The sequence below is a fragment of the Streptomyces sp. NEAU-YJ-81 genome, from assembly GCF_017592595.1.
GTDB lineage: Bacteria > Actinomycetota > Actinomycetes > Streptomycetales > Streptomycetaceae > Streptomyces > Streptomyces hygroscopicus_B.
This window is the reverse complement of record NZ_JAGFNO010000011.1, coordinates 1-57,671: the sequence shown is the minus strand read 5'-3', so window position 1 is coordinate 57,671 and position 57,671 is coordinate 1. Positions and strand designations below refer to the sequence as shown.

Sequence of the window (57,671 nt, the reverse complement as noted above, 5' to 3'; positions counted from 1 at the left end):
GACGACACCGCGTCGCGCGATGTCCTGCGCACCGCCCTTCCAGTCGCCGGTGCCGAATCCGAGGTGGCGGTACGGGCGGGAACGGCCCATGTGCCCCGTCTGGTCAAGGTCCGACCCGACCAGGACACCCCGCCCCGCGCCCCCCATCAGGACACCTCGCTCGACCCGGACGGCACGGCGCTGATCACCGGTGGCACCGGAGCGCTGGGGCGGCTGGTCGCCCGGCATCTGGTCACCGCACACGGCGTCCGCCATCTGCTGCTGGTCAGCCGGCGCGGGGGCATCACGGAGGACATCGACGCGTTCGCTGACGAGCTGACCGCGCTGGGCGCGGCGGACGTACGCATCGCCGCGTGTGACGCCGCCGACCCCGAGGCGCTGGCCGCGCTGCTCGCCGCCCTGCCCGCGGCGCATCCGCTGACGGCCGTCGTCCACGCCGCGGGGGTGCTCGACGACGGCGTGGTCACCGACATGACGCCCGAGCAACTCGACACCGTACTGGCCCCGAAGCTGGATGCGGCATGGCATCTGCACCGGCTGACCCGGGACATGGATCCGGCCGCGTTCGTGATGTTCTCCTCCGCCGCCTCCATCATGGGCAACGGCGGCCAGGCCAACTACGCCGCGGCCAACATGTTCCTCAACGCCCTCGCCGAACACCGCCGCGCCGAGGGGCGGACGGCCCATACGCTGGCCTGGGGGCTGCTGGCGTCCGCCGGTGGCATGACCGGCCACCTGGACGACGCGGACCTCGCCCGGATGGCCCGCTCCGGGATCGCCCCCGTCTCCAACGAGCAGGCGCTCACGCTGCTCGACACGGCGCTCACCACCGACCACCCCACGCTCGTCCCCGCGCGCTTCGACCTCGCGGCGCTGCGCACCCGGGCCGCCGCCGGACCACTTCCGCCCGTGCTGCGGCGGCTGGTGCACGTCCCCACGAAGGCCACGCGGAACACCGGAACGAGTTCCTTGTCCGGGCGGCTCGCCGGGCTGTCCACCGAGGAACAGGACCGGCTCATCGGAGAGCTGGTACGCGACCAGGTCGCCACCGTGCTGGCCCATCCCGCACCGGAGTCCATCGAACTGGGCAGGGCCTTCCAGGACCTCGGCTTCGACTCGCTGACGGCGCTGGACCTGCGCAACCGGCTCAACGCGGCCACCGGCACCCGGATCCCGGCCACCGTCATCTTCGACTATCCGACCCCCGACGCCCTGGTGCGCTTCCTGCGCGAGCGGCTGGTCGGGAGCGTGGCCGAGACACCGCTCCCGCCGACGGCCACCCTCGTGGCGGCCGACGACGACCCGATCGCCATCGTCGGCATGGCCTGCCGCTATCCGGGCGGCGTCGGCTCCCCCGAGGAGCTGTGGCGGCTGGTGGCCGAGGGTGTGGACGCGATCGGGGAGTTCCCCGCGGACCGCGGCTGGGACCTCGCGGGCCTCTTCGACCCCGACCCGGACCACACCGGCACCAGCTACGCCCGCGAGGGCGGATTCCTCTACGAGGCCCCGCGGTTCGACGCCGAGTTCTTCGGGATCTCCCCGCGCGAGGCGCTGGCCACCGACCCCCAGCAGCGGCTGCTGCTGGAGACCGCGTGGCAGGCGTTCGAGAGTGCGGGCATCGACCCGGTCAGTCTGCGGGGCAGCCGTAGCGCGGTGATCACCGGGGTCATGTACGACGACTACGGCAGCCGCTTCCTGGGCCGCACCCCGGAGGGCGTCGAGGGCCGTCTGATGACCGGCAGCACACCGAGTATCGCCTCCGGCCGGGTGGCGTTCACCTTCGGCCTGGAGGGGCCGGCGGTGACGGTGGACACGGCGTGTTCCTCATCGTTGGTGGCCATGCACTTCGCGGCGCAGGCCCTGCGGCAGGGGGAGTGCACCCTGGCCCTGGCCGGCGGGGTGACGGTGATGGCCACCCCGAACACCTTCGTGGAGTTCTCGCGGCAGCGCGGACTGGCCCCGGACGGCCGCTGCAAGCCGTTCGCCGCGGCGGCCGACGGCACCGGCTGGGGCGAGGGCATCGGCCTGCTCGTCCTGGAGCGGCTGTCGGACGCGCGCCGCAACGGCCGTGAGGTGCTGGCGGTGATCCGTGGTTCGGCCGTCAACCAGGACGGCGCCTCCAACGGCCTCACCGCCCCGAACGGGCCCTCCCAGCAGCGGGTGATCCGCCAGGCCCTGGCCACCGCACGCCTCGCCCCGGCGGACATCGATGTGGTGGAGGCCCATGGCACGGGCACCACGCTCGGCGACCCCATCGAGGCCCAGGCGCTGCTGGCCACATACGGACAGGAGCGGCCCGAGGGACGTCCGCTGTGGCTCGGCTCCATCAAGTCCAACATCGGGCACACCCAGGCCGCCGCGGGCGTGGCGGGTGTGATCAAGATGGTGATGGCCATGCGCCACGGCCTGTTGCCCGCCTCCCTCCACATCAACGCACCCAGCCCGCATGTGGAATGGGACGACGACGGAGTGCGGCTGCTGACCGAGGCGGTCGAGTGGCCACGGGCCGAACGGCCCCGGCGCGCGGGTGTCTCCTCCTTCGGCATCAGCGGCACCAACGCCCATGTGATCCTCGAACAGGCCCTCGACCAGGCCCGACACACCGAGCGCGAGCCCGGCCCCGACGGCCCCCGGGTGGTGCCCTGGGTGCTGTCCGCGCGGGGCGCCGAGGCACTCCGGGACCAGGCGCGGGCGCTGGCCGCGCGGCCGGCCACCGACCCCACGGCCTCGCCCGTCGAGGTGGGCTGGTCCCTCATCCGCTCCCGCACCCTGTTCGACCACCGCGCCGTGGTGGTCGGCGAGAGCCGCGCCGAACTGATGGCGGCTGTCGAGGCGTTGGCGGCCGACGAGACCCACCCGGGCGTGGTGCACACGGGCACGGCGGCCACCCCGGGCGGCGCGGGTCCGGTGCTGGTCTTCCCCGGGCAGGGCTCCCAGTGGATCGGGATGGGTGCCGGACTGCTGGACGCCTCGCCGGTGTTCGCCGCCCGGGTGGCGGAGTGCGAACGAGCGCTCGCACCCCACGTCGAATGGTCGCTCACCGACGTGCTGCGCGGCGTGGACGGCGCGGGCGATCTGAGCCGGGTGGATGTGGTGCAGCCCGTCCTGTGGGCGGTGATGGTATCCCTGGCCGCCGTGTGGGCGGGCCACGGTGTGCGGCCCGCCGCCGTGGTGGGCCACAGCCAGGGCGAGATCGCCGCCGCCTGCGTGGCCGGGGCGCTCACCGTGGAGGACGGCGCCCGCATCGTGGCCCTTCGCAGCCGTGCGCTGCGCCAACTGGCCGGTGGCGGGGCCATGGCCTCCCTCGGCGTAGGTGAGGAACAGGCCGCGGAGCTGCTGTCCGGGCTCGGCGACCGCGCCGCCGCCGTGGTCGTGGCCGCCGTGAACGGCCCCGCCTCCACTGTGGTGTCCGGGCCGCCGGAGCACGTGGCCGCCGCCGTGGCCGCCTGTCGTGACATCGGGGAACGCGCCCGGACGATCGAGGTGGACTACGCCTCGCACAGTCCCCAGGTCGATGAGATCGCCGAGGAACTCACCGGGCTGCTGAGGGGAGTTGAGCCGGTCGGCGCGTCCGGGGCCGGGGTGGTGTTCTACTCCACCGTGACCGGCGGCCGGGCCGATGCCTCCGTGCTGGACACGGGTTATTGGGTGCGGAATCTGCGGGAGCGGGTGCGGTTCGCCGAGGCGGTTCAGGCGCTGTTGGCCGATGGCCACCGGGTGTTCATCGAGGCCAGCACCCACCCCGTCCTCACGGTGGGCATGCAGGAGAGCTTCGAGGAGGCGGGCGTTCCCGCCGCCACCGTACCGACCCTGCGCCGGGACCACGGCGATCTCGCCCAGCTGGTGCGATCGCTCGCCCAGGCGTTCACCGCGGGGGCCGACGTCGACTGGACCACCCTGTTCCCCGCCGACCCCGCGCCCCGCACGGTGCCGCTGCCCACCTACGCCTTCCAGCGCGAGCGCTACTGGCTGGAAGGCACCGCCGGCCGGGGCGGCGACCCCATCGACCTCGGCCTGGTCTCCGCCGATCACCCGCTGCTCGGTGCGGCCGTGGAACTCGCCGACGGCAGTACCCATCTGCTCACCGGACGGCTGACGGCCGGTGGCGGCGAGGGCTGGCTCGGCGAACACGTGGTGGCGGGCGCCCGGCTGGTGCCGGGCGCGGCCCAGGTCGAATGGGCGCTGCGGGCCGCCGACGAGGCGGGCTGCGGCACGGTCGAGGAACTCGCCCTGCAGGTCCCGCTCGTCCTCCCCGACACCGGCGGGCTGCGCGTCCAGGTGGTGGTGGGCGAGGCCGCCGACGACGGCCGCCGCGACGTACGGGTGTACTCCCGGCCCGACCGCGACGCCGAAACCACCGCGGACCCGGTCTGGGTGTGCCATGCGGTCGGCGTACTCGGCCCCCACGGCGAACCGGCACCCCAGCCCGCCGGAGCCTGGCCCCCGGCGGGCGCGGAGCCGGTGGACACGGACGGCTTCTACGAGCGTGCCGAGGCCGCCGGATACGGATACGGGCCCGCGTTCCAGGGCGTACGGAAGCTGTGGCGCGACGGCGCGGATGTGCTGGCCGAGGTGGCGCTGCCCGAAGCGGCGGGCGACCGGGCCGGATTCGGCATCCACCCGGCGCTGCTGGACGCCGCGCTGCACCCGGCGGGCATGCTCACCGCCGGGACCGAGCAGGAGCGCGACACCGGCCAGGTGTGGCTGCCGTTCGCCTGGAACGGAGTGTCGCTGTGGGCCGCCGGAGCGACCACCGTACGCGTCCGGCTGTCCCCGCGTGAGCAGGGCACGGACGGCGAGCGGGCGCTGCGGCTGACCGTGGCCGACGCCGTCGGCGACCCGGTCCTGACGGTCGACTCGCTGGTGCTGCGCCCCGCCCGTACGGATCAGTTGCGGACCGCCGGCCGAGGCGCCGTGGACGGACTGTTCACCCTCGACTGGATCCCGCTCCCCGAGGCGGCGCCCGGCGCCGACGCGGGGCTGCCCGAACCGGTGGCCGGGGACGGCGGCTGGGTGGTGCTCGGCGCCGAGGGCGCGGCGTTGGGCCTGCCGGGCGTGGTCCGCCATCCGGACCTGGAGGCGCTGGTCGCCGCGCTCGACGCCGGAACACCCGCGCCCTCGGTGGCGCTGACCGCCGTACCGGCCTCGACGACGGCCGTGGAGATGGGGGCCACCGAAGCCGATGCCCTGGCGGCCGTGGGGCGGACCCTGGACCTGCTGCGGGGCTGGCTGGCCGAACCCCGGCTGGCCGAGAGCCGCTTGGTCGTGGTGACACACGGCGCGGTCGCCGCCGGTGCCCCGGTGGCGGAGGACTCCGACGCCGGGGCCGTGGACGCGGCCGGTGCCGCGGTGTGGGGTCTGCTGCGCAGCGCACAGGCGGAGAATCCGGAGCGGTTCGTCCTGCTCGACCGCGATCCGCATGGCGCGCCCGACGCCGATGAGATCGGCGCGGCGGTGCTGGATGGTGTGCTGAGGGCCGTCGCCCTGGACGAACCGCAGGTGGCGGTGGGCTCCGGCCGGGTGTGGGCGCCCCGTCTGATCCGTGCGGGCGGCCCCGGCAGCGGCGGCCTGGTGGGCCCGGTGGGACAGCCCGCGTGGCGACTCGCCGTGCGGGGCGCGTCCACCGTGGACAATGTGACGCCCGTGCCGTGCCCCGAGGCGCTGGAGCCGCTGCGGCCGGGAGAGGTCCGGATCGCGGTGCACGCGGCGGGCATGAACTTCCGCGATGCGCTGATCGTCGTCGGGATGTACCCCGGAGGCGGGGTGTTCCGCGGCAGCGAGGGCGCGGGCATCGTCGTGGACATCGGCCCGGAGGTGACCGGGCTCGCGGTGGGCGACCGGGTCATGGGCCTGTTCGAGGGCGCGTTCGGCCCGTGGGCGGTGGCGGACGCGCGCATGGTCGTGCCGATCCCCGCCGGCTGGAGCTTCCGGCAGGCCGCCGCCGTACCGGTGGTGTTCCTCACCGCCTGGTACGGGCTGGTGGACCTGGCCGGGTTGCGGGACGGCGAATCGGTGCTGATCCACGCCGCGACCGGCGGTGTCGGCATGGCGGCCGTCCAGATCGCCCGCCACTTGGGCGCCGAGGTCTATGCCACGGCCGGACCCGGCAAGCACGGTGTGCTCGAGGAGATGGGCATCGACCAGGCGCATCGTGCCTCGTCGCGCGACCTGGACTTCGAGGAGGTGTTCCGCGAGGCCACCGCCGGGCGTGGCGTCGATGTGGTGCTCAACAGCCTCGCCGGGCCGTACGTCGACGCCTCCCTGCGGCTGCTGGCCGACGGCGGACGGCTCTCCGAGATGGGCAAGACCGACATCCGCGATCCGGAACACCTCGCGGCCACGCATCCGGGCGTCCGCTATCGCGCCTTCGACCTGGTCCCCGACGCCGGTCCGGACCGCATCGGGGAGATGCTGCGCGAGTTGAGCGAGCTGTTCGCGGCCGGAGTGCTGCGGCCCGCCCCCGTACGGCCCTGGCCGCTCAGCCGGGCGCGGGACGCGCTACGGCAGCTGAGCCAGGCCCGGCACACCGGCAAGCTGGTGCTCGACGTACCCGCAGCAGTCGACCCGGACGGCACGGTGCTGATCACGGGCGGCACCGGCACCCTCGGCGCGTATATCGCCGAACACCTCGTGCGCACCTGGGGGATCGGCCATCTGCTGCTGGTGAGCAGGCGGGGGCCGGACGCTCCGGGCGCCCGCGACCTGGCCGCCCGGCTGGAGGAGCTGGGCGCGCGGGTGCGCATCGCGGCGGCGGATGTCACCGACGCCACGGCGGTGGCGGATCTGGTGGCGGGCATCGACCCCGAACATCCGCTGACCGGAGTCATCCACGCCACCGGTGTGCTGGACGACGCGGTGGTCACCTCACAGACCCCCGAGCGGCTGGCGCGGGTCTGGACGGCCAAGGCCACGGCCGCGGCCCATCTGCACACGGCGACGGCCCATCTGCGGCTCGGCATGTTCGTCCTCTTCTCCTCCGCCGCGGGCACACTCGGCAGCCCCGGCCAGGCCAACTATGCGGCGGCCAACGCCTTTTGCGACGCACTCGCCGCCCATCGGCGGACCGCCGGGCTGCCCGGCGTATCGATTGCCTGGGGCCTGTGGGCCGACGCCAGCGGGATGACCGGACACCTGGCCGAGGCGGATCTGGCCCGGATGTCCCGTACCGGCGTCGCCGCCCTGAGCACCCGGCACGGCCTGGCCCTGCTCGACGCCGCCGTCCAGCACGGCGGTGACCATCTGGTCGCCGCCCAGGTGGACACCCGCACCCTCGCCGGACTGCCTGCCGACAGCCTGCCCGCCACGCTGCGCGCCCTGGCCGCCACGGGCGGCGGCGTTGGCGGCGCCGGGCGGCGCACCGCGGCGGCGGCCGGGGAAGGCCGCCAGGTCGACTGGGGCGCCCGGCTCGCGGGCCTGTCCACGGCCGAACGGCACCGACTCGTGCTCAACCTGGTCCGTGGCCACGCCGCCACGGTCCTCGGACACGCCGATGTGGACGCGGTACAGGCCGAGGCCAGCTTCAAGGAGCTGGGCTTCGATTCCCTGACCGCCGTCGAACTGCGCAACCGGCTCGCCGCCGCCACCGGTCTGCGGCTGCCCGCCGCCCTCGTCTTCGACTATCCGGAGGCGGCGGTGCTCGCCGACTACCTGCTGGAACGGCTGGCACCCGGCGACGGAGCCGCGCCGGGCCGGGACGCCGTCGACCCGGTCCTGGGCGAGCTGGCCAGGCTGGACACCACCTTGGCCACCCTCGTCACGGACGACGAAGGCCGGCAGCGGATCGCCAAACGGCTGGGCGCCTTGCTGGCGGCATGGAACGGCGGCGGGTCCGGCGCCCCGGCCGACACGACCGACTTCGACGCCCTCGAAGCCGCCTCTGACGACGAGATGTTCGAGCTCATTGACCGTGAACTGCCCTGATGGAGGCGCGGAACTGATGTCGGGTACCGAAGAGAAGCTCCGCCAGTACCTCAAGAAGGTCACGGCCGACCTGGGGCAGACGCGTCGGCGGCTTCGCGAGATGGAGGAGCGGTCACAGGAGCCGGTGGCCATCGTGAGCATGGCCTGCCGGTTCCCCGGCGGGATCACCTCGCCCGAGGACCTGTGGGAGCTGGTCGCCTCGCGCGGGGACGCGATCGGGGAGTTTCCCACCAACCGCGGCTGGCGTGCCGAGGCCCTCTACCACCCGGACCCCGATCACTCCGGCACCAGCTACGTCCGCCACGGCGGATTCCTGGACCGGGCCGACGGCTTCGACGCCGCCTTCTTCGGCATCAGCCCGCGAGAGGCCCTGGCGGCCGAACCCCAGCAGCGCCAACTGCTCGAAGTCTCCTGGGAGTTGCTCGAACGCGCCGGAATCGACCCCACCTCGCTGAAGGGCACCCCCACCGGGGTCTACGCGGGCGCCGGAATTCTCGGCTTCGGCACCCCGCAGATCGAAAAGAGCGCGGAAGGATATCTGCTCACCGGAAACACCCTGAGCGTCGTCTCCGGCCGAGTGGCCTTCACTCTCGGCCTGGAGGGGCCCGCGGTGACGGTGGACACCGCGTGCTCGTCATCGCTGGTCGCGATGCATCTCGCCTGCCAGGCGCTGCGCCAGGGCGAATGCACCCTGGCCCTGGCCGGCGGCGTGACCGTGATGACCACCCCGAACACCTTTGTGGAATTCTCCCGCCAGCGCGGCCTCGCCCCCGACGGCCGCTGCAAGCCGTTCGCGGCCGCCGCCGACGGCACGGGCTTCTCGGAGGGCGTCGGGCTCCTGCTGCTGGAGCGGCTGTCCGACGCACGGCGCAACGGCCACCAGGTGCTCGCCGTGCTCCGGGGCTCGGCCATCAACCAGGACGGCGCGTCCAACGGGCTGACCGCGCCCAACGGCCCGTCCCAGCAGCGGGTGATCCGCCAGGCGCTGATCAACGCCCAGCTTTCCTCCGCCGAGGTGGACGCGGTGGAGGCACATGGCACGGGCACCACGCTCGGCGACCCGATCGAAGCCGAGGCCCTGCTCGCCGCGTACGGCCAGGACCGGCCGGAGGACCGCCCGCTGTGGCTCGGCTCGCTGAAGTCCAACATCGGCCATACGCAGGGTGCTGCGGGCGTGGCCGGTGTGATCAAGATGGTGATGGCGCTGCGCCATGAATTGCTGCCCGCCACGTTGTACGTCGATGAGCCGACCCCGCACGCGGACTGGTCCGGAGGCGCGGTGCGGCTGCTCACGGAGCCGGTGGAGTGGCCGAGCAACGAGCGGCCGCGCCGGGCAGGAGTCTCCGCGTTCGGGATCAGCGGCACCAATGCGCATGTGATCGTGGAGCAGGCGCCTGAGGGGGTTGTGCCGGGGGTGGATTCCTCTGGTGTGGGTGGGGTGGTGCCGTGGGTGGTGTCGGGGCGGAGTGTGGAGGCGTTGCGGGGGCAGGCGGCGGCGTTGGCTGAGCGGGTGGAGGGTGCGTCCGAGCTGTCGTCGGTGGATGTGGGGTGGTCGTTGGTGACGACGCGGTCGGTGTTTGAGCATCGGGCGGTGGTGGTGGGTGAGGGCTGTGGCGAGTTGGTTGCGGCGGTGGGGGCGTTGGCGGGGGGTGTGTCGCATCCGGGTGTGGTGGAGTCGGGTGCGGCGGTGCTGGTGGGTGATGTGGGTCCGGTGTTGGTGTTTCCGGGGCAGGGTTCGCAGTGGGTGGGGATGGGTGCGGAGCTGCTGGAGGTGTCGGCGGTGTTCGCGGCGCGGGTGGGGGAGTGTGAGCGGGCGCTTTCGCCGTATGTGGACTGGTCGCTTACGGATGTGTTGCGGGGGGCTGATGGCGCTGCTGATCTGAGCAGGGTGGATGTGGTGCAGCCGGTGTTGTGGGCGGTGATGGTGTCGTTGGCTGCGGTGTGGGCGGGGTATGGGGTGCGTCCTGTGGCGGTGGTGGGTCATAGCCAGGGTGAGATCGCGGCGGCTGTTGTCGCGGGAGCGCTGTCGTTGGAGGACGGCGCGAAGGTGGTGGCTCTGCGGAGTAAGGCGTTGCGGCGGTTGGCCGGTGGTGGGGCGATGGCGTCGCTCGGTGTCGGTCAGGAGCGGGCGGGTGAGTTGCTCTCCGGTCTGGGTGATCAGGCGGCTGGTGTAGGGGTGGCGGCCGTCAATGGGCCCTCTTCCACGGTGGTTTCGGGTCCGCCGGAGCAGGTGGCCGCTGTGGTGGCGGTGTGTCAGGAGGTGGGGGAGCGGGCGCGGTTGATTGAGGTGGATTATGCCTCGCATGGTCCTCAGGTGGAGGAGATCCGGGAGGAGTTGAATGAGGTTCTGGGTGGTGTCCGTCCGGTTGTTGGTGGGGCGGATGAGGTGGCGTTTTATTCGACGGTGACCGGTGAGCGGGCGGACGCTTCCGTCCTGGACACGGGCTATTGGGTGGCGAATTTGCGGGAGCGGGTGCGGTTTGCCGATGCGGTCGAGGCGTTGCTGGCGGATGGGCATCGGGTGTTCATCGAGGCCAGCAGCCACCCCGTGCTGACTCTCGGTTTGCAGGAGACGTTCGAGCAGGTGGGTGTGGATGCGGTTGCGGTGCCCACGTTGCGTCGTGATCACGGTGGGCAGGCTCAGCTTCTGCAGTCGCTGGGCCAGGCGTTCGTTGCTGGGGTCGAGGTGGACTGGCGGGCCGCGTTCCCGGCCGACCCCACGCCTCGTACGGTCGATCTGCCCACGTATGCCTTCCAGCACCAGCGCTATTGGATGAACGGCTCGGGCGCTGTCGGCGACCCCAGCAGCCTCGGCCTCGTCGCCGCGGACCATCCCTTGCTGGGCGCCGCCGTGGAGCTGGCCGATGAAAGCACCCACCTGCTCACCGGGCGTATCTCGGCCGGTGGCGGTGACGACTGGCTCGGCGAACACATCGTGGCGGACGCCGTCCTGGCCCCGGGCGCGGCGCTGGTGGAGTGGGCGCTGCGGGCGGCCGACGAGGTCGGCTGCGGTGGGATCGAGGAGTTGGCGCTACAGGTGCCGTTGGTGCTGCCGGAGTCGGGCGGGTTGCGCGTCCAGGTGGTGGTGGGCGCCGCGGCGGAGGACGGGCGGCGCGATGTGCGGATCTACTCCCGTCCGGACGGCGAGGCCGACTCGGGCGCCGATGTGGGCTGGGTGTGCCACGCCGAAGGGGTGCTGAGCCCGGCACCGGAAGGTGCGGGCCAGTCGGCCGAGGGACTGGGCGGAACATGGCCTCCGGCGGGTGCGCAACCGGTGGATCTGGAGGGGTTCTACGAGCGTTCCGAGGCGTCCGGCTATGCGTACGGGCCGTCGTTCCAGGGGCTTCGCGCCGTGTGGCGGGACGGTGCGGACCTGGTGGCCGAGGTGGCGCTGCCCGAGGCGGCGGGGGACGCGGAGGGCTTCGGTATCCACCCGGCGCTGCTCGACGCGGCCCTGCATCCGGCTCTTCTGCTCGACACCGGATCCGAGCGGGGGCGGGACGGCGGCCAGGTGCTGCTGCCGTTCGCGTGGAACGGGGTGTCGTTGTGGGCCGCTGGAGCGAGCACCGTACGCGTACGGCTCACCCCGCATCGGGATGGCGCCGAGGGCGAGCGCGGGCTGCGGCTGGTGGTGGCCGATGCCGTGGGCGACCCAGTTCTGACGGTCGACTCCCTGGTGACGCGACCGGCGTCCGTAGAGCAGTTGCGGGGGGCCGCGGCGGCACGTGGTGTGGACGGCCTGTTCGTTCTGGACTGGATCCCACTGCCGCAGCCCACAGGAGCCGATGGACCGGTGGTCGATCGCGACACTTGGGCAGTGCTGGCGACCGAGGGGGCGCATCCGGATCTGGAGGCGTTTCTCGCGGGGCTCGATGACGGGAAGCCGGTTCCGGCCGTGGTTCTCGCCGAGTTCTCGCGCTCGGACGCCGACTCCGCGACCGACATGGCGGCTGCTGGTCTGGCGGTGGCGCAACGCGCCCTGGAGCTGGTGCAGAAGTGGCTGGCCGAGCCGCGACTGGCCGATGCCCGGTTGGTCGTGGTGACGCGTGGCGCGGTTGCCGTCGCCGATGCCGAGGGCGGTACGGATGTGGCCGCCGCCGCGCTGTGGGGTCTCCTGCGGAGCGCTCAGGCCGAGAACCCGGGGCGCTTCGTTCTACTCGACGCTGACCCCGACCTAGACCTGGACCTCGGCGTCGACGTCGTGTCCGGGCGTCCCGCCGGCAGCCTGCGGGACGCCGTCGCGTGGGCGGTGGACCTGGATGAGCCGCAGTTGGCCGTACGCGATGGACGGGCCTGGGTGCCACGGCTGATCCGTGCCTCCGCCGACAGCGGTCCGGAGGAGCGGGACACCCCGGCGGGGCTTGTCCCTGACGGCACCGTGCTGGTGACGGGCGGCACCGGCACCCTGGGCGGCCTGGTGGCCGAACATCTGGTGCGCACGTGGCAGGTCGGCCATCTGCTCCTGGTGAGCCGTCGCGGGCCGGACGCCCCGGGGGCCCACGACCTGGCCGCCCGCCTGGAAGGGCTGGGTGCGCGGGTGCGGATCGCCGCCGTGGACGTCACGGACGCGTCGGCGGTGGCCGAGCTCGTGGCGGGGGTCGAGGCCGAGCACCCGCTGACCGGTGTCATCCATGCCACGGGGCTGCTCGACGACGCGGTGATGACCTCCCAGACACCCGAACGGCTGGCCCGGGTGTGGGCGGCCAAGGCCACGGGCGCGGCGCATCTGCACACCGCCACCGCCGACCTTCCGCTGTCCCTGTTCGCGATGTTCTCGTCGGCCGCCGGGGTCATGGGCAGCCCGGGGCAGGCCAACTACGCGGCGGCGAACGCCTTTTGTGACGCCCTCGCCGCACACCGTCAGGCCCGTGGCCTTCCCGGGCTGTCGGTGGCCTGGGGCCTGTGGGACCAGTCCAGCGAGATGACCGGAAAGCTCGCCGCCACGGACCGGGCACGGATGTCCCGCTCGGGTATCGCCGCGATGTCCAGCGAGAAGGCACTGGGCCTGCTCGACGCCGCCTGTGCGCAGGGCGGCCCCCTGTGTGTCGCCGCCGCCGTCGATCCGGCCGGAGTGGCCCGTGGGGACCTTCCGGCGGTGTTGCGGGGGTTGGTGGCTGGTCGGGTCGGGCGGCGGTTGGCGGCTGGTGGCCTGTCGGCCTCGGGGTTGGCGGGGCGGTTGGTGGGGTTGGGGGTTGGTGCTCGGTTGGATGTGGTGGTGGAGGTGGTGCGGGGTGGTGTGGCGGTGGTGTTGGGGTTTGGTTCTGCCAGTGAGGTGCGGGTGGATGCTGCGTTTAAGGAGTTGGGTTTTGATTCGTTGACGGCGGTGGAGTTGCGTAATCGGTTGTCGGTGGTGACGGGGTTGCGGTTGCCGGCGACGATGGTGTTCGACTATCCGACGCCTCGGGTGCTGGCGGAGTATCTGTGCACCCGGCTGACCGGCGAGACCGCCGGGTCGGCCGCGCACACGCCCGTCGTGGCGGCCGACGCGGATGAGCCGATTGCCATCGTCGCGATGACCTGCCGGTTCCCGGGTGGGGTCAGTTCGCCGGAGGAGCTCTGGAATCTGGTCGCCTCGGGCCGTGACGCCATCGGGGAGTTTCCGACCGGCCGAGGCTGGGACCTGGACGGCCTTTTCCACCCCGATCCTGACCACCCCGGCACCTCGTACGCGCGCGAAGGCGGGTTCCTGTACGACGCCGATGCGTTCGATGCGGCGTTCTTCGGGATCAATCCGCGGGAGGCGCTGGCCACTGATCCGCAGCAGCGGTTGCTGTTGGAGGCGTCGTGGGAGGTGCTGGAGCGGGCGGGGATCGACCCGGTGTCGTTGAAGGGCAGTCCGACCGGTGTCTACGCGGGCGTGATGTACCACGACTACGCGGCCGGGCTCAGCGGCGGTGACGCGCGGCTGGAGGGCTACGCCATGCTGGCCAGTTCGGGCAGCGTGGTCTCGGGCCGGGTGGCGTACACGCTGGGCTTTGAGGGTCCTGCGGTGACGGTGGATACGGCGTGTTCGTCGTCGTTGGTGGCGATGCATCTGGCGGCGCAGGCGTTGCGGCAGGGAGAGTGCACGCTGGCGTTGGCCGGTGGGGTGACGGTGATGGCCACGCCGGATGTGTTCACCGGTTTCTCCCGTCAGCGTGGTCTGGCCCCCGATGGCCGGTGCAAGCCCTTCGCGGCCGCCGCCGACGGCACCGGCTGGAGCGAAGGCGTGGGCGTACTGCTGTTGGAGCGGCTGTCGGACGCGCGGCGCAACGGTCACGATGTCCTGGCGGTGATCCGTGGTTCGGCCGTCAATCAGGACGGTGCGTCGAATGGACTCACCGCGCCGAACGGCCCCTCACAGCAGCGAGTCATCCGCCAAGCGCTGACGAGCGCCGGGCTGGCGCCGTCCGACATCGACGCGGTGGAGGCGCATGGTACGGGTACGACGCTGGGTGATCCGATCGAGGCGCAGGCGCTGCTGGCCACTTACGGTCAGGATCGCCTTGCCGGGCAGCCGCTGTTGCTCGGCTCGATCAAGTCCAATATCGGGCATACGCAGGCGGCGGCGGGTGTGGCGGGTGTCATCAAGATGGTGCAGGCCATGCGCCATGGAATGCTGCCTGCCTCTCTGCACATCGATGAGCCGAGCCCGCATGTGGACTGGGACAGCGGCGCTGTGCGGCTGCTGACCGAGGCGGTGGAGTGGCCGAATGGTGAGCGACCGCGCCGGGCTGGTGTGTCCTCGTTCGGCGCCTCCGGCACCAACGCCCATCTCCTCCTGGAGCAGGCCCCCGAGCCGGTCGAGCGTGTCAGCACCGAACCCGTGATCTCCCCCGACATGCGGGCGGTGCCATGGACGCTGTCCGCGCGGAGTGCGGAGGCGCTGCGCGGCCAAGCCGCCGCGCTGGCCGAACGCGTCGCCAGCTGCCCGGAGATGCCGACGGTCGAGGTGGGCTGGTCACTTGCCACCACGCGATCGCTGTTCGAGCACCGGGCGGTGGCGTTGGGCGATGACCGCGCCGAGCTGTTGGCCGCCGTGGAGGCACTGGCGAGCGGTGAGCCACATCCGGGTGTGGTGCTCCCTGCCAGTGGCGCGGTGACGGGCAAGACGGTGTGGCTTTTCAGCGGTCAGGGCAGCCAGCGCCAGGGGATGGGGGCCGGGCTGTACGAACGGTTCCCGGTGTTCGCCACGGCCTTCGACGAGGTCTGCGGCCTGCTCGACCCCCACCTGGAACATCCGCTCCGCGACGTGGTCTTCCACGGTGTGGCCGAGCGGCCGGGGCTGCTGGACCACACCATCTACGCCCAGGCGGGGCTGTTCGCCCTGCACATCGCCCTGGCCCAACTGCTCGACTCGGTCGGAGTACGCCCCGACGCGGTCATCGGCCACTCCATCGGCGAGATCGCGGCAGCCCACATGGCCGGGGTCTTCGACCTCCCCGATGCCTGTCGTCTCGTCGCTGCCCGCGCCACCCTGATGGGAGGGCTTCCCGAGGGCGGAGGCATGGCCACCATCGCGGCCACCGCCGATGAACTCGCCGAGGACCTGGCCCGATACGAAGGCCAGGTGGGCATCGCCGCCCTCAACACCCCTGGCAACACCGTCGTCTCCGGCCCGGTCGAGCTGGTCGCCGATATCGGCGCCACCTGGGCGGCCAAGGGCCGCAAGACCAGGACCCTGACCGTCAGCCACGCCTTCCACTCCCCGCTGATGGACCCCATCCTGGAGCCGTTCGCGCAGGCCATCGACGGCCTGACCTTCCACCGGCCCACCCTCCCAGTGCTCAGCAACCTCACCGGTGAGCCGGCCGACGAGGAGATGGCCACACCGGGCTACTGGGTGCGCCACATCCGCCAACCCGTACGCTTCCACCCCGCCATCGCTCATATCGCGCCCGAAACCGGCGTCTTCCTCGAACTCGGCCCCGACCCCGTCCTCGCCACCGCGACCCAGCACACCCTTCAGCACCTCACCCCCGACGAGGCGACGACCGACGCCGACGCCGATGAGGACGGAGCCGGGGCCGGGGCCGGCGCCGAGCGGCCGACTCCGCTGGTGACGGCCACCCTGAGCCGTAAACGACCCGAAGTGCACGCATTCGGCCACGTCCTCGCCCAACTGCACACCCATGGCACCGATGTCGACTGGGCCCACTGGTTCCCGGCCGACCCGGCGCCTCGGACGGTCGACCTGCCCACGTACGCCTTCCAGCGCGAGCGCTACTGGCTGGCCCAGGGCGGTGGCGTCGGGGATGTGGGGGCCGCCGGGCTGCAGCGGGTGGAGCATGCGCAGCTGCCGGCGGCCGTCGGGCTCGCCGACGGCGGGCTGGTGCTCACCGGCCGGATCTCGGCCGGTGGCGGCGCCGGGGGCTGGCTGGCCGAGCATGTGATGGCGGGCGCCGTGCTGGCGCCGGGCGCGGCGCTGGTGGAGTGGGCTCTGCGGGCCGCCGATGAGGCGGGCTGCGGCGGGGTGGAGGAGCTGGCGCTCCAGGTCCCGCTCGTGCTGCCCGCGTCCGGTGGGCTGCGTGTTCAGGTGGTGGCCGGCGTGGCCACCGAGGACGGGCGGCGTGATGTGCGGGTGTATTCCCGGCCCGACCGCGATGTCGAGCCCGGTGCCGAGCCGGGCTGGGTATGCCATGCCGAGGGCGTCCTGAGTCCGCCGTCCCCGCAGAGCCCCGCGCGGGAGCCGGTGGACGCGCCGGGCCGGGCGTGGCCCCCGGTGGGCGCGGAGCCCGTACGGCTGGACGGGTTCTACGAGCGCGCCGCAGCGTCGGGATACGCCTACGGGCCGTCGTTCCGTGGCCTGCGGGCCGTGTGGCGGGACGGCGAGGACCTCCTGGCCGAAGTGGCGCTGCCCGAGGCCGCCGGAGACCCAGAGGGATTTGGTATCCATCCGGCACTGCTGGATGCCGCGCTCCATCCGGCGTTCCTCCTCGACCGGCCCGGGCAGGAGCACGACGACGGCCGGGTGTGGCTGCCGTTCGCCTGGAACGGGGTGTCGCTGTCGGCGGGCGGTGCCACGACCGTACGGGTCCGGCTCTCGCCCCAGGAGCAGGAGGCGGGTGGCGCCGAGGGCGAGCGCGGTCTGCGGGTCGAGGTGGCCGACGCACTGGGCGGTCCGGTGCTGACCGTCGACTCGCTGGTGATGCGACCGGCCGACGTCGACCAACTGCGCACCTCCGGCGGGCTCGAGGTGGGCGGGCTGTTCACCCTGGAGTGGACGCCCCTGCCCGTCCGCGCACCGGACACCGGCGCCGGACTCCAGGAGGCCGATCCGGCGGACGGCGGCGAGTGGGTGGTTCTGGGCCGGCAGGAGTGTGGGTCGATCGTGCCGGGCGCGGTACACCATCCGCATCTGGAGGCGTTGGTGTCCGCCCTCGACGGTGACGGCCCCGCCCCCTCGGTGGCCGTCGCGTATCTGCCCGCGCTCGGCGGCCCGTCCGGCGGGGACGCGGGTACGGACCTGGCGGCCGCCGGTCTGGCGGCCTCGGAGCGGGCGCTGGAACTGGTGCGGGGCTGGCTGGCCGAACCGCGGCTGGCCGAGACCCGGCTGGTGATGGTCACGCGGGGCGCGGTCGCGATCGACCCCTCCGAGGCGGTCGACACCTTCGAGGCGGACGGCGCCTCCGACACGGACGGCGCCGGAGACGGCGGCCTGGACGTGGCCGGGGCCGCCGTGTGCGGGCTGGTGCGCAGTGCGCAGGCGGAGAACCCGGGGCGATTCCTTCTGGTCGATCTCGACCCGGACTCCGAGCCGCTCGAAGAGAGTGTGCGCAGCGCCGTGGCCTGGGCGGCGCACCTGGACGAGCCGCAGGTCGCGCTGCGGGCGGGGCGGCTCCGGGTGCCCCGGCTGATGCGTGCCGGTGGCGTGAGCAGCGGGGGTGTGGCCGCACTGGTGGGACAGCCCGCATGGCGGCTGGAGCTGACCGGCGCGGCCACGGTGGAGAACGTGAAGCCGGTGCCGTGTCCGGAGGTGCTCGAGCCCCTCGGACCGCGTCAGGTGCGGGTGGCGGTGCACGCGGCCGGTATCAACTTCCGCGACGCGCTTATCAGTTTGGGCATGGTCCCGGGCCAGACCGGGCTCGGTGGCGAGGGCTCCGGTGTGGTGCTGGACGTCGGCCCCGAGGTGACCGGGGTCGCGGTGGGCGACCGGGTCATGGGGGTCTTCGACCGCGCATTCGGCCCCACGGCGGTGACCGACGCCCGCATGGTGGCGCCCGTTCCCGCCGGGTGGACCTCTCCGCAGGCGGCCTCGGTGCCGGTGGCGTTCCTGACCGCCTGGTACGGGCTCGTGGAACTGGCCCGGCTCCAGGCCGGGGAGACGGTCCTGATCCATGCCGCGACCGGCGGTGTAGGCATGGCGGCCATACGGATCGCCCGGCATCTGGGGGCGGAGGTCTACGCGACGGCGAGCCCCGGCAAGCATGAGGTGCTGGAGGCGATGGGCATCGACGAGGCGCACCGGGCCTCCTCACGCGATCTGGACTTCGAGGAGGTGTTCCGCGAGGCCACCGGCGGGCGTGGTGTCGATGTGGTGCTCAACAGCCTCGCCGGACCCTTCGTCAACGCCTCCCTGCGGCTGCTGGGCGAGGGCGGCCGGCTGATGGAGATGGGCAAGACCGACCTCCGTGACCCCGAGCGCGTCGCGGAGGAGTACCCCGGGGTGACGTACCAGGTCTACGACCTGATCACCGACGCCGGGCCCGAACACATCGGCCGGATGCTGGGCGAACTGGGCGAGCTGTTCACCACCGGAGCCCTGTGGCCGCTGCGGGTGCGGACGTGGCCGCTCAGCCGGACACGTGAGGCGCTGCGCCATCTCAGCCAGGCCAAGCACACCGGCAAGCTGATCCTGGACGTCCCCGCCCCGGTGGACCCGGACGGCACCGTCCTCATCACCGGTGGCACCGGCACCCTGGGCGCGCTGGTCGCCGAACACCTCGTACGTGTCTGGCGGATCGGGCATCTGCTGCTGGTGAGCCGCCGCGGCCCGGAAGCACCGGGCGCCCGGGACCTCGCCGACCGGCTGACCGCCCTGGGCGCGCGGGTACGGATCGTCGCCGCCGATGTCACCGACGCGGCAGCCGTGGCGGAGCTGGTGGAGGGGGTCGACCCCGGGCATCCGCTGACCGGAGTCATCCATGCGGCGGGTGTGCTGGACGACGCGGTCGTCACCGCGCAGACTCCCGAGCGGCTGGCGCGGGTCTGGGCGGCGAAGGCCACCGCCGCGGCGCATCTGCACGCCGCGACGGCACATCTGCGCCTGGGCGCGTTCGTGCTGTTCTCGTCGGCCGCCGGGGTCATGGGCAGCCCGGGGCAGGCCAACTACGCGGCGGCCAACGCCTTCTGCGACGCGCTGGCGGCCCACCGTCAGGCCCTTGGCCTGCCGACGGTCTCGGTGGCCTGGGGCCTGTGGGCCGAATCCAGCGAGATGACCGGCGGCCTCGCCGACGCGGACCTGGCCCGGATGACCCGCTCGGGCATCACCGCGATGGCCGCCGACCATGCCCTGCGGCTGCTCGACGCGGCGGCCGAGCACGGCGGCCATCAGCTGATCGCGGCGGATATGAACACGCGTGTCCTGGCCGCCCAGCCCGCCGACGGCCTCCCCGCCACGCTCCGCGCCCTCGCCGCATCGGGCGCAGGTGGCGCGGCGACGCGGCGTACGGCGGCGGCAGCCGATGCGCGGCCGGACGACTGGGCCGGGCGGCTGGCGGGCCTGTCCGCCGCGGAACAGCACCGCGCGGTCCTCCAGTTGGTCCGTGGCCATGTGGCCACCGTGCTCGGGCATGCCGACGCCGAAGCGGTACAGGCCGACACCAACTTCAAGGAGCTCGGTTTCGATTCCCTGACCGCCGTCGAACTGCGTAACCGGCTCGCCGCCGCCACCGGTCTGCGCCTGCCCGCCGCCCTCGTCTTCGACTATCCGGAAGCGGCCGTGCTCGCCGACTACCTGCTGGAACGCATCGCCCCGGCGGTCGGCGCCGCCACGGGCCGGGACGGCGCCGATCCGGTCCTCAACGAACTGGCCAGGCTCGAAGCCACCCTGATCGGCCTCGAGATGGAAGAGGACGATTCGGGGGCGGTCACGGCACGGCTCGAAAGCCTGCTGGCGAAGTGGAAAGCGACACGAAAGCCGGCGGAGGAAGAAATGACCGCCGCGGAGAGGCTGGAGTCCGCGTCCGCGGCCCAGGTTCTCGACTTCATCGACAACGAACTGGGTGTGTCCTGAATGTGCCGGGCGCGACGATCGCTGAGGCCGGGTGAAACCTCATGGTGAACGTGAATGAAGAGAAACTGGTCGAGTATCTCAAGCGCGTCTCCGCGGATCTGCACGATACGCGCCTGCGTTTGCGCGAGGTGGAGGAGCGATACCAGGAGCCGATCGCGGTCGTGAGCATCGCGTGCCGGTTCCCGGGCGGGGTGAACACGCCCGAGGACCTGTGGCGGCTGGTCACCGGCGGTGTGGACGCGATCGGGGACTTTCCCACCGACCGCGGCTGGGATCTCGACAGCCTCTATCACCCGGACCCGGACCACCCCGGCACCACGTATGTCCGCCGGGGCGGATTCCTCTACGACGCCGACCGATTCGACCCCCAGTTCTTCGGCATCAGCCCACGCGAGGCGCTCGCCACCAGCCCTCAGCAGCGACTGCTGCTGGAAACCGCCTGGGAGGCATGCGAACGGGCGGGAATCGACCCGGTGTCCCTCAAGGGCTCCCGGACGGGCGTCTACGCCGGTACGGCGACCACCGGCGGCGCCACATCGGGTGACCTTCCGCAGAAGGGATCCGAGGGATACGCGGGCAACGCACCGAGCCTGCTGTCGGGCCGGGTCTCCTACACCTTCGGCCTGGAGGGACCGGCCGTCACGGTGGAGACGGCGTGCTCGTCATCCCTGGTCGCGATCCATCTGGCCTGCCAGGCACTGCGGCAGGAGGAGTGCACCCTGGCCCTGGCCGGCGGGGTGACGGTCATGGCCACCCCCGAGGTCTTCACCGGCTTCTCCCGGCAACGGGGGCTGTCCCCGGACGGGCGGTGCAAGGCGTTCTCGGTGCACGCCGACGGCACGGGATGGGGCGAAGGCGTCGGACTCGTCCTGCTGGAGCGGCTGTCCGACGCCCGGCGCAACGGGCATGAGGTGCTCGCCCTGATCCGTGGCTCGGCCATCAACCAGGACGGCGCCAGCAATGGATTCACCGCGCCGAACGGCCCCTCCCAGCAGAGGGTGATCCGCCAGGCCCTCGCCAGCGCCCGGCTGGCCCCGTCCGAGGTGGACGCGGTGGAGGCGCATGGCACGGGCACCAAGCTGGGCGACCCGATCGAGGCCGACGCGCTGATCGCCACCTACGGCCGGGACCGGCCGGAGGACCGGCCGCTGTGGCTCGGCTCGTTGAAGTCCAACATTGGCCATACGCAGGGTGCGGCGGGTGTGGCCGGTGTGATCAAGATGGTCATGGCTCTGCGGCACGACGTACTCCCGGCCACCCTCCATGCCGAGGAGCTGACGCCCCATGTGGAGTGGGACGGCGGCGGTGTGCGGCTGCTGACGGAGGCGGTCGAGTGGCCGACGGACGAGCGCCCGCGCCGGGCCGGTGTGTCGTCCTTCGGGATCAGCGGCACCAATGCGCATGTGATCGTGGAGCAGGCTGCTGCGGAGGTTATGCCGGGGGTGGATTCCTCTGGTGTGGGTGGGGTGGTGCCGTGGGTGGTATCGGGGCGGACTGCGGAGGCGTTGCGGGGGCAGGCGGCGGCGTTGGCTGAGCGGGTGGGTGGGGATTCGGGGTTGTCGTCGGTGGATGTGGGGTGGTCGTTGGCCACTACGCGGTCGGTGTTCGAGCATCGGGCGGTGGTGGTGGGTGGTGACCGGGCCGAGTTGTCGGCTGCTGTGGGGGCGTTGGTGGGGGGTGTGTCGCATCCGGGTGTGGTGCAGTCGGGTGCGGCGGTGCTGGTGGGTGATGTGGGTCCGGTGCTGGTCTTCCCGGGGCAGGGTTCGCAGTGGGTGGGGATGGGTGCGGAGTTGTTGGAGGTGTCGGCGGTGTTCGCGGCGCGGGTGGGGGAGTGTGAGCGGGCGCTGGCGCCGTATGTGGACTGGTCGCTGACGGATGTGCTGAGGGGGGCTGATAGCGCCGCTGATCTGGGGCGGGTGGATGTGGTGCAGCCGGTGTTGTGGGCGGTGATGGTGTCGTTGGCTGCGGTGTGGGCGGGGTATGGGGTGCGTCCTGTGGCGGTGGTGGGTCATAGCCAGGGTGAGATCGCGGCGGCTGTTGTCGCGGGAGCGCTGTCGTTGGAGGACGGTGCGAAGGTGGTGGCTTTGCGCAGCAAGGCGTTGCGACGGTTGGCTGGTGGCGGGGCGATGGCGTCGCTCGGTGTGGGTCAGGAGCGGGCGGGCGAGTTGCTCTTCGGTCTGGGTGATCAGGCGGCTGGTGTAGGCGTGGCGGCCGTCAACGGGCCTTCGTCGACCGTGGTTTCGGGTCCGCCGGAGCAGGTGGCCGCTGTCGTCGCGGTGTGTCAGGAGGCGGGGGAGCGGGCGCGGTTGATCGAGGTGGATTATGCCTCGCATGGTCCTCAGGTGGAGGAGATCCGTGGGGAGTTGAACGAGGTTCTGGCCGGTGTCTGCCCGCTCGATACATCGGGTTCGGGTACGGCGTTCTACTCGACGGTGACCGGCGGTCGTGCGGTCACCACCGACCTGGACACCGGTTACTGGGTGGCGAATCTGCGGGAGCGGGTGCGGTTCACCGATGCTGTTCGGGCGTTGCTGGCGGACGGGCATCGGGTATTTATCGAGGCCAGTACGCATCCCGTGCTCACGCTCGGGCTGCAGGAGACCTTTGAGGAAGCGGAGGTCACGGCTGTCACGGTACCGACCCTGCGCCGCGATCACGGTGGCCAGGCCCAGCTCCTCTACTCGCTCGCCCAGGCGTTCACCGCCGGGGTCGAGGTGGACTGGAGGGCCGCGTTCCCGGCCGACCCCACCCCTCGTACCGTCGATCTGCCCACGTACGCCTTCCAGCGCCAGCGCTACTGGGCCACTGCCACCGGCGGGGTCGGCGATGTGAGTGCTGCGGGGCTGCAGCGGGTGGAGCACCCGTTGTTGCGGGCGGCGGTGGGCCTTGCCGATGGCGGGCTGGTGCTGACCGGACGGGTGTCGGCCACCGGCGGCGGGGGCTGGCTCGGTGACCATGTGGTCGCCGGAACGCCGCTGGTTCCGGGTGCGGCGTTGGTGGAGTGGGCGTTACGGGCGGCCGACGAGGTGGGCTGTGGCGGCATCGAGGAACTGGCGCTGCAGGTCCCGTTGGTGCTGCCGCCGTCGGGTGGACTGCGGGTGCAGATCGTCGTAGGCGAGGCTGCCGAGGACGGGCGGCGCGATGTGCGGGTGCACTCCCGGCCCGACCGCGATGCCGAACCCGGCGCGGATCCGGACTGGGTGACCCATGCGGAGGGCGTCCTGAGCCCGCCGGCCGCGCCGAGTGCGGCCGAGGAGCTGGGGGGAGTCTGGCCTCCCGAGGGCGCGAAGCCGATGGATGTCGACGGGTTCTACGAGCATGCCGTGGCGGCGGGCTATGCGTACGGGCCGTCGTTCCAGGGGCTGCGTGCCGTGTGGCGGGACGGCGCTGACCTGCTGGCCGAGGTGGCGCTGCCCGAAGCGGCGGGGGACGCGGACGGCTTCGGCATCCACCCGGCACTGCTCGACGCCGCCCTGCATCCCATGCTGCTCGCCGCCGACATCGAGTCGGCGGACGACGGGGTGATGAGACTGCCGTTCGCCTGGAACGGCGTCTCCCTGTGGGCCGCGGAGGCGACCACGGTCCGGGTCCGGCTCTCGCCCCGCCAGCCCTCTCCCCATCAGGACGGCGCGGTGGGAGAGCGTGGGTTGCGGGTGGTCGTGGCCGATGCCATGGGCGCCCCGGTGCTGACGGTCGGCTCCCTGACGATGCGTCCCGCCGACCCGAGCCAGTTGAGGTCCGGGGACGGACGCGGCGTCGATGGGCTGTTCACGCTGGACTGGATCCCGATGCCCGGCGTGCCGGAGGTGGACACCTCCGACGCCATGGGCTGGGTCGTGCTGGGTGAGGACGCCCTGCACCTGGCCGAGGAGCCCGGACTCGGCGATGGGGGAGTGGTGTGCCATCCGGGTCTTGAAGCGTTGGCCGCCGCACTCGACGACGGCACGCCACCTCCCGCCTTCGCCGTGACCCACCTGCCCGCAGGCGTTGGCCCGCAGGAGGCCGGAGCCGCGGCGAGGGCGGCTGATGGTTTGGCTGCCGTCGGCCGAGCGCTGGAGCTGCTGCAGGGGTGGCTGGCCGAACCGCGGCTGGCCGAGACCCGGTTGGTGGTGGTGACACGCGGCGCGGTGTCGACCGGCGGCCCTGAAGACGCGGATTTGGGCGACGAAGAGCTGAATGTGGCCGCGGCGGGGCTGTGGGGCCTGCTGCGGAGTGCGCAGGCGGAACACCCGGACCGGTTCGTCCTCCTCGACCTTCACCAGGCCACCAATCCGACCGCGGGTGATGTGGCGAATGCCGTCGTCCGTGCCGTACGGGCTGATGAATCACAGGCGGCCCTGCGCGCCGGGGGGCTGATGGTGCCCCGACTGACGCACGCACGCGACACCGACGGCGCCGACGAGGCGGATTCCGGAGGGCTGACCCCTGGTGGGCTCGATCCTGACGGTACGGTACTGATCACCGGTGGTACGGGCCTGCTGGGCGGTCTGGTGGCCGAGCATCTGGTGCGTACGTGGCAGGTCAAGCATCTGGTCCTGGTCAGCCGACGTGGCTCGGACGCGCCCGGCGCACCGGAGTTGGCCGAGCGGCTGGGCGACCTGGGCGCGCAGGTGCGGATCGCCGCGGTGGATGTGACGGACGGCGACGCGGTCGCCGACGCGGTGGCCGGTATCGACCCGGCGCATCCGCTGACCGGTGTCATTCACGCGGCGGGACTGCTGGATGACGCGGTGGTCACCTCGCAGACCCGGGAACAGGTGGCGCGGGTGTGGGCGGCGAAGGCCGCGGCGGCCGCCCATCTGCACACCGCCACGGCGGACCTTCCGCTCCGCATGTTCGTGATGTACTCCTCGGCTGCCGGAGTCGTGGGCAACGCGGGTCAGGCCGGATACGCGGCGGCGAACGCGTTTGTCGATGCCCTGGTCGCCCATCGGCGGGCGCGGGGACTGCCGGGGCTTTCGCTGGCATGGGGGCTGTGGGCCCAGGCCAGCGAGATGACCGGGCATGTGGGCCGGGCGGACCTGACGCGACTGCGCGGGATGAGGCCGTTGTCGTCCGAGCGCGGGCTGGCCCTCCTGGACGCCGCATGCCGGTTCGCGAGTCCGCTGATGGTGGCCGTGGACCTTGATCCGGCCGGGGCGGCCGGTGAGGATCTTCCGGCGGTGTTGCGGGGGTTGGCGGCCGGTCGTACCAGGCGGCGGATCGCCGAGGGTGGCCCGTCGGCCTCGGGGTTGGCGGGGCGGTTGGTGGGGTTGGGGGTTGGTGCTCGGTTGGATGTGGTGGTGGAGGTGGTGCGGGGTGGTGTGGCGGTGGTGTTGGGGTTTGGTTCTGCCAGTGAGGTGCGGGTGGATGCTGCGTTTAAGGAGTTGGGTTTTGATTCGTTGACGGCGGTGGAGTTGCGTAATCGGTTGTCGTTGGTGACGGGGTTGCGGTTGCCGGCGACGATGGTGTTCGACTATCCGACGCCTCGGGTGCTGGCGGAGTATCTGTGCACCCGGCTGACCGGCGAGACCGCGGGTTCCCGTGCACCCGTCGCGGCGAGGGCGGATACGGACGATCCCGTGGCGATCATCGGCATGACCTGCCGTTTCCCGGGAGGCGCGAACTCCCCTGAAGCGCTGTGGGATCTGGTCGCCTCGGGGCAGGACGTGATCGGGGAGTTTCCGACCGGCCGAGGCTGGGATCTGGACGGGCTGTTCCATCCGGACCCCGATCACCCGGGCACCAGCTATGCCCACGAGGGCGCCTTCCTCTATGACGCCGATGCGTTCGATGCGGCGTTCTTCGGGATCAATCCGCGGGAGGCGCTGGCCACTGATCCGCAGCAGCGGTTGCTGTTGGAGGCGTCGTGGGAGGTGCTGGAGCGGGCGGGGATCGACCCGGTGTCGTTGAAGGGCAGTCCGACCGGTGTCTATGCGGGCGTGATGTATCACGACTACGCGGCCGGGCTGAGCGGTGGCGCCGATGTGAAGCTCGAGGGCTATGCGATGCTCGCGGGTTCGGGCAGCGTGGTGTCCGGGCGGGTGGCGTACACGCTGGGCTTTGAGGGTCCTGCGGTGACGGTGGATACGGCGTGTTCGTCGTCGTTGGTGGCGATGCATCTGGCGGCGCAGGCGTTGCGGCAGGGGGAGTGCACGCTGGCGTTGGCCGGTGGGGTGACGGTGATGGCCACGCCGGATGTGTTCACCGGTTTCTCCCGTCAGCGTGGTCTGGCCCCCGATGGCCGGTGCAAGCCCTTTGCGGCGGCCGCCGACGGGACGGGCTGGGGCGAGGGTGCGGGTGTTCTGCTGTTGGAGCGGCTGTCGGACGCGCGGCGCAACGGGCACGATGTCCTGGCGGTGATCCGTGGTTCGGCCGTCAATCAGGACGGTGCGTCGAATGGACTCACCGCGCCGAACGGTCCGTCGCAGCAGAGGGTGATCCGTCAGGCGCTGGCGAGCGCGGGGCTGTCGGTCTCGGATGTCGATGCGGTGGAGGCGCATGGTACGGGTACGACGCTGGGTGATCCGATCGAGGCGCAGGCGCTGCTGGCCACTTACGGTCAGGATCGCCTTGCCGGGCAGCCGCTGTTGCTCGGCTCGATCAAGTCCAATATCGGGCATACGCAGGCGGCGGCGGGTGTGGCGGGTGTCATCAAGATGGTGCAGGCCATGCGCCATGGAACGCTGCCTGCCTCTCTGCACATCGATGAGCCGAGCCCGCATGTGGACTGGGACAGCGGCGCTGTGCGGCTGCTGACCGAGGCGGTGGAGTGGCCGAATGGTGAGCGGCCGCGCCGGGCTGGTGTGTCCTCGTTCGGCGCCTCCGGCACCAACGCCCACGTCATCCTCGAACAGGCGCCCGCCACGCCCGAGGAGGATGGACAGACGGAGCCGGTCTCCTCCGACATGGGCACGGTCTCGTGGGTACTCTCGGCGCGGAGTGCGGAGGCGCTGCGCGGCCAGGCCGCCGCCCTGGCTGAACGTGTGGGCGGCACATCCGAGCTTTCATCCGTCGATGTGGGGTGGTCGTTGGCCACCACGCGGTCGGTGTTCGAGCATCGGGCAGTGGCGTTGGGTGATGACCGCGCCGAGCTGTTGGCCGCCGTGGAGGCGTTGGCGGCGGATGTGTCGCATCCCGGGGTGGTGCAGTCGGGTGCGGCGGCGCTGGCGGGTGATGTGGGCCCGGTGCTGGTCTTCCCCGGCCAGGGTTCGCAGTGGGCCGGTATGGGCGCGGAGCTGCTGGAGGCGTCGTCGGTGTTCGCGGCGCGGGTGGCGGAGTGTGAGCGGGCGCTGGCGCCGTATGTGGACTGGTCGCTGACGGATGTGTTGCGCGGCGCGGAGGGTGCGGCGGATCTGGGGCGGGTGGATGTGGTCCAGCCCGTGTTGTGGGCGGTGATGGTGTCGCTGGCTGGGGTGTGGGCGGGGTATGGGGTGCGTCCTGTGGCGGTGGTGGGTCATAGCCAGGGTGAGATCGCGGCTGCGGTGGTGGCGGGTGCGCTGTCGTTGGAGGACGGCGCGAAGGTGGTGGCGCTGCGCAGCAAGGCGTTGCGACGGTTGGCTGGTGGCGGGGCGATGGCCTCCCTCGGTGTGGGTCAGGAGCGGGCGGGCCAGCTCCTCTCCGGCCTGGGCGATCAGGCGGCTGGTGTAGGGGTGGCGGCTGTCAACGGGCCCTCCTCCACGGTGGTTTCGGGTCCGCCGGAGCAGGTGGCCGCTGTCGTCGCGGTGTGTCAGGAGGTGGGGGAGCGGGCGCGGTTGATTGAGGTGGATTATGCCTCGCATGGTCCTCAGGTGGAGGAGATCCGTGGGGAGTTGAACGAGGTTCTGGCCGGTGTCCGTCCGCTCGATACATCGGGTTCGGGTACGGCGTTCTACTCGACGGTGACCGGCGGTCGTGCGGTCACCACCGACCTGGACACCGGTTACTGGGTGGCGAATCTGCGGGAGCGGGTGCGGTTCACCGATGCTGTTCGGGCGTTGCTGGCGGACGGGCATCGGGTATTTATCGAGGCCAGTACGCATCCCGTGCTCACGCTCGGGCTGCAGGAGACCTTTGAGGAAGCGGAGGTCACGGCCGTCACGGTACCGACCCTGCGCCGCGATCACGGTGGCCAGGCCCAGCTCCTCCACTCGCTCGCCCAGGCGTTCACCGCCGGGGTCGACGTCGACTGGACCACGCTGTACCCGAGTTCCCCGGCACCCCGCGTGGTCGCACTGCCCACCTACGCGTTCCAGCGCGAGCGCTACTGGCTTGACGGCCACGGTGGACGCGCCGGCGACCCGGCCGACCTCGGGCTCGTCTCCGCCGGACATCCGCTGCTGGGCGCCGCTGTGGAGCTCGCCGATGGCCGTGGCCATGTGCTGACGGGCCGGATTTCGGCCCGCACGCATACCTGGCTCGGTGAGCATGTGGTGGCGGACGCGGTGCTGGTCCCGGGCGCGGCGCTGGCCGAGTGGGTGCTGCGGGCGGCCGATGAGGTCGGCTGTGGCGGAGTGGATGAACTGGCGCTGCGGGTGCCTCTGGTCCTGCCGTCGTCGGGCGCCCTGCGGGTGCAGGTCGTCGTGGGCGAGGCCGCCGAGTTTGGGCGTCGTGATGTGCGGGTGTACTCCCGGCCCGCTGGCGAAGGAGACTCCGCCACGGGATGGGTGTGCCATGCGGAGGGCGTGTTGAGCGCACCCGCGGACCGTTCCGACGAGGGGCTGGGACTGGGCGGGGCGTGGCCTCCGGCCGGTGCGGCAGCGCTCGGCGTCGAGGGGTTCTACGACCGGGTCGCGGCCTCGGGATATGCCTACGGTCCATCGTTCCAGGGGCTGCGGGCCGTATGGCGGGACGGCGCGGATGTGTGCGCGGAGGTGGTCCTGCCCGAGGCCGCCGGGGAGCAGGCCGGATTCGGCATCCACCCGGCCTTGCTGGACGCCGCGCTGCATCCCGCACTGCTGATCGACCAGCTCGACGCGGACGACACCGAGACCGGTACCGAAGCCACCGACGGCCAGGTCTGGCTGCCGTTCGCCTGGAACGGCGTGACGTTGTGGGCGGCCGGGGCGACCACGGTCCGGGTTCGGCTCTCTCCCCAGCCGGAGAACGCCGAGGGCGAGCGCGCACTACGGCTGACCGTGGCCGATGCCGTCGGCGCTCCGGTGCTGACCGTGGACTCCGTGGCGATGCGGCCCGCGAGCGTCGATCAGTTGCGAGCGGCAGTGGCCCACGGCAGCCACGGCACGGACAGCCTGTTCACCGTCGATTGGACTCCCCTGCCGCTCGCGGCCGGGGCCGAAGAGACGGCGGCCGGGGACGACGGCTGGGCCGTCCTGGGCGCCGACGGCCACCCGGATCCTGCCGCGCTGATCGCGGCACTCGGCGATGAGGAACCCGTCCCGCCGGTCGTCCTCACCGATATGACCGCCCTGACCAGCCCCACCGGTGCGGGCGCCGAGGAGGCGTCGGCCGAGGCGCTGTCGGCGACGGAACGGGCACTGCAACTGGTGCGAAGCTGGCTCGCCGAACCGCGGTTGACGGAGGCCCGGTTGGTGGTGGTCACGCGAGGCGCGGTCGCGGTCGACGGCCCCGAGAGCACCACCCGGGTGGACCTGGCCGCGGCCGCCGTGTGGGGCCTCGTACGCAGCGCACAGTCGGAGAACCCCGGCCGGTTCGTCCTCCTCGACCGCGACGACGACCTCGACCCCAACCCCAACGCCAACCCCAACGCCACCCCTCACACCGAAGCCGTGCGCATCGCCGTGGCGCGCGCCGTGGAGATGGACGAGCCCCAGCTGGCCCTGCGTGCCGGCCGGGCGCTGGTGCCCCGCCTGGTCCATGCCGGTACCGGGGGCGCGGGGCTGGTGGGCCCCGTGGAGCAGCCGGAGGCATGGCGGCTGGACACGGCGGGCACGGCGACCCTCGAGAACGTCGTCCCGGTGCCCTGCCCCGAGGTGGTGGAGCCCCTGGGCGCTGGCCAGGTACGGATCGCCGTACGCGCCGCCGGTGTCAACTTCCGTGATGTGCTGGTCGGTTTGGGCATGGTGCCCGGGCAGACCGGACTCGGCGGTGAGGGCGCCGGAGTGGTGGTGGACATCGGCCCCGAGGTGACCCACGTGTCCGTGGGCGATCGCGTCATGGGCGTCCTCGACCAGTCGTTCGGACCGCTGTCGGTCACCGACGCGCGGTTGCTGGCGCCGATCCCGGACGGCTGGAGCTTCCGGCAGGCGGCGGCCGTACCGGTGGCCTACCTCACCGCCTGGTACGGACTGACCGACCTCGCCGGGCTCCGGCCAGGGGAGTCGGTGCTGATCCATGCCGCGACCGGTGGTGTGGGGACGGCCGCGGTGCGGATCGCGCGGCATCTGGGGGCGCAGGTCTACGCCACGGCGAGTCCGGGGAAGCATGCGGTGCTGGAGGCGATGGGCATCGACGAGGCGCATCGGGCCTCCTCACGCGATCTGGACTTCGAGGAGACGCTCCGGGAGGCCACCGGTGGCCAGGGTGTGGACGTGGTGCTCAACAGCCTCGCCGGGCCGTTTGTGGATGCCTCGCTCCGCCTCCTCCGCGAAGGCGGCCGGTTGCTGGAGATGGGCAAGACCGATGTCCGCGACCCGGAGCTGATCACCGCCGAATACCCCGGGGTGACCTACCGGGTCTACGACCTGATCACGGACGCCGGTCCGGACCGCATCGGCCAAATGCTGCGGGAGCTCGGCGAATTGTTCGCCTCCGGACTGCTGGAGCCGCCACCGGTACGGGCGTGGCCGCTCAGCCGGGCGCGCGAGGCGCTGCGGTATTTCAGCCAGGCCAAGCACACCGGCAAGCTGGTGCTGGACGTCCCGGCCCCCGTGGACCCGGCCGGCACCGTGCTCATCACGGGTGGCACCGGCACCCTCGGCCGACACGTCGCCGAGCACCTCGTCCGCGCCTGGAACATCCGCCATCTGCTGCTGGTGAGCCGTAGCGGCCCCGACGTCCCCGGCGCACCGGAGCTGCTGGCCCACCTCACCGGCCTGGGCGCCGAGGCCCGGATCGTGGCCGCGGACGTCACCGACGGCGCCGCGGTGAACGACCTCGTCGCGGGCGTCGACCCGGCGCACCCCCTGACCGGTGTCGTCCACGCGGCGGGTGTGCTGGACGACGCGGTGGTCACCTCGCAGACCCCGGAGCGTCTGGCGCGGGTGTGGGCGCCCAAGGCCACGGCCGCGGCCCATCTCCATGCCGCCACCGCCCATCTGCGGCTCGGCATGTTCGTGATGTTCTCCTCGGCCGCGGGGGTGATGGGCAGCCCGGGCCAGGCCAACTACGCGGCGGCCAACGCCTATTGCGATGCCCTGGCCACCCACCGCCAGGCCATGGGCCTACCGGCGGTCTCGGTGGCCTGGGGGCTGTGGGCCGATGCCAGCGGGATGACCGGGCATCTGGACGAGGCGGACCTGGCCAGGATGTCCCGTTCCGGCATCGCCGCGATGTCCGGCGAGCAGGCGCTGGGGCTGATGGACGCCGCCTGCTGGCACGGTGCCCCGCAGCCCGCGGCCGTCCAGCTCGACCTCCGGACCCTGGCCGCTCAGCCCGCGGACGCCCTGCCCGCCCTGCTGCGCACGCTCCTCGACAACGGAACGACCACACGTCGTACCGCCGCCACCGGGGCGCCCGCCGCCGGGCTGGTCGCCCAGCTCGCGGCGGTGCCCGTGGAGGAACAGCACCGGATCCTGCTCACACTGGTGCGCACGCAGGCCGCGGCGGTCCTGGGCCACACCGACGCCGGGACGGTGTCCGGTGACACCCCCTTCAAGGATCTGGGCTTCGACTCGCTGACCGGTGTCGAACTGCGCAACCGGCTCGCCGCCGCCACCGGGCTGCGGCTCCCCGCCACCGTCGTCTTCAGGCATCCGACGCCCTCGGCCATCGCCGCCGAACTGCGCGAGAAGCTGTGCCCCGCGCAGGCGGACATCTCGGCGCCCGTCTTCGGCGAGTTGGAGAGGCTGGAGGCGGCGATGGCACGCCTCGTACCCCACGACGAGACACGCGACCGGCTGGCGAAGCGCCTGGAGGCGCTGCTGTGGCGCCTGACCGACGACACGCCGGCCGAGGCCACCGGCCGGCACCACCCCACCGTGGACGACGGCGCCCTCGACTCCGCGTCGGACGACGAGTTGTTCGAGTTCATCGACAGGGAACTGCCCTCTTGATCGTGAGTGAGGACTGATGTCGGGTACGGAAGAGAAACTCCGCCAGTATCTGAAGCGGGTCACGGTGGATCTCGGGCAGGCTCGTCAGCGGCTGCGCGAGCTGGAGGAGCGATCCCAGGAGCCGGTGGCCATCGTGAGCATGGCCTGCCGCTATCCGGGTGGTGTCGGCTGTCCCGAGGAGCTGTGGGAGCTGGTGGCCTCCGGTGGCGACGGCATCACCGCGTTCCCCACCGACCGCGGTTGGGATCTGGAGGGCCTCTACCACCCCGACCCCGACCACCCCGGCACCAGCTACGTCCGGCACGGCGGATTCCTGGACGGCGCCGACCGCTTCGACGCGGAGTTCTTCGGGATCAGCCCGCGCGAGGCCCTGGCGATGGATCCGCAGCAGCGGCTGCTGCTGGAGGTGGCCTGGGAGCTGTTCGAGCGCGCGGGGGTCGACCCGGTGACGGTGAAGGGCAGCCTGACCGGTGTGTACGCGGGCGTGTCCAGCCAGGACTACATGTCCCGGATGCCCCGCGTCCCCGAGGGCTTCGAGGGCTATGCCACCACCGGCAGCCTCACCAGTGTGGTCTCCGGCCGGGTGGCGTACACCTTGGGTCTGGAGGGCCCGGCGGTGACCGTGGACACGGCGTGTTCGTCGTCGCTGGTGGCCATGCATCTGGCGAGCCAGGCGCTGCGTCAGGGCGAATGCGATCTGGCGCTCGCGGGCGGGGTCACCGCGCTCACCACTCCGACCGCCTTCGCCGAGTTCTCCCGGCAGCGCGGGCTGGCCCCGGACGGCCGCTGCAAGTCCTTCGCATCGGCCGCGGACGGCACGGGGTTCTCCGAGGGCGTCGGGCTGGTGCTGCTGGAGCGGCTGTCCGACGCACGGCGCAACGGGCATCGGGTGCTGGCCCTGATCCGGGGCTCGGCCGTCAACCAGGACGGCGCCAGCAACGGTCTGACCGCGCCCAACGACGTATCGCAGGAACGGGTGATCCGTCAGGCGCTGGCCGACGCGCGCCTCGCCGCCGACCAGGTCGACGCGGTCGAGGCCCACGGTACGGGGACCTCCCTCGGCGATCCGATCGAGGCACACGCGCTGCTGGCCACCTACGGACGGGACCGGCCCGGTGAACGGCCCCTGTGGCTGGGGTCGCTCAAGTCGAACATCGGCCATGCCCAGGCGGCCGCCGGAGTGGCCGGTGTCATCAAGATGGTGATGGCGCTCCGGCACGAGACGCTGCCGGTCACCCTGCACATCGATGAGCCGTCCCCTCATGTGGAGTGGGAAGGCGGCGGGGTACGGCTGCTGACCGAACCGGTGGCGTGGCCGAGGGGCGAACGACCCCGCCGGGCAGGGGTGTCCTCCTTCGGGATCAGCGGCACCAACGCCCATCTGATCCTGGAACAGGCCCCCGAGCCCAGCCCCCCTGCCGAGCCGGAGGAGCCCGCAGACCCCGCTCCCGAGGCGGCGGAGACGGCGACGGCGGTGGTTCCCTGGGTGCTGTCCGCCCGTGGCGCCCAGGCCCTGCGGGGACAGGCGGCGGCGCTCGCCCGGCGGATGGCCGCCGATCCGGGGCTGCCCATCGCCGATGTGAGCTGGTCGCTGGTCACCACCCGGTCGGTGTTCGACCACCGGGCCGTGGCCGTGGGCGAGACCCACGAGGAGCTGATGGCGGCCGTGGAAGCGCTGGCCACCGGCGGGACACACCCGGGCCTCGTCCACCACGGTGGCGCCGCCGTGGCCGGGGACCTGGGCCCGGTGCTGGTGTTCCCCGGCCAGGGTTCGCAGTGGTCGGGCATGGGCGCCGAACTGCTCGACGCCGCACCCATGTTCGCGGCCCGCGTGGCGGAGTGCGAACGGGCGCTGGCGCCGTACGTCGACTGGTCCCTCACCGATGTGCTGCGTGGCGCCGACGGGGCGGCCGACCTGGGCCGTGTCGATGTGGTGCAGCCCGTCCTGTGGGCCGTGATGGTGTCGCTCGCCGCGGTGTGGGCGGGGCACGGCGTACGTCCCGGGGCGGTGATCGGGCACAGCCAGGGCGAGATCGCGGCGGCCGTGGTGGCCGGGGCCCTGTCGCTGGAGGACGGCGCCAAGGTGGTGGCGCTGCGCAGCAAGGCGTTGCGGCGGCTCGCCGGTGGCGGGGCGATGGCCTCCCTGGGAGTGAGCCGGGAGCGGGCCGGGAAGCTGCTGGCCGCTCTGGGCGACCAGGCGGCGGCCGTCGGCGTGGCGGCCGTCAACGGCCCGTCCTCCACGGTGATTTCCGGTCCGCCCGAGCAGGTGGCGCACGCCGTGGCGGCGTGTCAGGAGGCGGGCGACCGGGCGCGGCCGATCGAGGTGGACTACGCCTCGCACAGCCCCCAGGTGGACGAGATCGCCGACGAGCTGGCGGAGGCCCTGGCGGGTGTCCGGCCGGTCGCGTCCAAGGTGGCGTTCTACTCCACGGTCACCGCCCGGCGGATCGACACCACCGGGCTGGACACCGCGTACTGGGTGACCAACCTCCGTGAGCCAGTGCGGTTCGCCGACACCGTCCAGGCGCTGCTGGCCGACGGCCACCGCGTGTTCATCGAGAGCAGCACCCATCCTGTACTGACCGTGGGAATGCAGGAGAGCTTCGAGGAAGCCGGGGCCGACGCGGTCACCGTGCCCACGCTCCGGCGCGACCACGGCGGCCCGGCGCGGTTGATCGAGTCCCTCGCGCTGGCCTTCACCGCGGGCGTCGCCGTCGACTGGACCACCCTCCACCCCACCGGCCCCGCCGCCCCGCACACCGTCGAACTGCCCACCTACGCCTTCCAGCGGGAGCGGTACTGGCTGGCCGACTCGGTGTCCTTCGCCACCGAGTCCCCGGCGGACGAGGAGGAGTCCCGGTTCTGGGCCGCGGTGGAGGGAGAGGACCTGAGCGCGCTCTCCGAGACGCTGAGCCTCCCGGACGGCACCGGCCACCGGACCTCGCTGGGCACCGTGCTCCCCGCGCTCTCGACATGGCGTCGCGGCCGTCGTGAGCGCTCCGCCGTGGACTCCTGGCGCTACCGCGTCGAGTGGCGGCCCGTCACCGATGCCGCCCCCGCCACCGCGGGCTCCTGGCTCGTGGTCCACCCGAAGGGCGCCGCCGACGGCTGGACGGATGCCTGCGTACGGGCGCTGGGCGCGGACGGCGGCCAGGTGCGCAGGCTGGAGCTGGCCGAGGACACCGACCGGGAGGGGCTCGCCGAGCTGCTGCGCTCCCGGTGCGCCGAGGAGACGCCACCGACGGGCGTACTGTCGCTGCTGGCCCTGGACGACGACGCGCGGCCGCTCCCCGGCGTGGCCCCCGGCCTGACCGGCACGCTCACCCTGCTCCAGGCCCTGGTGGACGCCGCCGTCACCGGACCCCTGTGGTGTGCCACCCGCGGCGCGGTCGCCATCGACGACTCCGACCCCCTGAACGCTCCCCACCAGGCCCAGCTGTGGGGGCTCGGCAGGGTGGCCGCCCTGGAACACCCCGACCGGTGGGGCGGGTTGGTGGACCTGCCCGCGAGCCCGGACACCCTGGACGCGGAGCGGCTGCGCGCCGTGCTCACCGGGGCCTGTGGCGAGGACGAGGCGGCGCTGCGCCCGACCGGTGCGTACGGCCGACGGCTGGTCCCCGACCCGATCGGCGGCCGAGCCCCGCGGCGCACCTGGAAGCCCCGGGGCACCGTGCTCATCACCGGAACCGCCGACGGACCAGCCGCCCATGTCGCCCGCCGGCTGGCCGCCGACGGCGCCGAACACATCCTGATGCTGAGCCCCGGAGGTGGCGACGCCCCCGGCGCTGTGGAGCTGAAGGCCGCAGTGGAGCTGAAGGCCGAACTGGACGCGCTCGGCACCGGACTCACCGTGGCGGACCACTCACCCGCCGACCGGGACGGCACCGCACGCCTCGTCGAGCGGGTGGCGGAGGCGAGTGGACGCATCGGGACGATCATCCACACCTCGGCCTCCGGAGAACTGGCCCCGCTGATGGACCTCACCCCACAGCGGCTGACCGAGGAGATCCGCGCCCATCTGGACGACACCGGGCGCCGGTTGGACGAACTCTGCGGTATGAGCCCCGAGGACACCGTGGTCTACTTCTCCACCGTCGCCGCGTCCTGGGGCAGCAAGGACCACGGCTCCTACGCGGCCGCCACCGCCTGCCTCGACGCGCTGGCGCGGCGCGACCGGGCCGACGGCCGCCCCACCGTCTCGATCGCGTGGGGGCTGTGGGATCTGCCGTATGGCGGTGACACCCCGGACGGGCCGGTGGCTGCGCACACCGAGCGCTCCCGGCGGCAGGGCCTGTCCCCGCTGGACCCACGGCCGGCGCTGACCGCACTGCGCCAGGTGCTCGACCACGACGATCCGCGCGTCACGATCGCCGACGTGGAATGGGAGCGCTTCGCGCCGCTGTTCACCCTCGCCCGCCCCAGCAGGCTTTTCGACGACATCCGGGCCGCCCGCCAGGCCATCGAGGCCGCGCGGGGAGCCGCGGAGGACACCGGCACCGATGAGGCGTCGGCGCTGCGGCGGGAGCTGGGCCCCTTGGCCGAGGACGAGCGGGTCGAGCGGCTGCTGGCGCTGGTACGCGCCCATGTGGCCGCCGTACTGCACTATCCGGCGCCGGAAGCGGTCGAGCCGGACCGCCCGTTCAAGGAGCTGGGGTTCGACTCCATCGCGGCCGTCGAGCTCAGGAACCGGCTGCGCGCCACCACGGGGCTGAGCCTGCCGACGACGGTGGTCTTCGACTATCCGACCCCCCGGGCGCTGGCGGGCCATCTGCTGGCCGAGGTGGACCCGGGAGAGGCCGGCGCGGCACATCCGCTCTCCGGACACCTCGACGAACTCGAGGCCGCACTGGCCGGGCTGCCGACCGGCGACCCGCGGCGAGCCGGACTGGTGAACCGGTTGCAGGCCCTGGTGTGGAAGTACACCGCCACCGCGCAGGAGGCCGACGGGCCGACGGACGAGCAGGACCTGACGGCGGCCACCGCCGATGAGGTGTTCGCCCTCATCGACCGCGAACTCGGAGTCTGACCGGTGGTCGCGGGCCCCGCGCCCGCGACCACCGAGCACACGAACTCCCCGTACGGAGACCTACGGAGACCGTACGGGGAGTTCGCGTGCGGGGAGTCAGTGAGCGCCGCGGGTGGGCTGGACGCCGCGGGCCAGGTCGAGCAGATCGTCGGCCACCCGCCGGGGACGCTGGGCGTGCAGATCGTGCTCGGAGTCGAGATATTCCCGCATCGTCGCGTGGCGCAGGTCGGCCGTGGTCTCCCTGATACGGGTGCGGATGCGGTCCGCCCACTTCCCGTCCGCGCCCTTGGGAATGGCGGGCATCAGCAGGGTGGGCACCGTGATGGCCGCGTACCACGGCCTCGGCGGCTCGTTCCAGATGCTGTGCAGGATCGACATGTGCTGCTCGGTCGACATGCGCCGGGACAGCGACCCGTCCGGGTTCACCAGCATCGTGTCCACCGCGGCCTCGATCGCCGCCGGGGACCAGTCCGGGTGGATGGCGCGGAAGTAGTCGCTCACGCTCTGCACGGTGGCGCCCTCCAGGGACGCGGGCCGCAACGCCCCGACGAACGCGTCCCAGGAGGGGAACGCCTTGGCCGGCTCCAGCCAGCCGCCGTCCACGAGGGCCAGCGCGGCCACCAGTTCGGGGTGTTCGGCGGTCAGCCGCACCGAGACATTGCCGCCCCAGGAGTGACCGGCCACCACCACCCGGTCCAGCCCGAGGGCGGCCGCCGCCGCCACCAGATCCGCGACCGCGGTCGGGGTGTCGTAGCCGGACTCGGGTGTGTCGGAGTCCCCGTGGCCGCGCAGATCCACCGCGTACACCGCATGGCCCGCGGCTGCCAGATGGTCGGCGACCTCGTCCCACAGCCGGGCGCTGGAGGCCATGCCATGGACCAGGAGAAAGGGAAGCGACGCCGTTCCCGGCCGGTGCCGGAAATGCAATTTCACATCGTCGGTTACGGGCACGGAAAGATCCATGCCGGAATTCTAGCCGGGCCGCCCAATCCGATTCGACCGCTGGGGATGTGATGTATGCGCAGATTAGCGGCGCTTAAGCGGGGCGCGAGATGCTGGGCCGCCGGGCGATTCATTCTCTCATGCCGACCCAACTCTTTTACCGACCGTAGACTCCGAGCCGAAGTGAGGCGCTGTGTATCCCCCGGAATCGAGGCTTGCCCATGTCGACAACATCGACCTCACCGACTTGTCCTTCTGGGCCCAGCCCTACGGCGACCGTGACGCCGCTTTCGCGGCGCTGCGCCGACGGCCGGAGCCCGTGCTCTTCCGCGAACCGGTCATGCCCGGGTTCGGGCGTGGGTCCGGCTATTACGCGATGGTCAGGCATGCCGATATCGCCGAGGTGAGCCGGCGTCCGCAGGACTTCGGCTCGCTGCCCACCGCGATCAGCATCATCGATCTGCCGGAGGAGTTCAACAGCTTCTTCGGATCGATGATCAATATGGACAATCCCCAGCACGCCCGGCTGCGCCGGCTGGTGTCCCGCGCCTTCGGCCGGGGAATGGCCGCCGAGTTCGAGGTGGCGTCCCAAAAGGCGGCCCGGAAGATTGTCGACGACCTCATCGCGGACGGCCCGGGCGACTTCGTCCGGAACGTCGCGGCGATCATGCCGATCGCGGTGCTCAGCGGCATGATGGGGATTCCCAGCGACGACTACGAGTTCATTTACGACCGGTCCAATGTCATCGTCGGCACCTTCGACCCCGAATACGTTCCCCGGGCCGATCAGGCCACCGCCGCCCTGCTGAAGACCTCACATGAACTCGCCGACTACATCTCACGGCTCGCCGCCGACCGCACCCGTAACCCCACCGGAGATCTGGTCACCCGGCTGGTGCAGGCGCAGATCGACGGTGAGCGGCTGAGCCCCGAAGAGCTCTCCTCCTTCTTCATCCTGCTCGTCGTCGCCGGAATGGAGACCACCCGTAACGCGATCTCGCGTGGTCTGGTGCTGCTCACCGAGCATCCGGAGCAGCGGAAGCTGCTGCTCTCCGACTTCGAGACCTACGTGCCGGGCGCGGTCGAGGAGATTCTGCGGGTCGCGACCCCCATCAACTGGATGCGCCGAACCGTCAAGCGGGACTGCGAGGTGAACGGCCACCGCTTCCAGGAGGGCGACAAGCTGCTGCTCTTCTACTGGTCCGCCAACCGGGACGAGGACGTCTTCACCGACCCCTATCAGTTCGACATCACCCGGGACCCCAATCCGCATATGACCTTCGGGTCGGTCGGCCCGCACTTCTGCCTGGGTGCCCATCTCGCCCGCATGGAGGTCACGGTGCTCTTCCGTGAGCTGTTCAGCCGGCTGCCGGAGATCCGCACGGTGGGGGAGCCCCGGCGGCTGGTGGCCAGCTTCGTCGAGGCCATCAAGCACGTGGACTGCGCGTTCTGACGCACTGGCGGAACCGCGTACCACCGACAGGAAAACGCCGCGCGGGAGGGGGTTCGTCCCCCTCCCGCGCGGCGTTGTGCCCTGCGGCCCGGACTAGGCCGTGGCGCCGTCACCGGAGTTGACCGCGGCGTACGCCTCGGCGAGGTAGTGGCCGAGCTGGGCGGGGGTGGGGTACTCCAGAATGGCGACGAGGGGGATCTCCACGTCGGTGAGCGTCATGAGATTGCGGGTGAGTTCGAGAGCGGTCAGCGAAGTGAGCCCGTTCTCCAGGAAGTTGCTGTCGTCGTCCACCACGGCGGGTGCCAGGATGTCGGCGAGCTGCGTCCGTACGGTCTCCCGCAGGATGTCCTCGCGCTCCTCGGCCGTGGCGATGGCGAGCGCCTGGTGCAGCGCCGCCCCGTCCAGTGCGGTCTCGCTCTTCTCCGTCTGCATCGCGGATCCGTCTCCTTGAGGGCCGGCGTCGCCGGGGGTGTGGTTGTTGACGGTGGTGTGTGCGTTCATCGGTACTCCCGCCTGGTTGGGGCCGGTCGGCGTGATCACCGACCGCGGTGCGTATGCGGCGTGGCCGAAGGGCCGGAAAGGTCATCGAAGAGCCGATGTCTTCCCAGCTCGGAGGCGTGTGCGGTCATCCAGCTCCAGTCGATGTCCGCGATGACCACGGACGCCGTGTCCGCCATGACCGCCTGCCGCAGCAGGTCGGCGGCCGAGCGCTGGGGCAGTGCGGGCATCCCGTTGGTCCGGAGCTGCTTGGCGGCGCCGACGGCCGTGTCGGGGTCGTCGATCGAACCCCAGCACACCGAGGTCGCCGGAACGCCCCGTGCCCGGCACTCCTGGGCGAGCGCGCTCAGATAGGCGTGGGCCGGCGCCTGGTTGCCAAGGCCCGGGCTGGGCAGGACGCCCACGATCGAGCACCCGAGCACCAGGGCCGACAGCTCATGGCTGCTGCCGAGGGCGCAGAGGTTCACCGCGCCCGCCACCGTCGCCGCCCACTCGCCCTCGATCCGCGCGGCATCCAACTGCCCGGCCTCGGCGGCCAGCGGTGCCGTGAGATGCAGAACGGCCGTCAGGGGGAACTCCGCGGGAAGGCCCGCGACCACCGCGGCGAGCGCCTCCGGGTCCGCCACATCGACGGTGGCCACGGACACTCGTACGCCCATGGCGCTCACCTCGGCCACCAGGTCGGCGGCCGGTGGTGCGGTGTCGACCAGCAGCAGGTGTTCGGCGCCGCCCTCGGCCGCCCAGCGGGCGGTGTGCGCGGCCAGAGTGGTGGCCGCGCCCGTGATGAGGACCGTTCCCCGGAGCCGCCGGGCAGGGCTGGTCAGGGCCGTGGGGATGTCGCGCACCAGGCGCCGGGCGAAGCAGCTGTCGCCGCGCACGGCCACCTCCACTTCGCCGTACGCCCCGGCCAGGACCCCCGCGAGCCGCCGTCCCGCCCGGTCGTCGAACCGCTCCGGCAGGTCGACCAGCCCGCCCCACCAGCGCGGACGCTCCATCGCCAGCGCACCGCCCAGACCCCAGAACCGGGCCTGCTCCGGACGGGACATCGGATCGCCCAGGTCGACGCCGACGCCACCACGGGTGGCCAGCCACACCGGGGCCTCGACCCCGGCCCGCCGCAGCGTCTCGAACATGTCGAGGGTCGGGGCGAGCGCCGGGCCGCGCCCGTCGTCGGCCGGTGCCTCCACCGCCAGCAGGGAGAGCACCCCTGCGACCGGCCGCCCGGCGACGGCCGCGGACACCCGCCGGGCCCGCGCCTCGTCGTCCGGTGGTGTGGTGTCCGGGGCGAACACGAGGGTCTCGGCGCCATGGTCGCGCAGGGCGGTGGTCACGGCGGCGACCGTGGCGTCGCCGCTGCTGTCACCGGAGCTGCTGTCTCCGGACCCGTTGTCACCGGACCCGCTGTGGCCGGACGTCACGACCAGCCAGGTGCCGGTCAGCCGTGGCGTCGGCGGGTCGGCGAGGGGCTTCCAGGCGATGCGGTAGCGCCACTCCGGCTGCCGCCGCCAGGTGGCCAGGGCGGGCAGGATATCCGCGAGCACCTCCCGCCGGCCGGCGGGGACCTCGAGCGCCCGGGTCAGGGCCGCCGTGTCCGTACGGGCCACGGCATCCCAGAACTCGGCGTCCGCCCAGGTCTCCACCCGGGACTCGGCATCCGCCGGAGCCTCGTTCTCCAGCCAGAAGCGCTGTCGTTGAAAGGCGTAGGTGGGCAGGGCGACGGTGCGGGGAGCCGGATCGCCGTCCAACAGCGCGGCCCAGTCCACGGTGGCGCCCATGGTGTACATACGGGCCAGGCCGCACATCAGCCCCCGCACCTCGGACCCCTCGGACCCCTCGCCCCGGAAGGGCGACAGCACCAGCGCCGCCGGGGCGGAGGCCGGCATCGCCTCCGGCCCCAGCTCCCACACCGCACCGGCCTCGTCCAGCGAGGGCAGGGACGGCCGCTCGTACTCCACCGTGCTCGGGTCGGTGCCGGTGGCCACCATGCGGCAGGCGTGGGCGAGGTCGAGAGCACCGGCGATGTGCGCCGCGGCGATCTCACCGACCCCACAGCCCACCACCGCGTCGGGGCGCACCCCCACCGAGGCCAGCAGCCGGGCCAGTGCGACGTAGAGGGCGAACAGCCCCTCCCGGGAGGACGCGTCGTGATCCCCCTTCATGCCCAGCAACTCACCGGCCTCGTCGAAGGCCGTGGCGAAGACGGGGAACCGGTCGTACAGCTCGGAACCGGTCTCCGGCAGGTGGCCACCCTCGCCGCCGAAGACGAACACCGCCCCGCCCGCCGAGGCCGCCGCCGTGCCGGTACGGGCCACCTCGGGCCCCACCACCGAGTGATGCGGCTCACCGGCCGCCAGCGCCACCAGCCCCGCCCTCAGCTCGTCCGGCCCCCGGCCGACCACGACCGCCCGGTGGTCGAAGGCCGACCGCGTGGTCACCAGCGACCATCCCACATCGGCGGGGGACAGCCCCGGACCGGCCGCCGCCGTATGCGCGGCCAGCGCACGGGCCTGTCCGCGCAGCGCCGCCGAGCCCCGCGCGGACAGCACCCACGGCACCACCCCCGCATCGCGGGCGCCACTGTCGTCGGCAGCGGCCTCCACCGATTCGGTGAACTCCTCGAGAATCACATGGGCGTTGGTGCCGCTGGCGCTGAACGAGGACACCCCGGCCCGCCGGGGCCGGTCCACCCGCGGCCAGTCCATCCGCTCGGTCAGCAGCCGCACCGCGCCCTTGCGCCAGTGCACCAGCCGGGTCGGCCGGTCGATGTGGAGCGAACGTGGCAGCACGCCCCGGCGCATCGCCATCACCATCTTGATCACACCGGCCATTCCGGCGGCGGCCTGCGTATGACCGAGGTTCGACTTGATGGATCCCAGCAGCAGCGGCCGGTCGTCCGGACGGTCCTGGCCGTACGTGGCGAGCAGTGCCTGGAGCTCGATGGAGTCGCCGAACGCGGTACCGGTGCCATGCGCCTCCACCGCGTCCACGTCCCCCGTGGAGAGCCGGGCGTCCGCCAGGGCGTCGCGGATGAGCTGCTGCTGGGCGGGGCCGTTGGGAGCCGCCATGCCCGTACTGGCACCGTCCTGGTTGATCGCCGAGCCGCGGATCACGGCCAGCACTGGATGGCCGTTGCGCCGCGCGTCCGAAAGCCGTTCCAGCAGCACCAGACCGGCGCCCTCCCCGTACACCATGCCGTCGGCGGCGTCCGCGAACGACCGGCACCGGACATCGGGGGACAACTGGCGCTGGCTGGAGGCCACTTGGAAGACGCTCGCGGTGTACATGATGGCGGCGCCACCGGCCAGGGCCAGCGTGCACTCGCCCCGCCGCAGCGATCCGGCCGCCAGATGCATCGCCACCAGCGACGACGAACACGCGGTGTCCAAGGAGACCGCCGCGCCCTGCAGACCGAGGGTGAACGCCACCCGGCCCGAGGACACACTGCCCGCGTTGCCGTTGCCCACATGGCCCAGCAGCCCCTCGGGGATCTCGTCCAGACGCGAGGCGTAGTCGTGGTACATCACCCCCGTATAGACGCCGGTCCGGCTGCCTCGCAGGGTATGCGGATCGATGCCCGCGCTCTCCGTCGCCTCCCACGCCAGCTCCAGCAGCATCCGCTGCTGCGGTTCGATGGCCGCCGCCTCCCGGGCGCCGATGTCGAAGAACTCCGCGTCGAAGTCGGCCGCGTCATAGATGAAGCCGCCGGCCCGGACGTATGAGGTGCCGTGGTGCTCCGGATCGGGGTGATAGAGGTTCTCCAGGTCCCAGCCCCGGTCGATGGGGAAGCTGGAGACGGCGTCCCGCTCGTCGGCCACCAGGTCCCACAACTGTGCCGGGGTGCGCACCCCGCCGGGAAAGCGGCAGGCCATGCCGACGACGGCGATCGGCTCCGCCAGCTCCGCCTGGACCTCCCGCAGCCGCCGCCGGGTCTCATGGAGCTCGGCCGTGGTCCACTTGAGATAGTCGACGAGCTTTTCCTCGTTGCTCATGAGCCGCCCGCACTCACCGTGCTGCGCGGAGTCAGATTCACCAGCGCGAGCTCATCGGCGGTCAGCGGCGGCTCGGTGAGCTCCGGAAGGACCCGGTCCTTGTGCATGAGCGACAGAAAGCGGCTGGACGCCAGCTCGGACTGCGGGGCGGTCAGGCTGATGACATCGGTCACCACATCACACACCGCCGAGGAACGGATCGACCGGTCGGCGATCAGATCGGAGAAACGCTGCCGGGCCACGGCCCCGCCCGTCAGCCGCGGATCCGTCGTGCTCATCCGGCAGTTGACGTACTCCACATCCTTGGACGCGGCCATGATCCAGGGATCGTCCACGGTGGCGCTGATCGCCTGCTGAGCCCGGCGGGCCGCTCCCACATCGGCCCCGGACCGCTGCAGCTCGGTGTCCAGCGCGGCGGCCGCACGAGCCGCGGAGCTCATCCCATGGCCGTAGATGGGGTTGAACGCGGCCAGCGCGTCGCCGAGCACCAGCAGCCCCTCCGGCCAGATGTCCAGCCGCTCCGGATACAGCCGCCGGTTGGCGCCGACACGCGAGACGGCCACCGAGGTCAGCGGTTTCGCGAGGTCGATGAGATCGGCGACCAGCGGATGGCGCAGCGTCCGGGCGTAGGGCAGGAAGTCGTCGTCGTGCGCGGGCAGTCCGGCGCCCCGGGTGCACGACAGGGTCACCATCCAGGTGCCGTCCTCCTGCGGGTACACCACCCCGAACCGGCCCGGCTCGCGCAGCCGGTGGTCGGCGGCCACGTTGACGGCGGGGAATCCGGCGGCGGCACCCGGTGGCGCCTGGTACACGCGGGTGGCGTACGCGATGCCCGCGTCGACGATGTCCTCCTCGAGCGGCGGCACCTCCAGCGCCGACAGCCAGTGCCGGAGCCGGGAACCGCGCCCGGAGGCGTCGATCACCAGATCGGCCTCCAGCGTTTCCTGCGTACCCGTCTCGATGTCGCGCACCCGGACCCCGGTGACCCGTTTGGCGTCGCCGACCAGATCGAGGATCTCGGCGCGCTGGCGCAACGTGATCCGCCCGGTGGCCAGAACGCGGTCGCGGACCTTCCAGTCCAGGAACGGGCGAGTGCACATCAGGGCGTACTGCCGCGGTGGAAAGCGGTGTTGCCAGCCGTGGGACGTCAAGGTCACCAGGTCCTGATGGAATCCGATCCGGCGGGCGCCCGCGTCGAGCAGTTGGTCGATCATGCCCGGCAGCAGCGTGTCCACGATGCGCGCACCGCTGGACCACAGCACATGGACATGACGTCCCTGCGGCGATCCCTTACGGTGCCGGGGGCCGTCCGGCAGCACATCGCGCTCCACGACGGTGACGCGCTCCAGATGGCGGGCCAGCACATGGGCAGCCAGCATTCCCGCCCAGCCTCCGCCCAGAACGATTCCGTGCTTGGGTTCGGTCATGGTTCTGCTTTCGTCCCTTCACCGCTTACGGCCTTTTACGTCGGACTGGGGCTGCCCTTGGCCTGGACCATCTTGGCGAGGTTCTGGGTGACCGCCATGAAATGCGCGACACCGCTGAGTTCGGGGCCGTCGCCCACTTTCGTATCCGTGATGCCCCAGAACGCCTGGGCGTGATGGACCAGACCGTCATCACCGAGTTCGATCACGCCGATGATGCTGAAGGTGAGTTTCGCCGGTGCGTACACCGTGACCGTGGTCGGCACCGCCACCCTGCGGCCGTCCATCGAGGTGACCGGACGGCCCGGGGTCTCATGCACCTGGCATTCGATGGACCAGGCGATGTGTCCGCGAAGGGCGTCCTTTCCGATGAGCGGGGGCGCGCCGACCGGGTCTTCGAAGACGATGTCGTCCGAGAACAGCTCCAATACGGCCTCGACATCACCGGCGTTCATCCGCCGCGCGTATTCCAGGGCCATCTTCTTGAGGGTCGCCTCATCGGCCATGAACGCCTCCTGTGCGGTGCCGGGGTCGTGGGAGATCAGCCGGTGATGTCAATGTCCGACCTCCCCCAGAACATCTGCAGTTCCTGAATGAGACCGCCGGCCCCCGCGCGCATCATCAGGACGTAGTCCCAGGTGATGCGGGAGTCCTCCGGGGTGTCCGGGGCCGTCAGCCAGCCGCGCTCGGCGAATCCGGGGCCTTTGGGCAGATAGTCCATGGTGGCCGTCACCGGCACCAGGACATGCACACCGTCCTGCCCCGCGACCGGCTCACCGGGAATCTCGCTGATACCCGCCGCGGCGAGCTCCTCGAAATGCTCACGAAGGGCGTCCCGCCCGGTCCTGCGCCCCGATCCGACCGGATCCTCGAAAGTGACCTCGTCCGCGTAGAGTTCGAGAAGCCCGTCGATATCCGCGGCGTTCATCCGGCGGCTGTGCTCGAGGATGAGCTTCTTCCGGCTTCGCTCATCAATCACCGTGTGCCCCCATGTGCATGCTCTCCGTTGCTGTCGCTTCGGCCAAGGTCCTGGTCGATGAACTGGAAGATCTCGTCGGCCGTGGCGTCCTGAATACGGCCGGCCGCGGGCCCTTCCTCCGCTCCGCCGCCGTGCAGGTCGCCCAGTTTCGACAGCGTGCTCCGAAGGCGCTTGAGTAGCGCTTCGTGCGCCGCCTCGTCCTGGGCCACGGAAAGCACCGCGCTTTCCATCCTGTCGATTTCGCCCAGCATCGGGGCGAGCGGATCCACGTCCTCGGGTGCCAGTTCCGTATGCAGATGCGCGGCGAGCGCGGCCGGATTCGGATGGTCGAAAATCAGGGTGGTGGCCAGCCGCAGCCCGGTCACGGCGGTCAGCCTGTTCCGCAGTTCGATCGCGGTCAGCGAGTCGAAGCCGAGCTCCAGGAAGCCGCGCTCGGTCTGGATCCGCCCGGGGTCGGAGTGGCCCAGCGCCGCCGCGGCATGGGTGAGGACCAGACTGAGCAGCGTGCGGGGCTGCTCCTCCAGAGGCAGCGCGGCCAGATGACCGGCCCAGTCGGTGTGCGGCCGGGCGGTGGCCGCGGTGCGCCGGGCCGTGCCGCCACCGGTGAGCGCCCGCAGCGGAGCGGGCAGGGTGAGCGCCGGCTGTCCCGCCAGGGCCCGTACGTCCAGATCGATGGCGATCAGATGGTGGTGGCCGTGGCGCACGGCCGCGTCCAGCAGCCCCAGCGCCCGCTCGCCGGACATCGCCCCGATACCCGACTGGGCCATCCTGGCCCGGTCCGCCTCCCCGAGGTGCCCGGTCATCCCGCTGGCGTCCGCCCACAGGCCCCACGCCACCGAGAGACCCGGCAGGCCGAGGGCACGGCGCCGGGCGGCCAGGGCGTCGCAGTAGGCGTTAGCCGCAGCGTAGTTGGACTGCCCGGAGGCGCCCAGCGTGCCTGCCGTGGAGGAGAACATCACAAACAGGGACAGCGGCAACTCCGCCGTCGCGGCGTGCAGATGGGCCGCGGCCGTGGCCTTCGGACGCCACACCCGCGCCAGCCGCTCCGGGGTCTGGGTGGTGAGGACGGCGTCGTCGAGCACCCCGGCCGCATGGACGACACCGGTCAGCGGATGCGCGGGATCGACCCCGGCCACCAGAGCGGCCACCGCGTCCGGGTCGGTGACATCGACTGCGGCGATCCGTACCTGAGCACCCAACGCCGTTAGCGCGTCGGTGAGTTCATCGGCACCGGCGGCCTCCGGGCCGCTCCGGCTCACCAGCAGCAGATGCCCGACTCCCCAGGTGCGCACCAGGTGCTCGGCGACCAGGGCGCCCAGGGTGCCGGTGCCACCCGTGATCAGCACGGTGCCATCGGCGTCGAGTCCGGGGGTCTTCTCCTGCTCGTCCTGGTCGTCGACGGCCGGGCCCGGCGTGGCCGTCGCTGCCGTCGCTGCCGTCGCGCGGACCATACGGGGCACCAGCACCCGTCCGTCCCGCAGCGCCACCTGGGGCTCATGCGACTCGATCGCGCGCACCACGGCCGCCACGAGGCCCTCCCGGCCCTCATCGAGGTCGAGCAGTACGAACCGGCCCGGGTTCTCCGACTGGGCGCTGCGGATCAGCCCCCACGCCCCGGCACCGGACGGATCCAGTGCAGTGTCACCGGGGTTGTCGATGTGATCGCCCGGACGGCCCGCCGCCATCGCACCCCGTGTGACGACCACCAGCCGCGCATCGGCCAGGGCCGGCCGCCTCAGCCAGGACTGCACCAGCCCCAGCAGCTCCTCGGTCGCCCCCAGCCCGTCCCCGTGGCCGCCCTCAGCGGCGTACGGATGGGCAAGGACGACGGCAGGGGCGGGCTCACCCGCGTCCACAGCCGCGATCAGCGCCTCCAGGTCGGGATGGCACACCGTGGCATCGGGGCCCACCCCGGCCGCGACCGGCTCCGCCAGCCCCAGCCGGTCCTCGCCCAGCACCACCCAGCCGCCCTCGCCGACCACCGACGTCGGGGACGGTGCGGTGGCCGGAACGGGCAGCGGCGTCCAGTCCAGGGTGAACAGCCCGTCCACGGTACGGGTGGCCCCGGCCGCGCGCAGCCGGTCCGTCGCGGCCGGACGGGTCACCAGCGAATCGACCGTGAGCACCGGAGCGCCCACCGTGTCCGCCACCGTCAGCCGCAGCGACTGCCGCTCCTCGTCCCGCGACAGCCGCACCCGTACCGTGGCCGCCTCGGTGGCCCACAGGGACACGCCGTTCCAGGCGAACGGCAACCACACCTGGCCGTCGTCCTCCTGACCCTCGGGCCGGTCCATCAGCAGCGACGGATGCAGCGCCGCGTCCAGCAGCGCCGGATGGATGCCGAAACCGTCCCGGCCACCCGCGGCATCGGGCAGCGCCACCTCGGCGAGGACATCCCGGCCATGGCGCCACGCGGCCGTCAGCCCCTGGTACGCCGGGCCGTATCCGTAACCCGCCGCCATCACCTGCTCGTAGAAGGCGCCGACGTCCAGCGGCTCGGCGCCGGGTGGCGGCCACACCCCGCCCAGGTCCTCCACCGGTGCGGGTCCCTCGGCAGCGGGTGCGAGCACGCCCACCGCATGACACACCCACCCCGCGTCCGGACCGGAATCGAGGGCCAGGCCGGGGCTGCCAGGACGGCCGGGGCCGTCGAACCGGTCGGGGCGGGAGTACATCCGCACCTCACGCCGCCCGTCCTCCGCCGCGGCACCCACCACCACCTGCACCCGCAGCCCACCGGACTCGGGCAGCGCCAGCGGAACCTGCAGCGCGAGCTCCTCCACCCCGCCGCAGCCGACCTCGTCGGCCGCCCGCAGCGCCCACTCCACCAGCACCGCGCCCGGCGCCAGCACCGCACCCGCCACCACATGCTCGGCGAGCCACGGGTGGGACCGCGCGGAGAGGCGGCCGGTGAGCACATGGGTGGTGCCGTCGGCGAGTTCCACGGCGGCGCCGAGCAGCGGATGGCCTGCGGACGTCAGACCCAGATCGGCCGGATCGCCACCCGGCCCGCCCGCTCCGTCCAGCCAGTACCGCTCACGCTGGAAGGCGTAGGTGGGCAGGTCGATGACGCGGGGTGCGGGGTCGGCGGAGAACCAGCGGGTCCAGTCGACCGCGACCCCCGCGGCGAACGCCTGCGCCACCGACCGCGCCAGCTGGTCCGGGCCACCGTGGTCGCGCCGCAAGGTCGGGACGGTCACCGCGTCGACCCCCGCCTCCTCGAAGGTCTCCTGCATGCCGATGGTGAGGACGGGGTGGGTGCTGGCTTCGATGAATACGCGGTGGCCGTCGTTGAGCAGTGTTTGTACGGCGTCGGCGAACCGTACTTGTTCGCGGAGGTTGGTGACCCAGTAGTCGGTGTCGAGTCCGCTGGTGTCCATGCGGGTGCCGGTGACGGTCGAGTAGAACGCCACGTGGCCGGGCACCGGCTTGACCCCGGCCAGAAGCTCACGCAACTCCTCGGCGATCTCGTCCACTTGGGCGCTGTGGGAGGCGTAGTCGACGTCGATCAGCCGGGCCCGGCGGCCTGTCTTTTCGCATGCGGACACCGCGTGGGCGACCTGCTCCGGCGGCCCGGAGACCACCACGGACCCCGGCCCGTTGACGGCGGCCACGCCCACCCCTTCGGCGCGTTCGCCGAGCCCGGTCAGGAATTCCTTCGCCTGGTGGTGGTTCATGGTGAGGGAGGCCATGGCGCCGTGGCCGGTGAGGCGGCGGAGGGCGTGGGCGCGGAGGGCGACGATGCGGGCGCCTTCGTCGAGGGAGAGTGCTCCGGCGACGCAGGCGGCGGCGATTTCGCCTTGGCTGTGGCCGACGACGGCGGTGGGGGTGAGGCCGTGGTGGTCCCATACGGCGGCGAGGGAGACCATGACGGCCCACAGGACGGGTTGGACGACGTCGACGCGGGCGAGGTCGGCGGCGTTGACTCCGCCTCGTAGGACGTCGGTGAGGGACCAGTCGACGTGGGGGGCGAGGGCTTGTTCGCATTCGGTGATGCGGGTGGCGAAGGGGGGTGAGGTGTCCAGGAGTCCGGCGCCCATGCCGAGCCACTGTGAGCCTTGGCCGGGGAAGACCAGGACCGGTCCCGTGCTTCCTGGGGTGGCGGTGGTGTCGGGTTCGATGAGGGCGGGGTGGGTGTCGCCGGTGGCCAGGGCGTTGAGTGCGGCCTGGAGTTCGTCGCGGTGTTGGCCGATGATGACGGCGCGGTGGTCGAAGACGGACCGGGTGCTGATCAGCGACCAGCCGACCTGTTCCGGTGTGACTTCGGGGTTGGCGGCCACTCGTTCGGCCAGTGCCGCGGCCTGGCCGCGCAATGCCTCACGGCCACGTCCGGACACCACCCATGGCACCACACCACCCGCCGCAACACCGCCCGGCGAGGTGTCCGGCGCGGGGGTGGCCTCGGCCGGTTCGGGGGCCTGCTCAAGGATCAGATGAGCGTTCGTACCGGAGATGCCGAACGACGACACACCCGCACGACACGGCCGTCCGTTCACCGCCCACCCGACCGGCTCGGTCAGCAGCCGCACCGCGCCCGCGCCCCAGTCCACATGCGGTGTCGGCTCGTCGATGTGCAGTGAAGCGGGAAGCACCCCGTGTCGCAGCGCCTCCACCATCTTGATGATGCTCGCCACTCCGGCGGCGGCCTGGGTGTGCCCGATGTTGGACTTGACGGAGCCCAGCCATAGCGGATGTCCCTCCAGCCGGTCCTGGCCGTACGTGGCCAGCAGCGCCTGCGCCTCGATCGGGTCGCCCAGCGTCGTGCCCGTACCGTGTGCCTCCACCGCGTCCACCTCGGACGGTGCCAGCCCCGCGTTGGCCAGCGCCTGCCGGATCACCCTCTGCTGCGAGGGCCCGTTGGGCGCCGTGAGACCGTTGCTTGCGCCGTCTTGGTTGACCGCCGAACCCCGGATCACCGCCAGCACCCGATGCCCGTTGCGCCGTGCGTCGGACAGCCGCTCCAGCAGCACCAGACCGACGCCCTCGGAGAAGCCCGTGCCGTCCGCCGCCGCGGCGAACGCCTTGCACCGACCGTCCGGGGACAGCGCCCGCTGACGTGAGAACTCGGTGAACCCGCCGGGCGTGGCCATCACCGTCACCCCGCCCGCGAGGGCCAGCGAACACTCGTCCTGCCGCAGCGCCTGCACCGCCAGATGCGTGGCCACCAGGGACGACGAGCACGCCGTGTCCACCGTGACCGCGGGCCCCTCCAGGCCGAACGAGTACGACACCCGGCCCGAGACCACGCTCCCGAGGTTCCCGGTGGCCACATAGCCCGCCGAGTCGCCGGTCGTCTGGCCGATGAGCGACAGATAGTGGTACGAGTCCACTCCGGCGAACACCCCGGTGCCGCTGCCGCTCAGCGCCTCCCGCGTCAGCCCCGCGCGTTCGAACGCCTCCCACGCCGTCTCCAGCAGAAGCCGCTGCTGCGGATCCATCGCCGCGGCCTCTCGCGGGTTGATCCCGAAGAACTCGGCGTCGAAATCGGCCACATCGCGCAGAAACCCGCCCTCGCGGGCGCTGCTGGTACCGGCGTGCTCCGGGTCCGGGTCGTAAAGGTTCTCCAGGTCCCAGCCACGGTCCTCGGGAAACGAGGAGATGACATCCACGCCCTCGTCCACCACCCGCCACAGGTCCTCGGGGGTCGCCACATCGCCGGGGAAGTGGCAGGCCATCCCGATGATGGCGATGGGCTCCCGGGCGCGGTCCTCGACCTCGCGCAACTGCCGCCTGGCCAGACGCAGATCGGCGGTCGCCCGCTTGAGATAGCTGCGGAGCTTCTCGTCATCCGTCATATCGCATCAACCCGATCGTCACGGCGGTCCTGATTACAGCGGTCCTGATTTCAGCGGTCCTGTTAGGGGTTCTGATTCAGCGGTTCATCGGAGACTGTCGTCGGAGGGGACGGTCAGCTCGTTGTCGAGCGCCTGGAACAACTCCTCGTCGCTGGCCGACGCCAGATCCTCCTCGGCGGGGTCCTCGCCGTCGTCGCCATGCCACGGGCCGTCCACCTTGCGCAGCAGCTCCCGCAGCCGCACCGCGATCCGGGCCCGCTGCTCGCGGTCGGCGATTCCCCCGGTCAAGGCGGCGTCGAGGGTGTCGAGGCCGGTGAGGAGCGAGCCCCCCGGCGCCACTCCGGCCGGGACCAGGAGCTCCCGCAGCAGCCGTACCACCGCGGTGGGCGTGGGGTGGTCGAAGACCAGCGTGGCGGGCAGCCGCAGACCGGTGGCGGTGCCCAGCCGGTTCCGCAGCTCCACGGCGGTCAGCGAGTCGAAGCCCAGCTCCCGGAAGTTCTGGGCGGGGTGGATGGCATCCGCCGTGTCATGGCCCAGCACCGTCGCCGTGGCATTGCGCACCAGCTTGAGGAGCGCCTGCTGCCGGTCCTCCTCGGACAGGGTGGCGAACGCCTCCGCCGGTGCCGCCCCGCCCGGGCCGGCGGCTCCGGTGGCCGCCTGCGGGGCGGCGCCGCGCACCAGGCTCCTGAAGAGGGGCGGCAGATCGTCGGCGTGGGCCTCCCGCCGCAGGGTGGCCAGGTCGAGCCGGATGGGCGCCAGGGCCGGAAGGCCGCTGTCGAGGGCGATGTCGAGCAGTGCGAGACCCTGTTCGGTCTCCAGGCCCATCATCCCGGCCCGTGCCAGCCGCGCCCGGTCGGCGTCGGTCATCCCTCCGGTCATCCCGGTGGCCTGCGCCCAGTACCCCCAGGCCAGGGAGGTGGCGGGCAGGCCCTGGGCATGACGGTGCGCGGCGAGCGCGTCCAGGAAGGCGTTGGCCGCCGCGTAGTTGCCCTGTCCCGCGGCGCCCAGCAGCCCGGCGGCCGCGGAGAACAACACGAACGCCGACAGCCCCGCGTCGCGGGTGAGCTCATGCAGATTCCACGCCGCGTCGGCCTTCGCCCACAACACCTCATCGAGCTGATCGGGCGTGAGCGCCTCGACCGTGGCATCGCGCAGCAGCCCGGCGGCGTGGACGACGGCGGTGAGCGGATGGCGGTCGGGAACGGTCTCCAGCAGCTTGGTCAGGGCGGCCCGGTCGGCCGCGTCACACGCCGCGATGGAGACCCGCGCGCCGAGCCCGGTCAGTTCGGCCGCCAGCTCCGTGGCCCCCGGGGCGTCGAGGCCCCGGCGGCTGATGAGCAGCAGCCGCCGTACGCCGTGCTGGGCCACCAGATGGCGGGCGGTGGCGGCGCCCAGGGTGCCCGTGCCACCGGTGATGAGCACCGTGCCCTCCGGGTCGAGGGCGGTGGGGAGCGTCAGCACGATCTTGCCGATATGGCGCGCCTGGCTGAAGTGGCGGAACGCCTCGGGAGCCCGGCGGATGTCCCACAGGGTGGTGGGCAACGGCTGCAGCGTCCCGTCCTCGAACAGGGCCGACAACTCGGCCAGCATCCGCTGGATACGGTCCGGACCCGCGCCGCCTACCAGGTCGAACGCGCGATAGACGATCCCCGGATAGCGGGCGCCGACCTCCTCGGGGTCGCGGACGTCGGTCCGGCCCATGTCGATGAAGCGACCGCCGGGCGCCAGCAGCCGCAAGGACGCGTCCACGAAGTCACCGGCCAGCGAATTGAGCACCACATCGATGGAACCCGCGGCGGCGCGGAACCCCTCCTCGAAGTCGAGAGTGCGAGAGGAGGCGATGTGACGGTCGTCGAATCCGCGCTCCCGCAGGGCATGCCACTTGGTGGGGCCCGCCGTGGCATACACGTCGGCCCGCCAGTGGCGTGCCAACTGCAGGGCCGCCAGGCCCACCCCGCCGGTGGCCGCGTGCAACAGCAGCTTCTCCCCGGCCCGCAGCCCCGCGAGATCGGCGAGACCGTAGTACGCCGTGAGAAAGGCGGACGGTGTGGTTGCCGCCTGGGCGTACGACCACCCCGCCGGAATCCTGGTGATCATCCGGACATCGGTGACGACCAGCGGCCCGGTGCCGTTGAACAGACCCATCACCCGGTCGCCCACCGCGAACGCGTCCGTTTCCGGACCCACCTCGACGACCACGCCCGCACCGTCGCCACCCAGCGGCCTGGGATCCTCCACCATGCCCAGCGCCACGACGACGTCATGGAAGTTCACCCCGCCCGCCCGCAGCGCCACCCGGACCTCGCCACGGCCCAGCGGCCGGGTGTTGTCCGGGCAGTCGACCAGCGCGAGCTGATCCAGGCTGCCGTGGCCGGTCAGCCCCAGACGCCACGCGGCCGACCCCTCCGGCGGGGTGAGCCGCTTGGCCGCGTCGTCGTGGACCAGCCGCGGGACGTACGCCACACCGTCGCGCAGCGCCAGTTGGGGCTCGCCCGAAGCCACGACGTCGGCCAAGGCGCCCAGCGAGGCGTCCCGTTCATCGAGGTCGAGCAGCAGGACCCGGCCGGGGTTCTCCGACTGGGCGCTGCGCACCAGACCCCACACGGCCGAGGCGGGCAGATCGTGGACATCGTCATGGCTCTGTGGGGCGACCGCCCCACGGGTGACCACGGTCAGCCGGGCGTCGGCGAGTTCGGGGGCGGCGAGGAACTCCCGCAGCACCCCGAGGGCCTGCTTGCCGAGGTCATGGGTGCGCTCCACCGGATCGCCGCGCCCATCGGAGGGAGAGCCGAAGAAGGCGAACACCACATCGGGGGCCGGGGCCCCGTCCGCCACGGCCGCCCGCACGGCGGCGAGATCCGGAAGGCCAGTGGCGCCGGGCAGCGCGTCGGCCAGGGGGCCGCCGTCCGGACCGATCACGGCCGAACGGCAGGTGGGGGCGGACTCGGCCGGTGTCATCCGCGTCCAGGCGACCTGGAACAGCGCGTTCCTGCTCGCCGCACGGGCCCGCCCCAACTGCCCGTCCGGCACCGGGCGCAGGATCAGATCGTCCACGACGGCCACCGCGGCGCCGGTCGGATCGGCCGCGAACAGCGTGAGCCGATCCGGTGCCGTCGGGGTGATGCGGATCCGCAGGGTGTCCGCCCCGGTGGCACGCAGCCGCAGCCCGCTCCAGGTGAACGGGAGCAGGACCCGGTGCGCGTCCTCGGAGTCGGGGGCGACGTCCAGGGCCCGGGCGTGCAGCGCGGCGTCGAAGAGGGCGGGATGGATGCCGTACTGGGCCGCGCCGTCGCGCTCCCCTTCGGGCAGGGACACCTCGGCGTAGACGTCGCCGTCCAGCCGCCAGGCGGCGGTGAGGCCCTGGAAGGACGATCCGTAGTGGTAGCCGTGGTCGGCGAGCTGCCGGTAGAAGTCCTCGACGGGGAGCGGTGTGGCCCCGGGAGGTGGCCAGGCGCCCTCCAGGGCCGGGGAGTCGGCCGCGGACGAAGTGGCGAGCGCCCCGGTGGCATGCCGGGTCCAGGCCGTGTCGCCCGCGTCGGCCGCCGGCCGGGAATGCACCGTGATCGGACGCTCCCCGGTGTGATCGGGAGCGGACACGGCGATCTGCACATCGACCGCCTCACCCTGCGGAATCACCAGCGGCGCGTGCAGGGTCAGCTCCGACACCTGGTCACAGCCGGTCCGCGCGGCGGCGTGCAGGGCGAGCTCGGCGAAGGCGGTGCCCGGTAGCAGTACGGTGTCCAGGACCCGGTGGTCGTTCAGCCAGGGGTGGGTCCGCGGCGACAGTCGGCCGGTGAGTACATGGGCGCCGTCCTCCGCGAGTTCCACGGCGGCGCCGAGCAGCGGATGGCCGGCGGGCCCCAGCCCGAGGTCGCCCGGGTCGCCACTATGGCCACCCCTGCCGTCCAGCCAGTAGCGCCGCCGCCGGAAGGCGTAGGTGGGCAGGTCGATGGCGCGGGGTGCTGGGTCGGCGGGGAACCAGCGGGTCCAGTCGACCGCGACTCCCGCGGTGAACGCCTGGGCCACCGATCGCATCAACTGGGCATGGTCGCCGTGGTCCCGTCGCAGAGTCGGCACCGCGGCCGCGGGAACCCCGGCTTCCTCGAAGGTCTCCTGCATGCCGATGGTGAGGACGGGGTGGGTGCTGGCTTCGATGAATACGCGGTGGCCGTCGTTGAGGAGTGTTTGTACGGCGTCGGCGAACCGTACTTGTTCGCGGAGGTTGGTGACCCAGTAGTCGGTGTCGAGTCCGCTGGTGTCCATGCGGGCGCCGGTGACGGTCGAGTAGAACGCCACCTCCGCCTGGACGGGTTCAATCCCCGACAGCACCTCCCTCAGCTCATCCGCGATTTCGTCCACTTGGGCGCTGTGGGAGGCGTAGTCGACGTCGATGAGCCGGGCCCGGCGGCCTGTCTTTTCGCATGCGGACACGGCGTGGGCGACCTGCTCCGGTGGTCCGGATACGACGACGGATCCGGGGCCGTTGACGGCGGCGATGCCGACTTGGTGGGCTGGTTCGCCGAGGTCGGTGAGGAATTCTCGGGCGTGGTGGTGGTTCATGGTGAGGGAGGCCATGGCGCCGTGGCCGGTGAGGCGGCGGAGGGCGTGGGCGCGGAGGGCGACGATGCGGGCGCCTTCGTCGAGGGAGAGTGCTCCGGCGACGCAGGCGGCGGCGATTTCGCCTTGGCTGTGGCCGACGACGGCGGTGGGGGTGAGGCCGTGGTGGTCCCATACGGCGGCGAGGGAGACCATGACGGCCCACAGGACGGGTTGGACGACGTCGACGCGGGCGAGGTCGGCGGCGTTGACTCCGCCTCGTAGGACGTCGGTGAGGGACCAGTCGACGTGGGGGGCGAGGGCTTGTTCGCATTCGGTGATGCGGGTGGCGAAGGGGGGTGAGGTGTCCAGGAGTCCGGCGCCCATGCCGAGCCACTGTGAGCCTTGGCCGGGGAAGACCAGGACCGGTCCCGTGCTTCCTGGGGTGGCGGTGGTGTCGGGTTCGATGAGGGCGGGGTGGGTGTCGCCGGTGGCCAGGGCGTTGAGTGCGGCCTGGAGTTCGTCGCGGTGTTGGCCGATGATGACGGCGCGGTGGTCGAAGACGGACCGGGTGCTGATCAGCGACCAGCCGACCTGTTCCGGTGTGACTTCGGGGTTGGCGGCCACTCGTTCGGCCAGTGCCGCGGCCTGGCCGCGCAATGCCTCACGGCCACGTCCGGACACCACCCATGGCACCACACCACCCGCCGCAACACCGCCCGGCGAGGTGTCCGGCGCGGGGG

Annotated in this window: 12 protein-coding genes and 1 pseudogene (1 of these 13 running past the window's edge); 5 read left to right on the top strand and 8 right to left on the bottom strand. The window is 72.2% G+C overall.

The window, feature by feature from the left end; genetic code table 11:
• The 4 genes and pseudogenes from J5X86_RS23865 to J5X86_RS23850 all read left to right on the top strand — a co-directional run.
• Positions 1 to 7,920, top strand: partial view of a type I polyketide synthase gene (locus tag J5X86_RS23865; RefSeq protein WP_208518798.1) — the 3' portion only. It extends 4,242 nt beyond the left edge of the window; 7,920 of the gene's 12,162 nt are visible here — the last part of the coding sequence; its start codon lies beyond the left edge, outside the window; its stop codon occupies positions 7,918 to 7,920.
• Between the two features lie 16 nt (positions 7,921 to 7,936).
• Positions 7,937 to 20,134 carry a type I polyketide synthase gene (locus tag J5X86_RS23860; RefSeq protein ID WP_208518797.1) on the top strand — a complete coding sequence of 4,066 codons (12,198 nt, stop codon included), beginning with the start codon at positions 7,937 to 7,939 and terminating at the stop codon, positions 20,132 to 20,134.
• A gap of 41 nt (positions 20,135 to 20,175) precedes the next feature.
• Positions 20,176 to 32,286: a type I polyketide synthase gene (locus tag J5X86_RS23855; RefSeq protein ID WP_208518796.1), complete on the top strand. Its 12,111-nt coding sequence runs from the start codon at positions 20,176 to 20,178 to the stop codon at positions 32,284 to 32,286.
• 16 nt (positions 32,287 to 32,302) lie between these two features.
• Positions 32,303 to 37,312, top strand: a pseudogene (locus tag J5X86_RS23850) (type I polyketide synthase); the annotation flags it as partial.
• 96 nt (positions 37,313 to 37,408) lie between these two features.
• On the opposite strand, the gene J5X86_RS23845 reads toward J5X86_RS23850, so the two are convergent.
• Positions 37,409 to 38,275, bottom strand: a complete 867-nt coding sequence (locus tag J5X86_RS23845; protein ID WP_208518794.1) for an alpha/beta fold hydrolase — start codon at positions 38,273 to 38,275, stop codon at positions 37,409 to 37,411.
• Positions 38,276 to 38,447: 172 nt separating this feature from the next.
• Between J5X86_RS23845 and J5X86_RS23840 the strand changes: the two genes are divergently transcribed.
• A complete protein-coding gene (locus J5X86_RS23840; RefSeq protein ID WP_208518793.1) occupies positions 38,448 to 39,707 on the top strand; it encodes a cytochrome P450 in 1,260 nt (419 codons plus the stop codon).
• Between the two features lie 93 nt (positions 39,708 to 39,800).
• Here J5X86_RS23840 and J5X86_RS23835 read toward each other — a convergent pair whose 3' ends face one another.
• From J5X86_RS23835 to J5X86_RS23805, 7 genes are all read right to left on the bottom strand, one after another.
• The gene (locus tag J5X86_RS23835) at positions 39,801 to 40,208 is read right to left on the bottom strand and encodes an acyl carrier protein (protein WP_078638925.1); all 408 of its coding nucleotides are present in this window, start codon (positions 40,206 to 40,208) and stop codon (positions 39,801 to 39,803) included.
• 35 nt (positions 40,209 to 40,243) lie between these two features.
• Positions 40,244 to 44,194 (bottom strand): type I polyketide synthase, encoded by a 3,951-nt coding sequence (locus tag J5X86_RS23830; RefSeq protein WP_208518792.1) that lies wholly within the window; start codon positions 44,192 to 44,194, stop codon positions 40,244 to 40,246.
• Positions 44,191 to 45,621 carry an NAD(P)/FAD-dependent oxidoreductase gene (locus tag J5X86_RS23825; RefSeq protein ID WP_208518791.1) on the bottom strand — a complete coding sequence of 477 codons (1,431 nt, stop codon included), beginning with the start codon at positions 45,619 to 45,621 and terminating at the stop codon, positions 44,191 to 44,193. Before J5X86_RS23825 ends, J5X86_RS23830 begins: the two co-directional genes overlap by 4 nt.
• A 35-nt stretch (positions 45,622 to 45,656) precedes the next feature.
• Positions 45,657 to 46,124: a nuclear transport factor 2 family protein gene (locus J5X86_RS23820; protein ID WP_208518790.1), complete on the bottom strand. Its 468-nt coding sequence runs from the start codon at positions 46,122 to 46,124 to the stop codon at positions 45,657 to 45,659.
• 35 nt (positions 46,125 to 46,159) lie between these two features.
• Positions 46,160 to 46,597 (bottom strand): nuclear transport factor 2 family protein, encoded by a 438-nt coding sequence (locus tag J5X86_RS23815; protein ID WP_014057126.1) that lies wholly within the window; start codon positions 46,595 to 46,597, stop codon positions 46,160 to 46,162.
• Complete coding sequence (locus tag J5X86_RS23810; RefSeq protein WP_208518789.1) at positions 46,594 to 52,392, bottom strand: type I polyketide synthase; 5,799 nt, start codon at positions 52,390 to 52,392, stop codon at positions 46,594 to 46,596. Before J5X86_RS23810 ends, J5X86_RS23815 begins: the two co-directional genes overlap by 4 nt.
• Positions 52,393 to 52,476: 84 nt before the next feature.
• The coding region (locus J5X86_RS23805) for an SDR family NAD(P)-dependent oxidoreductase (protein ID WP_208518788.1) at positions 52,477 to 57,671 on the bottom strand (5,195 nt) is incomplete at its 5' end.

Coding starts and splice junctions, on each gene's coding strand:
- J5X86_RS23825 (WP_208518791.1), bottom strand. CDS start 45,621: ATGACCGAACCCAAGCACGGAATCGTTCTGGGCGGAGGCTGGGCGGGA.
- J5X86_RS23835 (WP_078638925.1), bottom strand. CDS start 40,208: ATGAACGCACACACCACCGTCAACAACCACACCCCCGGCGACGCCGGC.
- J5X86_RS23820 (WP_208518790.1), bottom strand. CDS start 46,124: ATGGCCGATGAGGCGACCCTCAAGAAGATGGCCCTGGAATACGCGCGG.
- J5X86_RS23855 (WP_208518796.1), top strand. CDS start 20,176: ATGGTGAACGTGAATGAAGAGAAACTGGTCGAGTATCTCAAGCGCGTC.
- J5X86_RS23845 (WP_208518794.1), bottom strand. CDS start 38,275: ATGGATCTTTCCGTGCCCGTAACCGACGATGTGAAATTGCATTTCCGG.
- J5X86_RS23860 (WP_208518797.1), top strand. CDS start 7,937: ATGTCGGGTACCGAAGAGAAGCTCCGCCAGTACCTCAAGAAGGTCACG.
- J5X86_RS23810 (WP_208518789.1), bottom strand. CDS start 52,392: ATGACGGATGACGAGAAGCTCCGCAGCTATCTCAAGCGGGCGACCGCC.
- J5X86_RS23830 (WP_208518792.1), bottom strand. CDS start 44,194: ATGAGCAACGAGGAAAAGCTCGTCGACTATCTCAAGTGGACCACGGCC.